This is a genomic window from Mycobacterium sp. NGS35 (assembly GCF_059812855.1).
This window is the reverse complement of record NZ_JCALDL010000003.1, coordinates 217,333-272,151: the sequence shown is the minus strand read 5'-3', so window position 1 is coordinate 272,151 and position 54,819 is coordinate 217,333. Positions and strand designations below refer to the sequence as shown.

Sequence of the window (54,819 nt, the reverse complement as noted above, 5' to 3'; positions counted from 1 at the left end):
GCTCCAGTCGACGAACACCTTGCCGGTGCGCAGGCTTTTGGTCATGGTCGACGTGACCCGCTGGGGGTCGGCCTGCTCGAGCTGCTGAGCCACCTTCTTCGCGAGCGTGATCGCGCCCTGCGAACTGATCGGCTTGTCCAGTGGCGCGTACAGATGCACGCCCTTGCTGCCGCTGGTCACGGGGTACGTCGTCAGGCCGATGTCTGCCAGCAGGTCGCGAATCTCATGGGCCACTTCGACGATCTGGGCCATCGGCACGCCGGGCCCGGGATCCAGGTCGAACACCAAACGCGTTGCAGGGCCTGGCTTTCCGTTCAAGAACCGCCATTGCGGCACATGCACTTCCAGCGCCGCCTGCTGCGCGATCCACGCGAGTCCCGCCGGGCTGTCGATGATCGGATAGGTGGTAACGCCCGACTTGTGCACGACCGTGCCGCGGGTCAGCCAGTCCGGGGCCGAGTCGGCGAGCTGCTTTTCGAAGAACGACCCCTCCGCCACGCCGTTGGGCCACCGCTTGCGGGTGGCCGGGCGGCCGGCGATGTGCGGCAGGATGCATTCGGCGATGCCGATGTAGTAGCCGAACACCTCTTCTTTGGTGGTGCCCGTCGCCGGGTACAACACCTTGTCCGCGTTGGTCAGCCGCACGTGCGGACCAGCCACGCGTTCCGGCGGCCACACATGCGGAATCCCAGCCATGGAGCCTGTGTTCCCTTTCGGCGGCACCTTCCAACGCGGACCAAGGTATACGCCGGCGTGTCCGTCATACTGAGGTATGCGGTCAATCTGGAAGGGCTCACTTTCCTTCGGGCTGGTGAATGTCCCGGTGAAGGTCTACAGCGCGACCCAGGACCACGACGTGAAGTTCCACCAGGTCCACGCCAAAGACCACGGCAGGATCCGCTACAAGCGGGTCTGTGAGAAAGACGGCGAGGAAGTGGACTACCGCGACATCGCCCGGGCCTACGAATCCGACACCGGACAGACCGTGATCATCACCGACGAGGACCTGGCCACCCTTCCAGAAGAGCGCAGCCGCGAAATCGAGGTGCTGGAATTCGTCCCCGCAAGCGACATCGATCCGCTGTTGTACGACCGAAGCTATTACCTCGAGCCCGACTCCAAATCGACGAAGTCCTATGTGCTGCTGGCCAAGACGCTGGCCAACACCGACCGCGTGGCGATCGTGCACTTCGCGTTGCGCAACAAGACCCGGCTTGCGGCGTTGCGGGTCAAGGACTTCAGCAAACGCGACGTGATGGTGATCCACACACTGCTGTGGCCCGACGAGATTCGCGATCCCGATTTCCCGGTGCTGGACAAGGAAGTCGAGATCAAGCCGGCCGAATTGAAGATGGCCGAGCAGGTGGTGGAGTCGATGGCCGACGACTTCAACCCCGACCAGTTCCGCGACACCTACCAGGAACACCTGCATGACCTGATCGAGGCGAAACTCGAAGGCGGCGAAGCGTTTCCGACCGAAGAGAAGCCAGCCGACCTCGACGTCACCGACGACGTGTCGGATCTGCTGGCCAAGCTCGAGGCCAGCGTGCGACGGCGCCGCTCGGAGTCCGGCGGCTCGGCGAGCAAGAGCGCCGCGAAGAAGGCACCAGCGAAGAAAGCCGCCAAGAAATCGTCAGCCGCAAAGCCCGCGGCATCGGGCAGCGCGAAGAAGTCGGCTGCCAAGAAGGCACCGGCGAAGAAAGCCGCCGGCAAGAGGTAGCGCGGCCACAGCGCGTTAGTCTGCCGGGGTGATCCTCGACAGATTCCGGCTTGACGATCAAGTAGCAGTGGTGACCGGCGGCGGGCGCGGCCTCGGCGCGGCGATGGCCATCGCCTTCGCCGAAGTGGGCGCCGACGTCCTCGTCTCGTCGCGCACCCGAAGCGAACTCGACGACGTCGCCGACAAGATCAGAGCACTCGGCCGGCGCGCGCACGTGGTGGTGGCCGACCTCTCCGACACCGACGCCACCGCGGCACTGGCGCAGGCCGCGGTCGACGAGTTCGGCCGGCTCGACATCGTGGTGAACAACGTGGGCGGCACCATGCCGAACCTGTTGTTGAACACCACCACGAAGGATCTGAAGAGCGCGTTCACGTTCAACGTTGCGACCGCCCACGCGTTGGTGGTCGCGGCGGCGCCGCTGATGCTCGAGCACTCCGGCGGCGGCAGCATCATCAACATCACGTCGACCATGGGCCGGGTGCCCGGCCGCGGCTTCGCGGCGTACGGCACCGCCAAGGCTGCGCTCGCGCACTACACCCGGCTGGCTGCGCTGGATTTGTGCCCCCGCATCCGGGTCAACGCGATCGCCCCCGGATCGATCCTCACCTCCGCGCTGGACGTGGTCGCCAGCAACGACGAGATGCGCACCCAGCTGGAGAAGGCCACCCCGATGCGCCGGCTGGGCGATCCCGCCGACATCGCCGCTGCCGCAGTCTATTTGGCGTCTCCGGCCGGGGCATACCTGACCGGCAAGATCCTCGAGGTGGACGGCGGACTGAACATGCCGAACCTCGAACTGCCCTTCCCTGACCTGTAAGGAGACGCCGATGACATTGCGAGTCGCCCAGATCGGAACCGGCAACGTCGGCAAGCATGCACTCGCCGGCGTCCTCACCGATCCCGCGTTCGAGCTCACCGCCGTGTGGGTGTCGTCGCCCGACAAAGCCGGACGCGACGCCGCCGAACTGGCCGGAATGGACCGGCGGACCGGGGTAACCGCCACCAATGACGTCGCGGAAGTGATTGCGACACAGCCTGATTGTGCGGTCTACACGGCACTGGCCGACAACCGGCTGCCGGACGCACTAGAGGACTATCGACGGCTGCTCGCGGCCGGCATCAACGTGGTGGGCAGCGGGCCGGTGTTTCTGCAATACCCGTGGAACGTGATTCCCGACGAGCTGATCAGCCCGCTGGAGCAGGCGGCACAGCAAGGGAATTCGAGCGTATTCGTCAACGGCATCGACCCGGGTTTCGCCAACGACCTGCTGCCGCTGGCGCTCGCGGGGACGTGTCAGAGCATTCAGCAGGTTCGTTGCATGGAGATCGTCGACTACGCGACATACGACAGCGCGGCGGTGATGTTCGACGTCATGGGCTTCGGCAAGCCCCTCGACGAGATCCCGATCCTGCTGCAGCCGCGGGTGCTCAGCATGGCCTGGGGCTCAGTGGTGCGCCAGATCGCGGCCGGGCTGGGCATCACGCTCGACGAGGTGGTCGAGGTGTACTACCGCGAACCCGCGCCCGAAGATTTCCGGATCGCAGCCGGGCCCATCGCGAAAGGCACCGCCGCGGCGCTGCGGTTCGAGGTGCGGGGGCTGGTGGACGAACGGCCCGCGGTGGTGCTGGAGCACGTGACGAGGCTGCGCGACGACCTTTGCCCGGACTGGCCGCAGCCTGCCCAGCCCGGCGGCTCCTACCGCGTCGAGGTCACCGGCGAGCCGTCGTACGCACTGGACCTGTGCCTGTCCAGCCCCAACGGCGACCACAACCACGCCGGATTGGTGGCGACCGCCATGCGCGTCGTCAACGCGATTCCGGCCGTCGTGGCCGCCGAGCCGGGTATCCGCACCACGCTCGACTTGCCGCTCGTGACCGGCAAAGGGCGGTACGCTCCCTAGCTACAGGGTTTTGGAAAGGACCTCCATGAGCATCCGGATCCGCTACGTCTTGGCCGCCGGTGCGGTCGCTGCTCTGTTCGGCGCGCCGGCCGCCGCCGCTGACGACCAGACCTGCACCACCACGGGCACCAACGACACCGTGTGCAGCTCGCCGGGCAACGTTCAGATCAACGACTCGCCGTCGGTCAGCGAATTCACGTTGCCGTACTGGGACGAGGCCTACGCCGGCCCGTACCCGGTGCCGTACGACGAGAGCAGCGGCGAAGGGCGCCGCTAGGCCGAGCTCGTGCTGACGATGCGGTGGTCGGCAGCGGCGGTGCTCGCGGCGGCCGGGTTCGCGGTCGGCACCGCCCCCGAGGCAACCGCGCTGCCGACCTGCGCCACCGTCGCGCCGTGGACCATGCAGTGCGAGCGCGGCACCCACACGTCGATCAACAGCTCACCGAACGTCGTCGTCGCGCCCGGGCCGTACCTCGAGCAGCCGTGGCTGTACCGTGGCGGCCCGGTCTTCGGCATCGGCGGCTGGTCCGTGCCCTGATTGACCGCCGCAGCATTCGGGTAACCTAACTTTCCGATTCGCCAGACCGGAAACCGGGAGCCCACCTTGGTAGTGCCGCCGATCACCGAGGCGCGGCTGCGGCCCAGCTGGTATCTGCTCGGCCCCGCGTTCGTCGCCGCGATCGCCTACGTCGACCCCGGCAACGTCGCTGCCAACGTCAGCGCCGGAGCACAGTTCGGCTTTCTGCTGGTGTGGGTGATCCTGCTGGCCAACGCGATGGCGGGGCTGGTGCAGTACTTATCGGCCAAGCTGGGCCTGGTCACCGGCCAATCACTGCCCGAGGCCGTCGGCAGCCGGATGCGTCGCCCCACCCGGCTGGCCTACTGGGCGCAAGCCGAAATGGTGGCCATGGCCACCGACCTCGCTGAAGTGGTGGGTGGGGCGCTGGCACTGCGGTTGCTGTTCGGGTTGCCGTTCGTGGTCGGCGGTTTGATCACCGGGCTGGTGTCGTTGCTGCTGCTGATGGTCCAGGACCGTCGCGGCCAGCGCATGTTCGAGCGGGTGATCACCGGGCTGCTGTTGGTCATCGCCATCGGTTTTCTCACCAGCCTGTTCGTCAACTCACCGCCGGCCAGTGACGTGGTCGCGGGCCTGCTGCCACGCTTTCAGGGCACCGAGAGCGTGCTGCTGGCCAGCGCGATGCTCGGCGCGACCGTGATGCCGCATGCGGTGTACCTGCATTCGGGGCTGACGCGCGACCGTCACGGCCACCCCACGGGCCACCGCCGGGCGGTGCTGATGCGGGTCACCCGCTGGGACGTGGCGCTGGCGATGGTGGTGGCCGGTGCGGTCAACATGGCCATGCTGCTGGTGGCGGCCAACAACCTGCAGGGCCGCCACGACACCGACACGATCGAGGGTGCGCACGCCGCGGTACGCGACACCCTGGGGCCGACGGTCGCGTTGTTCTTCGCGATCGGGCTGCTGGCTTCGGGCTTGGCGTCGACGTCGGTGGGCGCATATGCGGGCGCGATGATCATGGCCGGGCTGCTGCGCCGCAAAATCCCCCTGCTGGCGCGGCGGTTGATCACGCTGGTGCCGGCGCTGGTGATTCTGGGGGCCGGGCTGGATCCCACCCGCGCGCTGGTGTTGTCGCAGGTGGTGCTGTCGTTCGGGATACCGTTCGCGCTGATCCCGCTCGTCCGGCTGACCAGTGATACGTCGGTGATGGGCACCGACGCCAACCATCGGGTCACCAGCGCGTTCGGCTGGGTAATCGCCGCGTTGATTAGTGTGCTGAATGTGGGACTGCTGTATCTGACTGTCGCGGGCTGACCGTCGAAGCTGATGCACAGGTACTTCGCCTACGGCTCCAACCTGTGCGTCGCGCAGATGGCGCGGCGCTGCCCTGACGCCGCCGACCCCGTTCCCGCGACGCTGGCCGACCACGACTGGCTGATCAACCAGCGCGGCGTCGCCACCGTCGAGCCGTTTCAGGGCATCCACGTGCACGGGGTCGTCTGGCAGGTGTCCGATCGCGACCTGGCGACGCTGGACAGCGCCGAGGGCGTGCCCGTGCGCTATCGCCGTGACCGGCTGACCGTGCACACCGCCGAGGGACCCGCCGAAGCGTGGGTGTACATCGACCACCGGGTGCAAACCGGTGCGCCGCGGCCGGGATATCTGGAACGGATCATCGACGGAGCGATCCATCATCGCCTGCCACACCGCTGGATCGAGTTCCTGCGCCGCTGGGATCCCACCCACTGGCCGCGTCCGCTCGCGTCGAAAAGCACTGGGCCGCAAACACTTTCGGAGCTCCTGCAACAGCCTGGGGTGCACGAAGAGAGCCAGTTGCGGTCACGGTTCGGGTTTCTGGCCATCCACGGCGGCGGCTTGGAGCAGATGACCGACGTGATCGCCGAGCGGGCCGCAGACGCGGCCGGTGCGTCGGTGTACCTGCTGCGCCACCCGGATCGCTATCCGCACCATCTGCCGTCGGCGCGATTTCGCGCCGAGGAGTCGGTGCGGCTCGCGGAGTTCCTGGGGCACGTCGACACGGTGCTGTCGCTGCACGGCTACGGGCGCATCGGACGCAGCACCCAGCTGCTGGCCGGCGGCCGCAACCGAGTGCTGGCCGCACACATGACCCGCCACCTGCACCTGCCCGGCTACCAGCTGGTGACCGACCTCGCCGCGATACCGCCGGAACTGCGCGGCATGCATCCGGACAACCCCGTCAACCGCACCCGCGGCGGTGGTGTCCAGCTGGAGCTGTCACCGCGAGTGCGAGGCATCAGCCCGCGAAGCCGCCCACCCGAGGACGACGGGCTCGCGCCGGTCACCTCCGCACTGGTGCACGGTCTGGCCGCGGCCGCCCGCAGCTGGGCCTGACCGGCCCATCCGGCCCGGCGCCTGGTCCGAATACCGGGTGTGAAGCGCACTGGCCAAGCGACGCCCGCCATCTACCGGACCAGGATCACGCACCTGCGGCAGGCGCCGGTGAACCACTACTTCGAACACCGCAGCTACAGCTGGTACGTCGACGTCGACGACCTGCCGGACCTGCCCCGCTGGCTGCGCGCCTTCGCCCGCTTCGACCCCCGTGACCACTTCACCGGTTCCGACGCCGATTCACTGCGCCAGCGTCTCGACGCCGTCCTCGCCCGCCACGGCGTGACGCTGCCCGGCGGGCAGATCACCGCGCTGCTGCAGCCGCGGGTGCTCGGCCACGTGTTCAACCCGCTGACCCTCTACTGGTGTCACGATCGCGCCGGGCTGCTGCGACACGTGATCGCCGAGGTGCAGAACACCCGCGGCGAACGGCACGCGTATCTGTTGCCGTCGGCCGACGCGCCGGTGCTGGCCGTCAAACGGATGTACGGCTCCCCGTTCCACCCGGTCGACGGCCACTACGTGCTGCGGGCGCCGCGCCCTGGCCACCGCCTTGACGTCGAGGTGTCGCTGTACCGCAACGACGCGCCGGCGTTCGTCGCGACCGTGCGCGGAACCCGCCGTCCCGCGACCGTGGCACAGTTGCTGCGGCTGCAGTTCGTCGCACCTGCGGCGCCGCTGCTGGCCGGGTTCGCCAGGCGGCTGCAGGGCGTCATGCTGTGGCTGCGCGGGATGCGCCGGGTGCCGTGGCAGCCGATGGCCGCCAGTGGACCGTCGGTGTCCTGCGCCGTGCACATCGACGTGACCGACCCGCCGGAGCAAAGCGTTGCGTCATGACGACGCTCGCGGTCCCGCTAGGCTACCGCTCGATGGTCGGATCGTCGCAGCGCAACAGCGAGCTGGACGCGTTGCTGGGCCGGGTGGCCCGCCAGGATGCCGACGCGTTCGCCGCGTTCTACGACCGCACCCGCGCTCGCGTGTTCGGGATGGTGAGCCGGGTGCTGCGGGATCCCGGCTACAGCGAAGAAACCACACATGACGTGTATCTGCAGGTGTGGCGAAGCGCCGGCAGTTTCGACCCGGCAACAGGTTCGGCACTGGCATGGCTGCTGACCATCGCGCACCGGCGGGCCGTCGACCGGGTCCGGGCGGAGCAGGCCGCCAGCCAGCGCGAGGTCCGCTACGGCACGACCACCGCCGAACCGGCGGCCGACGTCGTGGCCGACGCGGCGATTTCCAGCGACGAGCGCCGTCAGGTGGTCGACTGCCTGGCCGCGCTCACCGAGCCGCAACGCGAAGCAATCGAACTGGCGTACTACGGCGGATTGACGTATTCGCAAGTGTCCGAGCGTCTTTCGACTAACCTTGCGACCGTCAAGTCACGGATGCGCGACGCGTTGCGCGGCCTGCGCAATTGCCTGGGTGTGACATGACCGAGCCGTCCGACTTCGAACTCGTCGAGCTGGCGACGCCGTATGCGCTCGACGCCGTCGGCGACGACGAACGCGCCGGGATCGAGCATCGAGTCGCCCGGGCGCCGGCCGTGGTCGCTGATGCATTCCACGACGAGGTGCGCGGGGTGCGGGAGACGCTGGCCGTGCTGTCGGCGGCGACGGCGGTTGAGCCGCCCGCGCATCTGCGCGACCGAGTGCTGGCCGCAGTCGCTTCGCGTCCCAGGCAAACTCGTTGGCGCACAACGCTTCTCGCTGCCGCTGCGGCGCTGGTGGTGGGCCTTGGCGCGTTGGCCGCCGGGCTCGCGCTGCGCCCGGCGCCGCAGCCGTCCACAGCCGAGCAGGTGTTCGCCGCACCCGACGTGCACACGGTCTCGGGGGCGATCCCCGGCGGCGGCACGGCGACGGTCGTGTTCTCGCGGGAGAAGAACGCCGGCGTGCTGGTGATGAACAACGTGCCACCGCCCAAGCCGGGCACGGTGTATCAGATGTGGTTGATCGGCGACCAGGGCCCGACGTCGGCGGGCACGATGGACGAAAAGGCCGTCGCGCCCTCGACCCGGGCCGTGCTGCCGGACCTGCGCCATTCGAATGCCCTCGCCTTCACCGTCGAGCCGGGCAGCGGCTCCGACAAGCCGACCAGCCCGGTGATAGCCAAGCTGCCGCTCAGCTGAGCGTCGCGGCCGCGGCCTCGGCGATCACGTCGGCCGCGTCGTGGCGGCGCTGCCAGGCGCGCAGCTGGCGGGTCGCGCCGTTGCCCTCTGCGGCCAGCCGCTGCAGTTCGCCGGTCACCTGCCGATACTCGCCGAGCTCTTCCAGTGCCGGGCGCAGATGGTCGACGAACCTGGCCAACAGCTCGCCTGTGCGCACGGGTCGCGGGCGGTCGGCGAGGTCCACCGCCCAACCGTCGAGCCCGTCCCGGGCGGCCTTCCAGTACGCGGCACGCAACGTCTCGGCCGGCACCCGCGGTGCTGCGCGGCCCCGCTCGATCTCGTCGAGCGCGGTCATCACCGCGGCCCGGATAAGCGTCGCCAGCAGCACCGTCTCGGCGACTGTCGACGGCACGTCGGCCACCCGCACCTCGATGGTCGGGAACTTCGACGACGGCCGCACGTCCCAATAGATCATCCCGTCGTCGATCACCGCGCCGGTGTCCAACAGCATCTCGACCGTCGACTCGTAGTGGGCCACCGACTCGAAGAACGGTGGCGGCCCGGCACTGGGCCAGCGTGCCCACAGCACGCTGCGCCAGCTGGCGTAACCGGTGTGGGCGTTGCGGTAGATCGCGGAGTTGGCGGTCAGCGCCAACAGCAGCGGCAGCCACGGTCGCAACCAGTTGCTCACCGCGACGGCCGCAACGCGATCGGGCACCGCGACGTGGACGTGACAGCCGCAGATGCCTTGTTCGTGGGCAATCATTCCGAAGTGCTCGCCGATGGTGCGGTAGCGCGGAGTGTCGGTCACCGGGAAGTGGTGGGGCACCGAGGGCGGCAGCGCGACGGCCAACAACTGCGCGCCGGCAGCCGACGCGGCCTCGGCGGCGGTGCGGCGCAACCGGCGCAATTCGGTGCACAGTTCGTCGCTGCCGGCGAGAACACCCGAGGTCGTCTCGACCTGGCAGCTGGTGAGTTCGAGCTGAAGCCTCACTCCGCGCGCATCGGCGTAATCGGCCACCGCCCGGTTGAGCGGCACAGGTTCGCCGGTGCCGGGATCGACGAGCAGGAATTCCTCTTCGACGCCGATCGTAGGATGTTCGCCCATGGTGTCCGCATTCTCTCACCGATGCGCAGAAGCACCTGACGCCAACGGTTTTTCGCGGTGTTCCGCGCACAATTCTGGGACGCTCGTGTCATAGTGGGCGCACTCGGCGATCGGAGACGGAGGCGCGGGATGGCGAAATCGGTTGCGCCAGCGATTGTTTCTTGCGTGCTCGCCGGTTTGCTGCTCGCGGTCGGCGGCTGTTCTTCTGAGCCCAAGACCGTCACCAAAGAGGACGTCGCCAACCAGATCCGCGACAAGGAGTGGGCGGGCAGCAAGCCGGAATCCGTGTCGTGCCCGGACAATCTGCGCCCCAGCGTCGGTGCGACAGTGGTCTGCGAAATGACGGTCAAAAGCCAGGCGTACCGGGTGGACGTCACCGTCAAGAGCATCAACGGCGACAACGTCGTACTCGACATGCAGGCGCGCCGTTGACCCGGTCGTTGACGAGCCCGCTCCGACAAGCGATTCTGGCCTGATGGGAGCCGAACAGCCGTCACGTAAACCCGGCGATCCGGTGGCACGGTTGCTACGGCTGCCTCTGTCCACCAAGGAGTTCATCGAGCGGGTCGTCACCGGAAGCGTGAATCAGTCGGGGCGGCAAACGCTTTTCATGTTGTTCACCACCTGGGATCTGGCGGGCGGCGGCCCGTTCGCCGCCAGTGCTGTGGCGACGACGGGATTGGCCAAGACCGTGGACATCGTCGAGAAGAGCCTGACGGTACCGGTCTTCAGCCCGCTGCTGAAGCGGCTGGGCGTCGACAGGATCAAATTGCGCGCGTCGCTGTGTGCGTCGCAGGTGGTGGGGCTGGGGATCATGCGCTACGCGGTCCGCTCAGAACCCATCCACTCGATGGACGTCAATACCCTGGTCGACGCGGTGGCACCCGCGTTGCAGCATTACCTCACCGGCGACTTGTCTTGAGCCGCAACCCTTTTCGCTTCAACCCGCACCGCTGACGAATCGTCGTGCCGGGCGGCGCGGACGACGGAAGTGCGCTGAATCACGCGGCGCAGGCGGGGTTGCTCCCGGTCAGGGATAATGCCTGGTAATCATGAGCAGCCCGGCGCACCGCTTCCGGGGTCGGGAAGCCCGACCTCGCTCGTCGGCGCCACGCCACCGGTTGCCCGGCCGGTCGGCGCGGCGCCCGCTGCTGGTCGTGGCCCAGCTGGTCACAGCGCTGGCGGCGGTGGTGATCGTGGTGATCACCGGGATGGCCTGGGCGGGCAACCGCAACTTGTTCGGCGGGATCACGATCTCGCAGGCGCTCGAGGGCGCGCCCGCCTCCACCGGCGGTGACCAGAACATCCTGATCATGGGCCTCGACAGCCGCCTCGACCAGCACGGCCGGCCGTTGCCGCAGGAAATGTACGACGCGCTGCACGCCGGCGACGAGACGGCGGGTGGCTACAACGCCAACGTGCTGATCGTGGTGCACATCCCGGCCGGCACCGCGCCCATCACCGCGATCTCGATCCCCCGCGACGACTACGTCGACCTCGCCGGTTGCCAGTGCAAAGGCAAGGTCAAGCAGGCCTACGGGTTCGCCTATCAGCGGGTGATGGACAAGCTGGACGCGTCCGGTGATCCCACCGCAAACGAGCAGAAGGCCCGCGAGGCCGGCCGTAAGGCGCAGATCAACACGGTGCGCAACCTGCTCGGCATCCCGATCGACCACTTCATCGAGGTCACGCTGGCCGCGTTCTTCCAGATCGCGCAGGTGGTGCAGCCGATCACGGTGTGCCTGAACGAAGACACCTACGACAACTTCTCCGGCGCCGACTTCCACAAGGGGGTGCAGCAGATCGACGCCGCGCAGGCGATGGCGTTCGTGCGGCAGCGCCGCGACGTCAACGACGAGATGTTCACCGACCTGGACCGCACCCGTAGACAGCAGGCGTTCATTGTGTCCTTGCTCAACGCACTGCGTCACGGCGGATCGCTGTCGAGTCCCAGCGACCTGCACCGGTTGCTGGACGTGGCACGGCAAAACATCGCCGTCGACTCGAGCCTGGACATCTCCAGCTTCATCCAGCACGCGTCGGCGTTCACCGACCGTGGGGTTTCGCTGTACACGCTGCCGATCAGCAGCTTCACCCAGGATTCCGCCGGCGAGGACGTCAACACCGTCGACGTGCCGATGATCCGTGCGATCGTGCGCGACCTCGTCGGCGCCCCGACCGCAAACACCGCGCCGACGGGCAGCACGACCACGGCGCCGCTGTCGACCGCCAATGAGGCGCTGTCCGCAGCCAGCGGCGTGGTGCTCAACGTGGTCAACGCCTCGGACTACAAGGGGCTGGCCACGAAACTGGTCAACACGTTCAGCGACCGCGGATTCACCGCGGGTGAAGTCACGACGGCCGACAGCGTCAGCGACGAGAGCACCATCACCTACGGGCCGGGCGCCGGGCCGGCGGCCGAGGCGCTGGCCCGTCAGCTCAACCTGACCGCAACCCCGTCGAGCAGCCTGGCCCGCGACACGGTGCAGCTGACCGTGGGCACGGACTTCCCCAGCGCCGATTACCTGATAAACAGTGAATCAGGAAGCACCGCAAGCACAGAAAGCACCACAACCGCCACCAGCACGACATCGCCGACCAGTACCGTCGCCACGGTGTCGGCCACGGCGGCCGGGCCCCGAACTCCCGCACCCACCGACCTCACCCGCATGACCAACGACCAAGCGCCGTGTGTGAAGTGACCGGCGGCGCGCGGCCAGGCAGACGAAGAGGACGCACGAGATGACCTACGACCCGCGGTACCCGCAGCGCCCGCCATACCCGGATCCGCGCACGCGTTATCAGCAGCCGTACGGCCATCCGACGTATCCGCCGCAGCGCGCGGCCTATCCGTACACCGCGGTGTTGCCACCGGCCCAGCCGGCCCCTCCGAAGCGGTCCCGCGCAGGCCTGATCTTCGCGGGAGCGGTTGTGCTGTCGGTCATTTCGGCCGCGATCGGAGGCGGTGTGGCATTGACGGTCTCGTCGCCGCATTCGCGGCTGAGCACGATGACCACCGCCACCAACAGCGGCCAGCCGCCGGCCCGCTTGCAGGCCGGGTCGGTGGAGCAGGTGGCGGCCAAGGTGGTGCCCAGCGTGGTGAAGCTCGAGACCAAGCTCGGCAATGCGTTCGCCGAGGGGTCCGGAATCATCCTCGACCCCAACGGCCTGATCCTGACCAACAACCACGTCGTGTCGGTCCCGGGTGCAGCACCGAGCGGACGCGCCGGCGCCGACACCACCGCCACCTTCAACGACGGCCGTACTGCGCCGTTCACGATCGTCGGCGCAGACCCGACCAGTGACATCGCGGTCGTGCGCGCAAAGAACATGACCGGACTGACCCCGATCACCCTGGGCTCGTCGGCGGACCTTCGGGTGGGCCAGAGCGTGGTGGCAGTCGGGTCGCCGCTCGGGCTCAACAGCACCGTGACGGCGGGCATCATCAGCGCGCTGAACCGGCCGGTGTCGACGGTGGGTGACGCGGACAACCAGAACACCGTGCTCGACGCGATCCAGACCGACGCGGCGATCAACCCCGGCAATTCGGGCGGGGCGCTGGTGAACATGAACGGCGACCTCATCGGCGTGAACTCGGCGATCGCGACCATCGGCGACACGTCGAGCGCCGACGCGAAGGCCGGGTCGATCGGGCTGGGCTTCGCAATCCCGGTGGACCAGGCCAAGCGCATCGCCGACCAGCTCATCACCACCGGTAAGGCGTCGCGCGCGTCGCTGGGTGTGCGGGTCACCAGCAACGCCGACACCCATGGGGCGCGGATCGTCGAGGTGGTCAGCGGCGGCTCCGCAGCCTCGGCGGGCCTTCCCGTCGGCGCGGTGGTCACCAAGCTCGACGACCGGGTCATCGACGGCGCCGACGCGTTGGTGGCGGCCGTGCGTTCGAAGGCGCCCGGCGACACCGTGACGCTCACCTACACCGACCCGTCGGGAGCCACCAAGACGACGAAGGTGAAGCTGGGCATCGCGGCGCCGTGACCGCTGACGTGTGGCGGCTGGACGCGTCCGACGGCCAGCTTCTGATCAAGACCGGTGTCACCGGGCGGGCGTCGCGAATGGGTCACCGGCTGACCATCGCGATGACCAGTTGGCGGGGCACCGTCACCTGGACGGGCGACCAGCCCACCGCCGTCCAGCTGGACGTCGACGTCGACTCGCTCGAGGTGCTGCGCGGCGAAGGCGGGGTGACGCCGCTGTCCGGACCAGAGAAGGCCGTCGTCCGCTCGAACGCGTTCAAGTCACTCGAGCGCGACCGGTTCCCGACGATCACATTTCGGTCCGAGGACGTCGCCACGACACCCGACGGCTACCGCCTCACCGGGACCGTGGAGATCCACGGCACCGCGCGCCCGCAGACCGTCGACGTCGGCGTGGCGGATCTCGGCGACGCATGGCAGATGTCGGCCCAAGTGCAGCTGCGCCAAACCGACTTCGGCGTCAAGCCGTACTCGCTGTTCATGGGCACGCTGAAGGTGGCCGACGAGGTGACGGTCGCATTCACCGCCAGCCGCGCCAAAAACGCTTGAGCCCATCGGTTTTACCGGCTCCAGCGCGCGGGAATACACCGTCATGATCAGCACGTCGCATCGACGACCCATTGATCGAGCGGCCGACGCTCCGATGCTGCATCGGGCCGAAGGCGTGCTTCTGGCGCTGCGGCGGTGCCCGGTCGAAGAGGCCTTCGACGAGATCGTCGCGACGTCGCGGCAGTACGTGGTGCCGGCGCTGCGGGTCGCGCAGGCGCTGGTCGAGCTCGCCGAAGGCCGCGAGCCGTCACACCCTGGCGCAATGGCGGTCGCGCGCCGACAATGGGGACATCTTCTGGAGACCACCGACGCAGCTGGGCAAGCAGGATGAACAGACCGATGAGCAAGACAGCGGAGTATCTGGCGGCACCCGCACGGATGATTGCCAGACCGTTGGCGCCGGTCGGCAAGGCGGCGCAGTGGATGCGGTCCGGCTATCCGCAGGACGCCCCGGGCGCCCACATCGCGCTGCTGGCGTTGTGCTGCAAGCCGCCTTCGGAGTCGCCGCGCGGCTGACAGGCGGTGCTCGCATAGCATCGCTGTCGATGGCCAAAGACTTCCGGTTCGGCATCGGGTTGTTGCCGAAGGGCTCGCGGTCGGCGTGGCAGGAGACCGCCCGCCGCGCCGAAGACCTCGGCTACGACATCCTTCAGGTGCCAGATCATCTGGGTGCGCCGGCTCCGTTTCCCGCGCTGGTCTCGGCGGCCGAGGTGACGACGATCCGGCTCGGCACGTTCGTGCTGAACGCCGGGTTCTACAAACCCGCGCTGCTCGCCCGCGACGCCGCCGCCGTAGACATGCTCAGCGACGGCCGATTCGAACTCGGGCTGGGCACCGGATACGTCCGCGAAGAGTTCGAGGCCGCCGAGTTGCCGTTTCCGACTGCCGGGCAGCGGGTCGACTACCTGGCGCACATGACGGCCTACATGCGTGAGCACCTGCCCGATGTGCCGTTGCTGATTGCCGGCGCGGGAGACCGGGTGCTGACGATCGCGGCGCACCACGCCCACGTCATCGGCATCGCCGGTGGCCGGCCGGGCGGGATGGCGGCGGATCCGCTCGGCGAGCGCGTCGAGTTCGTGCGCGGGGTGGCCGGCGACCGGTTCGACGACATCGAGTGCAATCTGGCGATCATCGCGGTACCGCGCGACTCGAGCGGGGCACCGGACCTGCGGCTGGCCCGCAGGTATTCGCCGGAGCTGTCCGACGATGAGCTGCGGAAGCTGCCCGGTGTGCTGGCGGGGACGGCGCGCGACATCGCCGACACGCTGCGGCGGTACCGCGACACCTACTCGCTGACGTACTTCACCGTGCAGGAGCACCACGCGGAGGCGTTCTCGAAGGTGATTGCGGAGTTGCGCTGACGCCGGGCCGGTAAGCTGCGAGCCGATCGGCCCTCGTAGCTCAGGGGATAGAGCACGGCTCTCCTAAAGCCGGTGTCGCAAGTTCGAATCTTGCCGGGGGCACCATGATTCGAACGCACGTTCGATACAGAGCTGCAAATACAGAGGTCGGCACAGGAAGTGCCGGCCTCTCGCATGTCTATCGGTACATGTCTGCGGCACGGCATAGACTTACTTTCCACGTACTGACCGCTGTAAACGAGTTTTAATCTCGGTAGGGTCCCTGGCGATCGGTACACACTTTGGTTGCTCTATTGACAACATAGTTATCCCTGTTCGATGTACCGAATGAAAAGGGTGCTTGGCGCTCAGCTATCGCGAGTGCTGAAAGACAGGAAGAGAATAGTTAAGAGGACTCTTAGTCACAATGGCCAGCCTGAATAACTCGACAAAGCAAAAACTTGAACATCTGTTTGGTATGAGAAGCGGTTATGTGCTCGACTTTTCCAACGCTACCTTCCGGGACTTTATCCTGACCAGCGTTGGCATCGACGTCGACGAGACGTACCCGAACGGATCGAAGGCAGTCCGACTTCGAGCCCTCTGGCAGAGTGAGAGCCTTTATGGATCGGCTTGAACGGATCAATCTTCGGTGGCCTACCCACTTGGTATGTCCTCTGGAGCGCGCGTCGTGTACCTGTAAACATCGTCGACGGTAGCCAAATCGGCGAGGAATGCTTGGTGCACGGCGTCTCCCAGCTCGGCGATGTCGTCGCCGAGCTTCCCGCGGCGGTCGGCCGCAACAACTAGCGTCTGATAGATCAGTAGCCAGTCGAATGGCGCCCGCGCCGCGGATGTAGGTGCTCTACAGCTGACCCAACAACGCGCGCTGATCACGGGGTGTCTGCATGCCCGCTCGTTAACGTCTCCGAGCATGCGCATCGACACATCCCATCGCTCGCGCGAACACGGTCATTCCCCGGAACCTGTGAACAGGGCGATTCCACGTCGAGAATCGGTGTGAAGGTATGTGAAGGTAGAAGCGCACCATTTCCATGACCGGCCCACCACCATAAGCCAGTCAAACCGCGCGGCGGCGACGCTCCTGGGTGCTCGGAGCATGTCGTGACCGTTCGCCACATCTACGTCGACGAAACCAAACAGCGTGGCTACGTACTGGTTGCTAGCGTCCACATCGCTACGGAACTTGGGGACCTGCGGAAAACCATGCGGCGCTTCATCTTGCGCGGACAGACCCGAATCCACATGGCCAAGGAAAGCGATCTGCGCCGACGCGCAATATGCGACGCCATTTGTGCTGCGGCCGTGACCGCCACCATCTATGACGCCGACCAGCGCTATAAGGACCCGCTCGGCGCACGGGATGCCTGCCTGCAAGCCCTGATTAGGGACATCACGGGCGAGCAAACGCTACTAGTGCTTGAGCAAGACGATTCCATCATCCATTGGGACAGGCAGCGACTGATCGAGCTGACACGTGCCGAAGGGCGCCGCGACACCTTGCGCTATGAACACCACCGAGCCAGGTCCGAGGTGCTGCTGGCGGTGCCCGATGCGATCGCGTGGTGCTGGGCGCGCGGCGGCCACTGGAAACGGCGAATCGAGCCTGTGATCGCCGCCGTAAAACAGGTCTAACCGTGGCCAAATGCGCGAAACCCGGCCCGCCCACCGTCCGGAAGGCTGCCGGGTTCACTTCCTGAAGCTCACCGCAACAGGCACCACCCAATATATGAGATAAGCAACCCTAAGCCAATACCAGCCCATATAAGTCCCCATAGGGCGACTTATTGCCATCCACGCACGCACTGCAAATCGACGCCCGCTCCACACCAGTCGAACCCTGTCGCCGGAACAGTGAGCGGCACGCCGCGCGCGGAGGAGCCTTAATCCAAGAGCTTGTCCACCATGCCGAGCCAGAAAAGGTTTTGATGACCGCTTGCTCGAGGTGCGCCTGGCCGACGCGATCGGTCACGTGATGACGAACCCATAACTGGAAAACGACTCAACGAGTTCGTTCGCGGCGGGAACCAACGGTGCTGATGACATGCCACGCCCGGCTATCAGTCCAGCGCCGTGTCCACCACGCGCTGTGCGATGTCCACCAGCTTGGTGTTGCTGGTCTGCGACAGCTCCCTCAGCATGTCGAAGGCGCGCACCGCGTCGACCTTGTAGCGCTCCATGATGATGCCCTTGGCCTGGCCGATCAGATCGCGATTGGTCAGCGCTGATTCCAGCTGCTCGCCGCGCCGGCTGGCCAGGATCGCCGCAGCGGCGTGTGCGGCCAGCACCGAGCCGATCGCTTCGGCCTCAGCGTCGAACATGTTCGGCTCGAACGCGAACAGGTTCAGCGCGCCCGCGGTGTCGGTGCTCGTGTAGAGCTTGAACGACAGGCTGCTACGGATGCCCATCTCGAGAACCGCCTGTGAGTACCGCGGCCACCGGTGTTCTTCCTTGAAGTCGTCGGTTCGCACGATCAGCTCGTTGATCGCAGCCTCCAGGCATGGCCCTTCGCCGAGTTCGCCCTGCAGCCGGTCGAGTTCCTCCGGCAGCTGCGAGGTGCCGGCGTGGGATTCCACCTTGCCGCCCTTGGTGACGATCAGGACGCCGGCGGCGTCGACTCCCGGAATGGTTTCGATCGCCGTGGCCGTCACGCCGGACAGAACGTCTTCGACGCTGCTGGGCACCGCGACCCGGCGGGCCAGCTCGGCCATCTTCGTGGCCAGCGTCCGCCCATCTTGCTCGATCATTGCTGTCCTTCGTGCCTCGTTTCCGCTTAATTTACGCGCCCGCTAATCAGCACTCGCACACGATCCGTCCGCTGTGAAGTGGTTTCAAGACCTGTTACCGGCGGTACTTGGTAAGCCATACTCGTCGGTGTGGCAATGAACGGGGAGTCAATGGACATGTCGATACTTGCTGCAACCTCCGAGGGCGGCGGTGCTGCCCTCGACCAGGTCATCGGTTTGAGCGTCGGCGCGGCCGTCGTGTTCGCAGTTCTGCTGTGGATCGGCTACATGCACCGTACGCGCAAAATCACCTGGCTTACTCGGCTAGCCGACGCTTTCGGCCGTCGGTTCAAGCGCCCGCCATGGGTCGCGTTGCCGATCGCGTTGTTCATCACGACCATCATCTGTGCACTGTTCGGCTTCATCTGGGACGTCAGCTGGCATATCGGCAACGGCCGCGACGCCGGGCCGCTGGCCAACCCAGCGCACTACTTCATCCTCTTCGGCCTCTTCTTGCTGTTCGTGGCCGGGATGCTGGCGGTAGTGCTGCCCTACGACAAACCCGGTCCGGCTGCTGTGAGGATCACGCGCAATTGGTACGCCCCCGTCGGCGGCGTGTTGATGGCCGGCTGCGGCATGTACGCGCTGCTCGGCTTCCCGCTCGACGACATCTGGCACCGCATCTTCGGCCAAGACGTAACCCTATGGGGCCCAACCCATCTCATGATGATCGGCGGTGCCGGGTTCTCCACCATCGCCGCGTTGCTGCTCGAGTACGAGGGCCGGATGGCCACCCGCGACAATCCCCCCGAGGAGGGGCTGGGGCTCAAGGCCGTTCAGTACCTGGGCTTCGGCGGCATCGTCATCGGCATGTCGGTGTACCAGATCGAGTTCGACTTCGGCGTGCCGCAGTTCCGGTTGGTCTTCCAGCCGATGCTCATCGCCGCCGCCGCATCGCTGGGTCTGGTCGCCGCCCGAATGATGATGGGCCGCGGCGCCGCGATCCTGGCCGCGTTGTTCGCCATCGGTTTGCGCGGTGCCGTCTCCTTGGTGGTCGGTCCCATCCTCGGCGCGCCGATCAACTGGTTCCCGCTCTACCTCGGACCCGCGATCGTCGTCGAACTGCTGGCACTGACACCGTTGCTCAAGCGCCCGCTGCTGTTCGGCGCCGTGAGCGGTCTGGGTATCGCCACCGTCGGCCTCTGGCTGGAGTCGCTGTGGATCGGCTCGGTGTACCCGTATCCCTGGCCGACGAGCATGTGGCCGGAGGCGCTCGCGATGGCGGTCCCCGTGGCCATCTTGGTCGGTGTCTGCGGCGCGATGCTGGGCATGGTGTTCACCGGCCAGCGGCTGCCGTCGCGGCCCATCGGGATCGGGCTCGTCGCCGCCGCCGTCGTCGTCATCGGCGGAGCGACCGCCAACGGGCTGCAGTACCACGTCCCCGACCCGAACGTGCTCGCCACGATCAAGCTCACCGAGGCCAGCAACGTCGACGGTCACAAGATGATGGACGCGGACGTGCGGATCAGCCCACCCGACCTCGTCGGCGCCGACCCCGAGTGGGTCTCGCTGCTGTCGTGGCAGGGCAAGATGGAGAACGACCGCGGCATCGTCATCGATCGCCTGCAACGCCTGGGGCCGGGCCATTATCGCTCGAACCAGCCCGTTCCGGTGTACGGGTCATGGAAGACGCTGTTGCGCATCCAGGACGGTAAGAAGATGGCGGGCGTGCCGATCTATCTGGCGGCAGACCCAGGAATCGGCAAACCGGTGGAAGGCATTTCGGCCAACCAGCTGAACTCGCCGACGATCGTCGGTGTGGCGAAGTTCCAGCCGGAGATCACCATTTTGCAGCGTGAACGCACACCCGACACCCCGACGTGGTTGTGGTTCGCCGGCTGCCTGGTGGTGCTGGCCTGCACGCTGACGCTGATCGCCGCGCTCACCTGGGGTACCGGCCGGATCAACAACAGCGAATTCGAGACAACCGCGGACGTCGAGGACCGACCCAAAGCGCAGGCGTGACGGTGCAGCAGGTTCTCGCTCACCATGCGCTGATCCTCGCTGTGCCCGCATTCGTGCCGGCGATCGCCGTCGTCGCGGTGATCGTCTGGGTTGCCGTGCGCGACAGGCGAACTCCTGAGAACACCTCGGAAAGGAACGAGAAGTCGGAATGACGCCACGAGTCGTCGCCGCCCTGATGACCACCCTCGCACTCGTCACCGCGTGCGGGGGATCGAAGAGCAGTGAGCCGAGTTCGTCGGCGTTGCCACCGCCGTCACCGCAGCAGGCCGCACCCAGCCTGGTCGTCGACGTCACGATCAACAAGGGCACCGTCACGCCCACCAACGCCCAGCTCAAAGCCAAAGTGGGACAGCCGATTCGGGTGCAGGTGAACAGTGATGCGGCTGACGAGCTGCACGTGCACTCCGTGCCCGACCACACGTTCCACGTCGACGCGAAGCCGAATCAGACGTTCCAGTTCAGCGTCGACGTCCCGGGTCAGGTCGAGGTGGAGCTGCACAAGCTGGACCGCACCATCGCCACCATCCAAGTTCAGCAGTGACGCCCGACCATCAGGCCGTGCTCGCACATGGGCTCGGCGGCTCTACCGACCTGCCCGTACCGCTCGGCTTCGCCTTGGTGGGTGCCGCTTGGGCGTTGACGTTCACGTTCGCAGTCGTGGCGTTCGCGTGGCGCAAGCCGCGGTTCGACCCGGCCAAACCCGGTCGCGCGCTTCCGGATTGGGTGACCCGCGTAGTTGATGCCCGGTTGACGCGTTGGGTGGCGGCGGGCGTCGTATTCGTGTTCACGGTGTGGGTGGTGATCGGCGGCATCTACGGCCCGCAGAACAACCGCAACGCTCTGCCCGGAGTGTTCTACGTGCTGCTGTGGGTGGGAGTCGTCGCGGTGTCGCTGGTGTTTGGCCCGGTGTGGCGGGTGATCTCGCCGATGCGCACGGTGTATCACACCGTGCAGCTCTTCGGATTCCGCCATGCCCGCTATCCGGATCGGCTCGGCTACTTCCCGGCCGCGTTCGGCTTGTTCGCGTTCGTCTGGCTGGAGCTGGCCAGCCCCGATCCCGGCTCGCTGCACGGAATCAAGCTGTGGCTGCTGGTGTACGCCGTCGCGATGATCATCGGTGCGGAGATCTGGGGTGAGCGCTGGTTCGCCCGGGCCGATCCGTTCGAGGTGTACAGCGTTGTGGCATCGAGACTTTCGCCGTTTCGCCGCAATCGCGACACGGGGCGCATCGTGGTGGGCAACCCGTTCGACCACCTGCCGTCGCTGCCGGTGCGTCCCGGTGTGGTCGTTGTGCTCTCGGTGCTGCTCGGGTCGACGGCGTTCGACAGCTTCTCCGCCACGCCGGGCTGGCGCAACTTCGTCGACGACCTGTCCGGTGGGTCGGTGCTGACGGCAACGTTGGTCAAGACATGCGGACTGCTGGTGTTCGCAGCGGTTGTGGCGCTGACGTTCTCGGCGGCGGCCTGCGCTACCGGCGGCGTGGACCGCCGCCAACGGCTGGCGTTGCCCGGCCAGATGGCCCACTCGCTGATCCCGATCGTCGTCGGCTACATCTTCGCCCACTACCTCAGCTACCTGGTGGAGCGCGGACAGGAGACGTTCGTGCGGCTCGGCGATCCGCTGGGACGCGGCTGGAATGTGTTGTGGCTCAGCAATGCTGAGGTGTCGTACGTCTTGTCGTCGCATCCGGCGGCGTTGGCGACGATCAAGGTCGCATTCGTGGTGGCCGGGCACATCGCCGCGGTGATCGCCGCCCACGACAAAGCGCTGCGCGTCCTGCCGCAGGGACACCAGCTGACCGGGCAGTTGGCGATGATGCTGGTGATGGTCGGCTACACGTTCACCGGCCTGTACCTGTTGTTCGGCGGATAGCGATGACCGACGCGCTGCTATGGGTACTCGCCGCCCTCGCTGTCGCGGAGGCGGTCGGGCTTGCGGTACTGGCACTGCTGCTGCTGCGGACCCGCCGCGAGGCCGACGAACTGAGGTCGCGCGTCGACACCCGCCAGCAGCTGATCACCGGTGGCCGCGAGGCGGTCAAGACGGTGTGGCAGACGGCGAACCTGATCCGCGAGCGCGGGCTGGGCGCGGCGGTGCGCAGTTCGATCGAGGAGCTCGCCGACTGGGCCGAGGTCGAGCGGCCTGACCTTGCGCGGCTGACGCACGGCGGCAACGTCGTGATCTTGTTCTCCGACATCGAGGAGTCGACGGCGCTCAACGAAAGCATGGGTGACCGGGCGTGGGTGCGGTTGCTCGCCCGCCACGACAAGCTGGTGCGGCAGTGTGTGGACAAGCACTCCGGGCACGTGGTCAAAAGCCAAGGCGACGGTTTCATGGTCGCGTTCGCGCGCCCCGACGAGGCGGTGCACTGCGCGCTGGCGATTCAGCAGGCGCTGCGCAAGCAGGCGAAGCGGTTGTCCGGCAAGGCTATTCGTGTGCGCATCGGCATCCACATGGGCAAGTCGGTGCGACGCGGCGACGACCTGTTCGGCCGCAACGTCGCGATGGCGGCGCGGGTCGCGGCCCAGGCCGACGGCGGCGAAGTGCTGATCAGCGAGCCGGTGTTCGACGCGGTCAGCGACGAGGTGGAGGTCGGCGAACCGCGCGAGGTGGAACTCAAGGGCTTCCGAGGCACGCATCTGCTCTATCCGGTGGAAGTGGCCGCCTAGCAAGCGGTTTCAGGGCTCACCGGCGTGACGAAAGCGCCGAGAACAACGCCCATAGCGAACACAGCGCCGCCGCGCCCGTCGCCGCCGCTGCGATGTAAAACCCGTAGCCGACGGTCACCGGCGGATGGATCTTCTGGTGGTAGTACACCGCCGTCATCGCGCCGATCGACAGCGAAAGCACAAGGGCGGCAACGGCGGACATGCGCGCCGACAGTTCGCGCGCGGTCATCGCGCCGGCGACGACGAGCCCGGAGGCCAGCAGCATGATCAACTGCCCGGCGTCGAACTTCGCCGGCGGCGACAACGCACCCACGGTGCCGCCGATCGCGCTGGAATGCCCACCCCCGCTGACGTTCGTGGTCCGCCACGGCAGCCATCCGCTGACCGCGATCACCGCCGCGAACAGCACCACCAGCCAACCGGGACGCAGCCGGATCATGGTTGGCACCCTAGCGCGTCGACGCGGCACTACTGTGAACGTCCATGGCGGAGGTTCCGGATTGGGCTCGACGGCTCAACATGTCGCCGCACCCCGAGGGCGGCTGGTTCGTCGAAACGTGGCGCAGCGAGTTGACGATCGCCGAATCAGCGCTCCCGCCCGATTACGCCGGCCCGCGCAGTGCCGGCACCGCGATCCTGTTTATGCTGCTGCCCGGCCAGCAGTCGGCCTGGCACACCGTACGCAGCGCGGAGTTGTGGATGTTCCATCGCGGCAGCCCGCTGCTGCTGGATGTGGGCCGTGAACAAGCAACGGCCACAACGCATCTGCTCGGTTCTGACCTGGACGCGGGCGAAGAGCCGCAAGTGCTGGTGCCGCCGGGATATTGGCAGCGGGCACGGCCCCGCGACGACCAGCCCAGCCTCGTCAGTTGCGTGGTGGTGCCGGGCTTCGACTACGCGGATTTCGCGTTGGCCGCGGAGTAGCGTTACCCAGAATGCGGGGCCACACCATCGTCTGCGGCGACGACGCCTTGGCGATGCGAATCGTCGAGGAGCTCAACAGCGCCGGTACATCGGTGGTCATGCTCACCTCGCCCGCCGAGCTCGCCGAGGCCGGCATCGACCACGCGAACGCCATCATCTGCGTGGCACACAACGACGCGATCAATCTCGAGATCGCACTGCTGGCACGCGAAGCCAACCCGAATGTGCGCGTGGTGGCCCGCTTGGTCAATGCCGTACTGCGAGAAGCGGTCGCAGGCGGCAACGGCCCGGGGGCCATCCTCGATGTCGCCGACCTGGCCGCGTCGTCGGTGGTCGAAGCGTGTCTGTCGCGCACCACGCACGCGATCACGATCGCCGGCGTCGAGTTCGTCGTCTCCGGCACCGAGGCGCCGCGCGACGCCACGCTACGTGAATTGTTCGGCGACCTCGCGCCCGTCGCAGTGATCAAAGGCGAGACCGCCCCACACGCCGGCGAGGTGGTGGCCTGCCCGGGCCGCGACCTCGAGGTGCAAGCCGGCGACTGGACGGCCATGTTGGGCACCGCCGACGAGCTGGCCGCGCGCGGTATCCGGGCGGAGCCGCCGACAGCCAACCACCGCTATCGGCGCCGGTGGTGGGTGCGGATGGTCGACGGGCTGCGGATGCTGCGCGAGGACATCAACCCGCTGTTCTACCGCCTGCTGGCGGTCACGCTGGCGTTGCTGGTGGGCTCCACGATGATGCTGCGGTTCGCCTACCAGTACCCCGGCATGACGTGGGTGGACGCACTGTATTTCTCCACGGAGACCATCGCGACCGTCGGCTACGGCGATTTCAACTTCATCGAACAGCCGACCTGGCTGCGGCTGTGGGGCATCGTGATGATGTTCGCCGGCGTCACCACCGTCGCGATCCTGGTGGCGTTCATCGCCGACCTGCTGCTGTCGCGGCGGTTCGCGCAGTCGGCGGGCCGGCGGCGGGTGCGGCATCTGCGCCGCCACGTGATCGTCGTCGGCCTGGGGTCCTTCGGCATCCGCGTCGTCAGCGACCTGCGGGCGGCCGGCTACGAAGTCGCCGTCATCGAGAACAACGACGAGAACCGCTATCTGTCGGCGGCCGCCGCACTGGACGTCCCGGTGATCTTCGGCGACGCGACGCTGCGCCAGACGCTGGAGGCCGCGCGGGTTTCCGAAGCGCGTGCGGTTGCGGTGCTCACCCAGGACGACATGGTGAACATCGAGATCGGCATCGTGCTCAAGGAGATTCTCGGCTCGCGGTGGCGCCGGCGCGGCAACCGGCCGGGCGTGCCGGTGGTGCTGCGGGTCTACGACCGCGCGCTCGGTGCCGCGGTGGCGCACCGGTTCGGCTTCGCGAACGTGCGCTCCACGGTCGAACTGGCTACGCCGTGGTTCATCGGCGCGGCGCTGGGGCTTCAGGTCATCGGCACGTTCTCGGTCGGCCAGCGGTCGTTCATGGTGGGCGGGGTGCGGGTGGAACCTCGTAGCGAGCTCGACGGAATACGCATGATCGAGATGTCCACCCACACCCGCGTCATCGCCATCTGCCGAGAGGACGGCACGTTCACGGTGCACCCGCGCCGCGAAACCCGGCTCACCGCCGGCGACACGGCCTATCTGGTGGGGCCGTACCGCGAACTGCTCGACACCCTGCGCAAGGGCCAGTTCGGGATCAGCGCAGCGAAGACAGGTTGAACACCGCGCCGGTCGGGTCCGCAGCGGACGCCAGCCGCCCGTACGGGGTGTCCTCGGCCGGGCGCAGCACACTGCCGCCCAGGTCGGTGATCAGCTGCAGGGTCTTGTCGACGTCGTCGGCACCGAAGAACGTGACCCAGTGCGACGGGACGTCGTCGGGCAGAATCGTAGACCCGTCCATCAGGCCGAGTGCGTCCTCGCCGTCGAAAACCGCTGTGTGATAACGGAATTCGTCGGAGTCATGCTCGACGCGGGTCTGCCAGCCCAACACGGTGCGGTAGAAGTCGACCGCCTTGGTGAACTCGCGGGTGGTCAGCTGATGCCAGACCGGCGCGCCGGCCTCGCCGATCACCTCGAAGCCGCGATGGCCGGTGGGCTGCCATAGGCCGAAGGGCGCGCCGGACGGGTCGATGCCCATCGCCATCCAGCCCTTCTCCGGAACTTCCATCGGCGCCACGCACACCGATCCGCCTGCGCTGCTTACGGTTTCGGCGGTCTTGTGGATGTCGGCGGTGTGGAAGTAGATGTTCCACGCGTCGGGAGCGTTCCATTCGGGCTGGTTCTGCATCAGCCCTGCGACGGGCTTGCCGTCCTTGGCTGCGTTGATGTAGCCGCCGTAGTCGGGACCGGGCGACTCGAACGTCCAGCCGAAGAGGGCGCCGTAGAATTCCTGGGCGCGGTCGACATTCGACGACGACAGGTCGATCCAGATCGGTGCGCCAAGCGGTGCGGGGGTCATGTGAGTCTCCTTTCAGCTCGCCGGTATTGACTGCCGCTCGCGTAGAAACTCATCGCTCGCGCCCCGCGAGCGTGCGCTGTTGTGCGTGGTTCTCGGCGTGTCGCCGGGCAGACGCGCACGGTCGCGCAAGCGAGGCGAGGTTCACGCTAGGCGAGGCCCAGTACGCGCAGGGCGTTCTCCTTGAAGATCAGCCGCCGCACCTCGGGATCCATGCCCAGGGTGTCGAAATCGCGAAGCCAGCGGTCGGTCTGGATGAACGGAAAGTCGGTACCGAACAGCACTTTGTGCTTGAGCTGACGGTTGGCCGCATGCACCAGCTGCGGCGGGAAATACTTCGGCGACCAGCCCGACAAGTCGATGTAGACGTTCGCCTTGTGCGTGGCGATCGCGATCTGCGAGTCCACCCACGGCACCGCGGGGTGGGCCATCACGATCGTCAGCTCCGGGAAGTCGGCGGCCACGTCGTCGAGCAGCATCGGGTCGGAGTGGCGCAACTTGATGCCGTAGCCGCCCGGCATGCCGGCGCCCAGCCCCGTCTGCCCGGTGTGGAACAGCGCCGGGACGCCGGCCTCGGCGATCGCCTCATAGATCTGGTAGAACCGCCTGTCGTTCGGATCGAACGCCTGCGCGCTCGGATGGAACTTGAACCCCTTGACGCCATGGTCGTGAACCAAGTTGCGCACGCGGCGCACCGCCCGCTGACCTTTCCACGGGTCGACGCTGCCGAACGGGATCAGGATGTCGTTGTTGCGCGCGGCGCCGTCCACCATGTCGTCGATGGAGTTCGGCGGATGTCCCGACGCGGACTCGGCGTCGATGGTGAACACCACCGCGGCGATGTTGCGCTGGCGGTAGTGCTCGGCCAGTTGGTCCACGGTGAAGCTGCTCTCGGGGCCGAGCTTGAAGTATTGCTGGGTGGCCGCGGCGAGCTGGTCGTCGGTGGCCTTGTGCCCGTGGCTGTCGACCTCCACGTGGGTGTGGATGTCGATCGCCTGAACGCCGGCGAAATCGATGCCGTACTCGTACATCTGCCCTCCTGATTCTGCGCACAGATCGCAGTTTTCGCAGAAATCGCGATCTCACCGCAGTCTCGACGGGAGCTACGCCGCGAAGACCGCCTTGAAGTTGTCCAGCGATTCCCGGATGTCGCTCTTGAGCGCTCCGGCGACGAGCATCCCGATCGGGCCGAACAGTGCGGGCCCACCCAGGTGTACGTCGAACGTGACCTGCGAACTCGACGGATCGTTGTCGTTGGGCTTCACCTTGCCGATCAGCTTGACCTTGACCCCGCCCTTGCCGTCGCCGTTGAGCGTCATCGCCTGCGGCGGCTTGTAGTGCACGATCGTCCACTTGATCCGGTTGGGCATGCCCTTGACCTCGACGATGGACTCGACCACTGTGCCCTTGTCCAGGGTCTCGGGCAGCTTGCTGCGCCACACCCGGTGGATGGTCAGCCACTCCTTGTAGCGCGACAGGTCAGAGGCGCAGTCCCATGCCTTCTCCGGCGGCAACGGGACGTCGACGGAGACAGAGAGTTTCGCCATATGTCAAGTCTTCGGGTTGCCCTTGTCGACGGCCTTTTTGGCCGCTTCCTGAACCTTGTCGACAGTGTCTTTGTACTTGCCTTGAGTCTTTGAGTCGACGATGTCGGCCGCCTTGTCGATCGCGGTTTCCACCTTGTCGGCGTTCTTGCCCAGCAGGTCTTTGGCCTTGTCGAGGAAACTCATGCCGTCATTGTCGTCGAGCGCCCGTCGTCTTTACAAGCGAGGCCGACCGTCGAGGCTCACAGGTGCCACCATTCGTCCCGCGCGGACGAGTCCGGCAGCTCGAGCCGGTGACCGGGCTTGGGCACCGCGACGTCGACGCCGGCATCCGCGGCCGCGGGGACGAGCCGATCGACGGGCTCGGCCCACGGGTGCGGTGCGAGCCGGAACGTGCCCCAATGGATCGGCAGCAGAACGCCTTTGGCGGCACCGTTGAGGTCGACGTGCGCGCGGACGGCTTCCTCGGGGTTCATGTGGATGTCCGGCCACAGCTTGTTGTAGGCGCCCACCGGCAGCAGCGTGAGGTCGAACGGGCCGTGCTGCGCACCGATCTCGGCGAAGCTGCGGGTGTAGCCGGTGTCGCCGCCGAAGTAGGCGCGGTGGCGCGGGCCGGCGATCACCCACGACGCCCACAGCGTGGTGTTGCGGCTGACGAACCGGCCAGAGAAGTGCCGCGCCGGTGTGCACACCAGTGTCAGATCGTCGATGGAAGTGCTTTGGCCCCAATCCAATTCGACGATGCGCTGCTTCGGGATGCCCCAGCTGCGCAGGTGCGCGCCGACGCCCAACGGGACGACGAACGGCGCCCGCTGGCTGCGGGCGAGCGCCAGCACAGTGTCGAGGTCGAGGTGGTCGTAGTGGTCGTGGCTGATCACCACGACGTCGACGGCCGGCAGCGACTCCAGCGGGATCGGCGGCGGATGCAGCCGCTGCGGGCCCACGGCGTGCGACGGCGAGCAGCGCTCACTCCACACCGGGTCGGTGAGCACGCGGTAGCCGTCGACCTCCACCAGTGCGCTGGCGTGGCCGAACCAGGTGACCGCCAGCGGCGTCGGTGTGCCCAGGCCCGCCGGCCGTTCCACCGGAATCTCGCTGGGTGAGCGGCCGGCGCGACCGCCGAGCATCTCGCGCAGCATGATCCGCTGCTCTTCGCGGCTGACCTCGAACATCGACGTCGGCTCGAGGTTCACGAACGCGCCGTTGCGGTAGTTCGGCGATCCGGCGGCGACTTCCCGGATGGCCAGCGGGCTGGCACCCAGCGCGGCCGGTGCGCCCCGCAGCGCGCGCAGCAACCACCCGCCGCCCAGCAGCGTGGCCGTGCCGACGCCGACCCGCAGCGCGCCCGACAACATGGCCGCTCAGGCGCCCTTGAAGTTCGGCGGCCGCTTCTCCAAGCGCGCCACCTGCGCCTCGACCACGTCTGAGCTGTTCCATGCCTTGTCGAACAGTTCCTTGTGCACGGGTCGCTGTTCTTCGTAGGCGCCGTCGTCGTTGAGCACGCGTTTGGCGTGGCGCAGCGCCAGCGGCGCGAGCCCGGCGATCTCCTCGGCCCACTTCTGCGCGTCGGCCAGCGAGCCGATCCGGTTGGCCAGCCCCGTCTGCAGCGCGACGTCGGCGGTCAGCTTCTCCGCGGTCAGCAACATCGCCCGCGCACGACCGTACCCGGCCAGCGACGACAACCGTCGGATGCTCCAATTGTCAAGCGCCAGACCATATTTCGAGGTCGGGAATTGGAAGAACGCGTCGGGCGACACCACCCGCAGGTCGCAGATCATGGCCAACTGCAGGCCCGCGCCGATCGCGGGGCCGTTGATGGCGCCGATCACCGGCATCGGCGCCTCGTCGATGGACTTGTGCAGGGCGATCAGCCGGTCGGGATAGTCCGCGGCGAACGCGTCGCCGGACAGATCGGCCCCGGCGCAGAACACACTGCCCTGCCCGGTCAGCACGATCGCGCGGATGTCGTCGGCCCCGGCCTGCTCGATCGCCTTGCGCAGCTCCTCGACGAGCTCGGAATTCAGCGCGTTGCGACGGTCCGGCCGCTGCATCTCGATGGTGGTGACCTTGTCGACCCGGGTGACACCGATCATGACGTCACCATATCGAGGACGCCGAATCGGGCGTCACCAGCTGCCAGTCTTCGGGCAGCCCCGACGTTTTGACCGCCTGACCCTCGGCTTCGACGTGCACGGTCACCGGCCCCAGCCGCAGGTCGGCCAGCTCGAGCCGTCCCCAGGCCGACGGCAACCGCGGCGATACCTCCAGCCGTCGGTGCGGCACATGCGGGTGCAGGCCCAAAAACGAGCGCACCAGCAGCAACGGCGCCGCACTGGCCCACGCCTGCGGAGAACACGACGTCGGATACGGCACCGGGGAAGCGAACTGCTCGCGGGGGAAGCCGCAGAACAGCTCCGGCAGCCGGCCGCCGAACGCGCCGGCCGCGTCCAGCAGCCCCTTGGCCAGCCGCTCGGCCAGCTCCACCGCACCCGGCAGATGCGCGTACCGCAGCAGCCCGGCGATCGCGATCGCGGTGTCGTGCGGCCAGACCGATCCGTTGTGGTAGCTCATCGGGTTGTAGCAGCCCATGGTGGTGGCCAGGGTTCGCAGCCCGAACCCGCTGTCCATCTCGGCGCCGGACAGCCGCTCGATGATCTTGGCCGCGTGCTCGTCGGGGGCGATGCCGGTCCACAGGCAGTGGCCCATGTTGCTGGTCAGCGCGTCGATCGGGCGTTTCCACCGGTCCAGGCCAGTGGCATACCACCCGCGGTCCGGCAGCCAGAACGCCTCGCAGAACCGCTCGCGCAGCTCGGCGGCGCGCTGCCGCAGGCGCTCGGCGTCGCCGGACTCGCCGAACTCCTCGGCCAGCTCTGCGCGGGCCAGCATCGCCGCGTACGCATACCCCTGCACTTCGCACAGCGCGATCGGCGGTTCCGCGCGGCGCCCCTCGGCGTCGTTGATGCCGTCGAAGCTGTCCTTCCAGCCCTGGTTGATCAGGCCGCGATCGGTGGCGCGCTGGTATTCGATGAAGCCGTCGCCGTCACGGTCGCCGTAGCGCGCCATCCAGTCCAGCGCGGCGTCGGCCGCGGGCAGCAGCGACCGCACCTCCGCCGGGTCGGCGCCCCACCGCCAGCACTCGCCGAGCAGCATCACGAACAGCGGTGTCGCGTCGATCGACCCGTAGTACACCGTGCCGCCGAGCACCGCGTCGCTGGCCGGGCCGCGGCGCACCTCGTGCATGATCCGGCCCGGTTCTTCCTCGGTGATCGGATCCACCCGCCGTCCCTGCACCTTGCTCAGCAGTTGCAGAGTACCGACGGCCAATTCGACGTCGAGCGGCAACGCCATCCATGCGGTCAACAGGCTGTCGCGGCCGAACAGCGTCATGAACCAGGGTGCGCCGGCGGCCACGAACGGGCGGCCGTGCACCTCGTCGGTCACCAGCAACGCGCCCAGGTCGCTCTCGGTGCGTTGCAGCACCAGCGACAGCACCGGATCGTCGGCCGCCACAGCCGTGGTCGTGTCGCGCCAGGCCTCGATCTTGCGGGCCGGCCCGCTGGACTGCGGCTCGTCTGTCCGGCCGAAGCGGCTGGCCACCTTCTGGTCGACCCACGTCGGCTGCGCAAGCACCTCGGTCTGCCAGCATCCACCGGGTGGCACGACCACTCGCCACGACAGCGAGCCGGGCAGCACGACAGGATCTGCCGACGCGCTGATGCTCAGCCCGCGTACGCGGTCCATCGGGTCGTAGAGCATCAGCTCGCGGTTCAGCACCGCCTTGTCGGCGCTCGCGGTGGCCGCGCGGCCCTCCTTCACCGCGAACAGGTCTGTGAAGTCGGCGTCGGCGTGCAACTCCAGCGACACCACGGTGCTTTCGCGGTCGAGGTTGTACACGGAGATCGTCTCGCGCATGCCGTCGGCGACCAACCGGTCGCGCACGATCAGCAGCGTGCTGTCAGCGGTGCCCGACCGCGGCGGGCGCCGCGAAACGAATTGCGCCGCAAAGGCTTCCGGAGCCTGCACATCCAGCGCCTCAGCGGTCTTGCCGTCGACGCGCAATTCCCACCGGGACAGCACGCGGGCGTCGCGGAAAAAAAGTCCATGCGATTTGCCCGCCCGCACGTCGCCGTGCCGGTCAGACAGGCAGAACGTGGCGCCTTCGACCAGCGTCACCGTGTCGCCGCCGGAACCGATCGCGGCGGGTTCGCTGCCGTTGAGCGGGGTCGGCTGACCGGTCATGCGCTGACCTTCTCACTGATGGCCGGCACCTCGGCCGCGCGGCGCCGGGATCTGCGCCACGGCATGCGGCGCGGGCTGTCGGTGCGCTGGCCGACCATGCGGCGGTAGATGCGTTCGTAGCCCGAGCCGAACGCGGCGACGCTGAACCGGGTCGCGACGTGCCGGCGGCAAGCGGCCGGGTCGATCGCGTCGAGCTTGTCCATCGCGGCTGGCAGCTGCGCGGGGTCGTCGCAGATGAAGCCGGTCACACCGTCGGCGACGACTTCCGGTACCGCGCCGGCTCGCAGCGCGACCACCGGCGTGCCGCACGCCATCGCCTCGATCATCACCATCCCGAACGGCTCCTCCCACTGCACCGGGAACAGCACACAGCGCGCTCCCGCCAGCAACTTGCGCTTGCTGTGCGCATCGGCCGGGCCGAAGACGTGGTCGGTGTCGGTGAGCAGCGGCCGCACCTGTTCGTCGAAGTAGACCTGCTCGTGCGGCTCGTCGCACTTGCCGGCCAGCACCAGCGGCACACCGGCGGCGTGGGCGGCCTCCAAGGCCAGATGCGCACCCTTGTAGCTGGCGAACCGGCCCAAGAACAATGCGTAGTCGCCCTTGTCGGCCTGGAACGGGAAGTCGTCGACCCGCAACGCGTTGTGCACGCGGCCCACCCAGTTGAGGTCCGGGGCGAGTTCCCGCTGCCGATCGCTGATCGCGACCAGCGCGACATCACCGCCGAGCTCGCGGTAGTAGGGATAGAGGTCGTCGTCGATCGGCCCGTGCACCGTGACCACGGTCGGTATGCCGAGCGCTTTGTAGAACGGCGCGTTGAGCGGCCCGGCGAAGGTGTGGTCGTGCACGAGGTCGACCCCTTCGTTGACCGCAAGGCGGGCGATGGCGTTGCGCACCTTGACCGCGTGCATCACTTCGGGGTACGGCTGACCCAGCCGGTCGCCGACGGTGTGGTCCCACAGCGGCACGAACCGCGCCTTGGTGCCCGGTTCGCCGGCACCCAGGAGTGTCACGTCGTGGCCGCGGTCCACCAGCGCGTCGGCCAAGTCGGCAACCACAGCTTCGGTGCCCCCGTAGCCCTTCGGCGGCACGTCGAAGTAGGGCGGGGCGACGAGCACGATCCGCATCGGCTGGACCACCTCGGCATCCCGGACGAAGTCGGTGCCACGCATCAAGAACTCCTCCCTCCTGTCCACCTTGCGTTAGCACTCTCGGTCGACGACTGCTAATTATGGCGACGAGAATCCTTCTGCGCCAGTCGAACTCGGCGGCCGATACCGTGGTGCGGTGAGCCGGATCTCTCCCGCGCAGTTGCGCGACGCCGTGCTCGATGCCGGATCGTTAGTCAGTTGGGACACCGGTGGCGAGGAGTCGGTGCGCAGCGGCGAGGGCCGAGTGCATGGCCGCCGCGTCGCGGTGGTGGCGAGCGAGTTCGACTATCAGGCGGGATCCATCGGCGTCGCGGCGGCGGAGCGGATCACTGCAGCCGTCGAACGCGCGACCCGTGAGCGTCTGCCGCTGTTGGCGTCTCCGAGCTCCGGCGGAACCCGGATGGGGGAAGGCACCGTCGCATTTCTGCAGATGGTCAAGATCGCCGCGGCGGTGGAGCAGCACAAGAGGGCCCATCTGCCGTATCTGGTGTATCTGCGGCACCCGACGACAGGCGGCGTGTTCGCGTCGTGGGGCTCGCTGGGCCACGTAACCATCGCCGAACCCGGCGCGCTGATCGGCTTTCTGGGACCGCGGGTCTACGAGCAGCTGTACGGCGAGCCGTTTCCAGCGGGCATCCAGACCGCGGAGAACCTGCAGCGACACGGCGTGATCGACGGCGTGGTGCCGTTGAAGTGGCTGCGGCGCACGCTGCAACGGGCGCTGAAAGTGATCGTCGACCCGCCGGCGCCGGCGCCGAAGCCGCCCGAGGCGGAGCCGACGCCCGACGTGCCGGCCTGGGACTCGGTGCTGGCGTCACGTCGTCCCCACCGTCCCGGTGTCGGCGTTCTGCTGCGGCATGGCGCGACCGAGAAGGTGGTGCTCTCCGGCACCGGGCAAGGACACGCGACGTTGCTGGCCCTGGCCAGGTTCGGCGGCCAGCCGGCCGTGCTGCTGGGGCAGAAGCGCACCAGCGACAGCGTGGGCCCGGCGGCGCTACGCGAGGCGCGCCGAGGAATGGCGCTGGCCGCTGGACTGCGGCTGCCGCTGGTGCTGGTGATCGACACGTCCGGGCCGGCGCTGTCGGCCGAAGCCGAGCAGGGCGGCCTCGCGGGCGAGATCGCACAGTGTCTGGCAGAACTGGTCACTTTGCCCACGGCGACGGTCTCGGTACTGCTCGGGCAGGGCAGCGGCGGGCCGGCGCTGGCAATGGTGCCCGCCGACCGGGTGCTGGCCGCGTTGCACGGCTGGCTGGCGCCGCTGCCGCCGGAGGGTGCCAGCGCAATCGTGTATCGCGACACTGCACACGCAGCAGAACTGGCTGCGGCGCAAGGCATCCGGTCGGCCGACTTGCTGGCGGCCGGGATCGTCGACGCGATCGTGCCCGAGCATCCGGACGCCGCCGACGAGCCGATCGAGTTCGCCAAGCGGCTGTCGCGTGCGGTTGCGGCCGAGTTGGGCGCGCTGCGCAGCCTGCCCGACGAGCAGCGCAACGCCGACCGGTTGGCGCGCTACCGGATGCTGGGCTGACTCACCACGGGTTCTGCTGCTGCGGCGGCTGCTGCTGCTGCGGCTGAGACGGCGGCTGTTGATAACCGGGCTGGCCCGCACCGTAGTAGGGCTGCTGCGGCTGGCCCTGCGGATATCCCTGCGCGCCGTAGCCGGCGCTGCCGTAGTAGCCGTACTGCGGCTGCCTGGGCGCGGGCGGCTTGATCACGCCGGCCGATATCAGCAGCGCGGCCACCGCGAGCGCCGACTGCAGGAACCCGGTCACCAGAGCCAGGATCAGCCCCACCCCGGCGCCGAATTCCTGGCCGCCCAGACTGTCCACCAGTCCGATGAGCAAGAACAGCAGCGACAGGAAGCCGGCGATCGACAGGCCGGCGACGGCTGCCTCGTTGGCACGCTGCTTGGGCAGCAACGCGAATCCGGCGATCAGCCCGGCGGCCAACAACAGGCTCAGCCCGATGACGCCCACACCGACCCCGAAGTTGTCGAAGAAGCTCATCGTGTTGTCGTCGTCGGATGGGCCGCCGCTGCTCGACACCGCGCCGCCTTGGGCGTACGGCGCGAAGCCGAGGAAGAAACTGATGATGCCGAGGGCGACGACGCCGAGGTTCAGATAGAACGGCAGGCCTCGCTCCTCCCTGGGCGGGGCGCCGTAGCCCTGCGCCTGCGGTTCTTGCGGCGGGCCGCCGTAGCCGCCCGGGCCCGTCGAATACGTCATCACCTGCTCCTTGTCCAGCGCCGTCCAGCGCGGTCCAGCGGATCGTCGCCGCGGCGATCGCGCATCGACCCTATCGCCTGGCTGCGCGGGCGGCCGGCGCGTCGAGGTAACGCTGCACCGTCGGCCCTAGCCAGCCGACCACGTCGTCGCGCGTCATCGCCGTTACCGGAGGGAGTTTCAGCACGTAGCGGCACATCGCCAGGCCCAGAATCTGGGTGGCGATCAGCCCGGCCCGCTGTGGTGCCGCATCGGCGGCCAGGGTCGCGACCATCGGCTCGAGCTGACCCACGAAGATCTGTCGCATCCTGTCGGCCGCCTCGGCATTGGTGGCGCTGGACTTGAGCAGCAGAACCAGCGCCTCGTCGCCCTCCCAACGGTCGAGGAAATGGCGCACCAACGCCTCGCCGAGTCGGTCGCGCGGCGACGTCGTCAGGTCAGGAAAACGCAGGTCGAATCGAGCCGCGGCCGCGAACAGGCGGTCCTTGCTGCCGAAATAGCGCATCACCATCGCCGGGTCGATCCCGGCGTCGGCGGCGATGGCGCGGATGGTCGCGGCCTCGTAACCCACCGCCGCGAAGCGTTCCCGGGCCGCGGCGAGGATCGCCGCCTTGGTCTGTTCGGAGCGCTTCGCTACCACGTCAACAAGTGTAGGCCAACGAGCGTTGACATCAGCGGCATTCAAGCGCATGCTGAAAGTCAACAAGCGTTGGCAAAGGAGGTCGCGATGGATTCGACGGACGTACTGGTCGTGGGCGCCGGCCCGACGGGGCTCACTTTGACCGCGGCGCTTGTCGGACGGGGCGTGCGGACCACGTTGGTCGACGCGTTGCCCGCAGGCGCCAACACGTCGCGCGCCGCCGCAGTGGCTGCCCGCACGCTGGAGGTGCTGGAGCAGATCGACGTCACCGATCAGCTGGTCAAGCATGGCATTCAGGCGCGCAGCTTCAGCATTCGCGACCGCGACCGGGTGCTGATGCCGCTGGATTTCCGCGGCCTGCCCACGCCGTACCCGTACACGCTGATGATCTCCCAGGCCGAAACCGAGCGGGTATTGCTCGATCGCCTCGAAGAGCTCGGCGGGCAAGTGGTGCGCCCCAGGAAGCTGGTGGGTGTGCAACAGAGCGCCGACGGGGCGGTGGCGACGTTCGACGACGGCGACCAGATCGCGGCGCACTACGTCGTGGGCGCCGACGGCATGCACAGCGCGGTACGCGCGGCCGCCGGCATCGGCTTCCGCGGGCACGCCTATGCAGAGGAGTTCGCGCTGGCCGACGTGCGGCTGCGCGGTGACGTGCCGGTCAGCGAGATCCTGTTGTTCTACGCGCGGGCGGGGCTGCTGGTCGTCGCGCCGCTGCCGGGCGACGTGTTCCGCATCGTCGCGCCTGCACCCGACGCGCCGCGAGAGCCGTCACAAGCGTTCGTGCAGCAGATCCTCGACGACCGCGGCTTCGGACCGGGCCGGCTCGCCGTCGGAGAAGTGCTGTGGGGCTCGCATTTTCGCATCCACCACCGCGTTGCGGACACCTATCGCACGGGCCGGCTCGTGCTGGCCGGCGACGCCGCGCATGTGCACAGCCCGGCCGGCGGACAGGGCATGAACCTGGGCATCCAGGATGCCATCGCGCTGGCCGAGGTGCTGGACCGCGTGGTCGGCGGCGCGCCGGAGGTCTTGCTCGACCGCTACAGCGCGGTACGACGGCCGATGGCCCAGAAGGTGCTGCAGTTGACCGACCGACTGACTCGGCTGGCTACACTGCCACCGGCATTTCGGCCGATCCGGAACACGTTGATGCCGTTGGCTTCTCGCGTGCCCGCTGTTCGCACCAAGCTGACCTGGCAGCTCAGTGGTCTGGTGTACCGCTAGCTCCGCCAAGCGATTTCAGGCGGCGGCCGCGTCGTCGCCGAACTGGGTGACGTACAACTCGGCGTAGCGGCCGCCGCGGGCCAGCAGCTGCTCGTGAGTGCCGCGCTCGACGATGCGGCCGTCCTCGATCACCAGGATGACGTCGGCGGCGCGCACGGTGGACAGCCGGTGTGCGATCACGATCGACGTGCGGCCGGCCAGCGCCTCCGAAAGTGCTTGCTGCACAGCGGCTTCGGAAGCGGAGTCCAATGACGCGGTGGCTTCGTCGAGTACCACGACGCGGGACTGCCCCAGCAGCAACCGCGCGATCGTCAGGCGCTGCCGCTGCCCGCCCGACAACCGGTATCCCCGCTCCCCCACCACCGTGTCCAGGCCGTCGGGCATGTCGGCGACCACGTCCGCGAGCTGGGCCCGGCGCAGCGCTTCCCAGAGTTCGTCGTCGGTGGCCTGAGGCGCAGCCAGTTGCAGATTCGAGCGGATCGACTCGTGGAACAGGTGCCCGTCTTGGGTGACCATCCCGACGGTGTTACGCAGCGACGCGAACGTGACGTCACGCACGTCGACGCCGTTCAGCCTGATCGCGCCGGAGTCGACGTCGTAGAGCCGGGCCAGCAACGACGCGATGGTCGACTTTCCCGCGCCCGACGATCCGACCAGGGCCACCATCTGACCGGGCTCGGCGGTGAACGAAATGCCGTGCAGCACTTCGACTCCGCCCCGATCATCCAGCTCGGCTACCTCCTCCAACGAGGCCAGCGACACCTTGTCCGCCGACGGATAGCTGAACCGCACGTCGTCGAACTCGACACGCACGGGCCCGTCGGGAACCGCGACGGCGTCCGCTGACTCCCGGATCAGCGGCACCAGGTCGAGCACCTCGAACACCCGCTCGAAACTCACCAGCGCACTGGCGATTTCGACGCGTGCATTGGCCAGCGCGGTCAACGGCGCGTACAGCCGGGTCAGCAGCAGCGCAAGTGAGACGATCGCGCCCGCCTGCAGATGGCCGCCGATGGCCAGCACCCCGCCCAGCCCGTACACCAGCGCCAGCGCCAACGCGGACATCAGCGTCAGCGAGTTCATGAACGTCGACTGCAGCATCGCCGAACGCACACCGATGTCGCGTACCCGCCCGGCGCGCACCGCGAACTCCGCAGACTCGCGCTCAGGACTGCCGAACAACTTGACCAGCGTCGCGCCCGGGGCCGAAAAGCGTTCTGTCATCTGGGTATTCATTGCGGCGTTGTGGATCGCGCCTTCCCGGCTCAGCCGCGCCATCGTCGAGCCGATCCGCCGCGCCGGCACCACGAACAACGGCACCAGGAGCAGCGCGAGCAGCGTCACCTGCCACGAGATCCCGATCATCACCGCCAGCGTCAGCGTCAGCGTCACCGCGTTGGACACCACACCGGACAGCGTGTCGGAGAACGCCCGCTGCGCACCGATGACGTCATTGCCGAGGCGGCTCACCAGCGCGCCGGTGCGGGTGCGGGTGAAGAACGCGACGGGCATCCGCTGGACGTGGTCGAAGACGGCCGTACGCAGGTCCAGGATCAGCCCTTCGCCGATCGTCGACGACAGCCAGCGTGTCACCAGCGCGGTACCGGCCTCGGCCAGCGCCACGGCGGCGATCACCAGTGCCAGCACCACCACCGTCGACGACGGCCCGCCGCGCACGATCGCGTCGATCACCTTGCCGGCCAACATCGGGGTGGCCACCGCCAGCAGCGCGGTGCCGACGCTCACCGCGACGAACACCGCGAGCCTGCGATGATGCCGACCGGCGAACCGCCAGATCCGCCGCATCAGTGCGCGGTCAGCCAGCGAGCGCAGGTCGCCGCCGCGCGCGCTCATCTGCCGGTACAGGGTGGTCCGGGCCACCGATTCCATGCTCATCGCGCCCACGCTAGAACCTCAACAAAGGTGAAGGTCAAACATTCCCCGCCGGAAGGGCCCTGCACGTCCCCCGCTTCGGGTCGCCAATCAGGCAAGATTGTGCACATGGACAGTGCTGCCTCTCCGCGTGTGCTGGTAGTGGATGACGACGCCGACGTGCTCGCGTCGCTGGAGCGCGGACTGCGGCTGTCCGGATTCGACGTGGCGACAGCCACCGACGGCGCCGAGGCCCTGCGCAGCGCGACCGAGACCAGGCCCGACGCGATCGTCCTGGACATCAACATGCCGGTGCTCGACGGCGTCAGCGTGGTCACCGCGCTGCGGGCGATGGACAACGACGTGCCGGTGTGCGTGCTGTCGGCGCGCAGCTCAGTCGACGACCGGGTCATGGGGTTGGAGGCCGGCGCCGACGATTACCTGGTCAAGCCGTTCCAGCTGCAGGAGCTGGTGGCGCGGGTGCGCGCACTGCTGCGCCGCCGCGGGGCGACGGCGACGATGTCGTCGGAGACCATTCAGGTGGGTCCGCTCGAGGTGGACATTCCGGGCCGGCGCGCTCGGGTCAACGGCGTGGACGTCGACCTGACCAAGCGGGAGTTCGACCTGCTCGCGGTGCTCGCCGAACACAAGACCGCGGTGTTGTCGCGGGCCCAGCTGCTGGAGCTGGTCTGGGGTTACGACTTCGCGGCCGACACCAACGTGGTCGACGTGTTCATCGGCTACCTGCGCCGCAAGCTCGAGGCGGGCGGCGCGCCGCGGCTGCTGCACACTGTTCGTGGAGTGGGCTTCGTCCTGCGAACGCAGTAGTCACCGATGAACCGGCTGTCACGCATTTTCCGGCGCACCCCGTCACTTCGGACGAGGGTCGCCTTCGCGACGGCCATCGGCGCGGCCATCCCGGTGCTGATCGTGGGCACCGTGGTATGGGTCGGCATCACCAACGACCGCCTGGAGCGGCTGGACCGCCGGCTAGACGAGGCCGCCGGGTTCGCGGTGCCGTTCGTGCCGCGCGGACTGGAGCAGATCCCGCCGTCGCCCAACGACCAGGACGTCGTCATCACCGTGCGCAAAGGCGACCAGGTCCGCTCCAACTCCGACGTGGTGTTGCCGCCGCTGACCGCCGACTACGCCGACACCAACGTCGACGGGGTGCGCTACCGCGTCCGCACGGTCGACATCCGCGGGTCGGAGCCGCCGATGTCGCTGGCCGTGGGCGCCACCTACGACGACACCATCGCCGACACCAACAACCTGCACCGCCGCGTGATCTTCATCTGCATGTTCGCGATCGTGGCCGCGGGCGTCTTCGGATGGCTGCTGGCCGCGTTCGCCGTGCGCCCGCTGAAACGCCTTGCGCAGCAAGCCCGCTCGATCGACGCCGGCGACGAGGCGCCCGACCTGGAGATCCGCGGCGCCACCGAGGCGGTGGAGATCGCCGACGCCGTGGAAGGCATGCTGCAGCGCATCTTCAACGAGCAGGACCGCACCAAGGCCGCGCTGGCTTCGGCCCGCGACTTCGCGTCGGTGTCTGCCCACGAGCTGCGCACGCCGCTGACCGCCATGCGCACGAACTTGGAAGTGCTGGCCACGCTTGACCTTCCCGACGAGCAGCGCAAGGAAGTGCTCAACGACGTGATCCGCACGCAGTCGCGGATCGAGGCGACGCTGTCGGCTTTGGAACGGCTGGCTCAAGGCGAGCTGTCGACCTCCGACGACCATGTGCCCGTCGACATCACCGAGCTGCTCGACCGGGCCGCGCATGACGCGATCCGCATCTATCCCGACCTGGACGTGTCGCTGATGCCGTCGCCGTCGGTGATCATCGTGGGCTTGCCGGCCGGTCTGCGGCTGGCTGTGGACAACGCGATCGCCAACGCGGTCAAGCACGGCGGAGCGACGCGAATTCAGTTGTCGGCAGTCAGTTCTCGCGACGGCGTGGAGATCGCCATCGACGACAACGGCACCGGGGTGCCGGAAGAGGAACGCGCGGTGGTGTTCGAGCGGTTCGCCCGCGGCTCGACGGCCTCGCACTCCGGCTCGGGTCTGGGCTTGGCGCTGGTCGCCCAGCAGGCCGAATTGCACGGTGGCACAGCGTCTTTGGAGGCCAGCCCGCTGGGTGGCGCCCGGCTGCTGCTGCGGTTGCCGGGGCCGAAGCCGTCCGAGTCGCCGTTCTGATTTCCGCCGAGCGTGCGTGTCTGCGCACCGACACGCCGCGGACGCCGATACTCGACGCACGCTCGGGCCGACCGAGGGCTGCCGGGCGGATCGGGAAGTCGATCTCGGGTTTGCCTGTCACCCCGCGGACGGCAGCGGGCACACTGGGGTGGTGGCAGAGGACAACGACACCTTGACCCGGATCAACGCGCTGGTCGCCGAGGAGAAGGAGCTGCGCGCCAAACTTCAGCGCGGAGAGATCAGCGGCGACGAAGAGCAGGCGCGGCTCAACGCGCTGGAAGCACAGCTGGACCAGTGCTGGGACCTGTTGCGGCAGCGTCGCGCGCTGCGCGAGACCGGCGGCGATCCCAAGGATGCGCAGGAACGCCCCGCCGATCAGGTCGAGGGCTACTTGAACTGACAGGGTCGAACTGACAGCGGCTTACGACGCCGTCGTCGTCGGCGGTGGTCACAACGGTCTGGTCGCCGCCGCCTACCTGGCACGCGCCGGCAAGCGCGTTCTGGTGCTCGAGCGGCTGCACCATGTCGGCGGTGCGGCGGTGTCGCAGCGCCCGTTCGCCGGCGTCGACGCGCGCATCTCGCGGTATGCCTATCTGGTCAGTCTGCTGCCCTCACTGGTCGTCGACGAGCTGCAACTGCCGGTGCGGCTGGCCCGGCGACGGTATTCGTCGTACACGCCGGATCCCGCGTCGGGCGGGCGGCGCGGATTGCTGGTCGGGCCCTACCGCGGCATCGCCGACGACTTCTACCGCCGCTGCCGCAAGGTCACGGATGCCCTGTGGCCGACCATGACGTCGCCGCTGTTGTCGCGCAGCGCAGCGCGACGACGGGTGGGTGACGACGCGGCGTGGACGTCGATGATCGAGCAGCCGATCGGTCAGGCGATCCGCACGGCAGCACCCGACGACCTGACCCGCGGTGTGATCGCCACGGACGCGCTGATCGGCACCTTCGCAAACCTCGACGACGAGTCGCTGCGGCAGAACGTGTGCTTTCTGTACCACCTGATCGGCGGTGACTGGGACGTGCCGATCGGCGGCATGGGCGCGCTCACCGACGCGCTCGCGTCCGCGGCCACCCGGTATGGTGCCGAAATTGTCACCGGCGCAGACGTTTTCGCGATCGATCCGGGTGGCGACGTGCGTTACCGCGTGCATGACGACGAACGTGCGGTGCACGGCGCATCGGTGCTGGCGGGAGTGACGCCGACGGTTCTCGCGTCGCTTCTCGGTGAACCCGCGCCGCCGGCGGCTCCCGGCAGCCAGGTGAAGGTCAACATGATGCTGCGACGGCTGCCGCGGCTACGAGACCGCAGCGTCACCGTCGGGCAAGCTTTCGGCGGCACCTTCCACGTCAACGAGACGTTCGGTCAACTGGAATCGGCGTACGCTGCCGCTGCGGCCGGTGCGGTTCCTACACCGGTGCCCTGCGAGATTTATTGCCATTCCCTGGCCGATCCCAGCATTCTGTCGCCGGCGTTGCGCGCGTCGGGGGCGCAGACGCTGACGGTGTTCGGCCTGCACACCCCGCACGGTCTGGGCTCTCGCGAGCAGCTCACCTCGGCGGTGCTCGATTCGCTGAATTCGGTTCTCGCAGAACCGATTCAGGCGGTGCTGATGCCTGACTGCATCGAAACGAAGACCACCGCCGATCTGGAGCAGACGCTGGGCATGACGGCCGGCAACATCTTCCACGGAGGGCTCGCGTGGCCGTTCGCCGAGGACGACGAACCTTTGGACAGCCCTGCCCGTCGCTGGGGAGTGGCCACCTCGCATGATCGAATCCTGTTGTGCGGGGCCGGAGCTCGTCGTGGCGGCGGTGTGTCTGGAATCGGCGGGCACAATGCCGCGATGGCGGTCCTCGAGTCTTAGCCGTGCCTCGCGTTCGCAAGAGCGCGACCGAGCAGGTCGTGCAGCACCTGAAGATCGTCGTTGCCCAACGATGAAAGTGCTTCGGGCGCCGGATCGTCGACGGCATCGATCAATGCGACCAGGTCACGGCCCGCGCGCGTCAACGACACGAGCTTGCAGCGCCTGTTGGCCGGGTCGGGGCGGCGTGCCACCAGTCCACGCGCCTCGAGATCGTTGACGGCCACGGTGGCCGCAGGTGCATCGATGGTCGCAGCATCGGCGATCTGCCTCACCGTCATCGGGCCTCGGCGCAGCCGCCGCAGGATGCGAATCCTGCTGAACGGCAAACCGGTTCGGTCGACGACATCGCGCCGCCAGCGGTCCTTGTTGTCGAGGACCAAAGCCGACATCTGCCGCCAGACCTCGTCGGCCAACCGGTTACGCGGCACGCGCTGGCTCCCGGTGATCCGGTCCGGCGATCAACGGGGCCAGCCGCTCCGCCGAGCGGAGCGCCCGCGGCGACGTCGACACCACGCCGAGCACCACGACGGCCAAGCCGAGTGCCGCGCAGACGAACCACAGCGGCCGCGCCGCAGTGGCGAAATCAGCATGGGCCGCCAGCGCCCCGCCCGCGAGCGAGCCACACAGTGCCACACCGACGCTGACGCCGATCTGCCGGCTCGTCGACGCCACCGCCGAGGCGGCTCCGGCGCGGTCCGTCGGCATTCCGCTCACCGCGGCCGTGGTCACCGGCGCATTGACCATCGCGAAGCCGATCCCGAAGATGCCGAATATCACCAAGATCAGCCACACCGGCGCCGTTTCGGTGAGCTGGGTCAACATCAGCGTCGCCGTTGTGATCAGCGTGCCGGCGGCCAATAATGACGGACGGCTGCCGAAGCGGCCGACCAGCCGACCGGACAGCGGTGAAAAGACAAGTGCGCCAACCGCGATCGGCAGGTAGATCAAGCCGGTGTGCAGCGCCGAGAAGTGCCGCTCGCCTTGCAGGTACAGCGACATCATGAACAAAAACGCGCCATACGCCGCGAACGCGCAGACCGCGATCATCGTCGCCGAGGAGAACGGCACGCTGCGGAAAAAGCGAAGGTCGATGAACGGATCGCGCCGGCGGGACTCGTAGCGAAGGAAGCCGGCGAAAGCGGTGACAGCGATGGCGGCCACCGCGATAGTGCGCACGTTCCCCCACCCCATCGACGGTCCCTCGATGAGCACGAACACGACCCCGAAGAGAAAGACCATGCCGAGCGCCTGGCCGACGGGGTCGACGTCACGCATGGATGCGGACTTCGATTCAGGGACGAAGATGGCGGTCAACAGGATCGCTGCCGCACAGATCGGCAGATTGATCCAGAACACCGCGCGCCAGTCGATCCACTGGATGAGCCCGCCACCGACGATGGGTCCTAAGGCCATCGAGATGCCGACGACCCCACCCCAGATGCCGATCGCGCGAGCTCGTTCGACGCGCCCCGTGAACACCTGCGTAATGATCGACATCGCAACGGGATTCATCATCGACCCGCCGATCGCTTGCACCAGCCGCGCTCCGATCAGCGCGCCCATGGTCGGTGCGAGGCTGCACAGCAGCGAGCCCAGCGCGAAGACGCTCAGCCCGAGTTGGAACGTGCGTCTGCGTCCGAACCGGTCGGCGGCCGCGCCGGACAGCAACAGCAGCGACGCGAGCGCCAATGTGTAGATGTCGATGACCCACTGCAGTTGCGAGGCGGATGCGCGGAGATCGGTGCGTATCGCGGGGATGGCGACGTTGACGATCGTCGCATCCATCGACACGATCAGCAGGCTCAGGCAACAGGACGTCAGGATGATCGCCTTGCGGCGTGGGCTGAGCGTGCTCATCCAACGATTGTAAAAGTACAACTGTCGGGCGCGCGAGGTGAGCAAAATCGCTCTCGACGCCCGCGAGCGCGCGCGGCGGTACGCCATTCGCGGCGTGTCGCTGCGCAGACACGCACGCTCGCGAAGGAGGCGGGCTAGCGGCTGTCGAGCGCCTTATAGTCGCGCTCGCCGTAGCCGGTGTAGATCTGGCGCGGCCGGCCGATCTTGCCGCCCGGCTCGTCGTGCATCTCGCGCCAGTGCGCAATCCAGCCGGGGAGCCGCCCCAACGCGAACAGCACCGTGAACATCGGCGTCGGAAAGCCCATCGCGCGGTAGATCACGCCGGTGTAGAAGTCGACGTTCGGGTACAGCTTGCGTTCGATGAAGAAGTCGTCGGTCAGCGCGACCTCCTCGAGCGCCTTCGCGATGTCCAGCAGTTCGTCGTCGCCGCCGAGCTTGCCGAGAATCTTGTCGGCCTGCTCTTTGACGATGCGGGCGCGCGGGTCGTAGTTCTTGTACACGCGGTGGCCGAAGCCCATCAGCTTGACGTTGTCTTCGCGGTTCTTGACCCGCTTGACGAAGTCGTGGACGTCGCCCTTGGCGGCGCGGATCTTCTCCAACATCTCCAGCACCGCCTGGTTCGCGCCGCCGTGCAGCGGCCCCCACAGTGCATTGATGCCGCCGGAGATCGACGTGAACAGGTTGGCCTGCGACGACCCGACCAGCCGCACGGTCGACGTCGAGCAATTCTGCTCGTGGTCGGCGTGCAGGATGAACAGCATGTCCAGGGCCCGAACCACCTCCGGGTCCACCTCGTACGGCTCGGCCGGGAAACCGAACGTCATCCGGAGGAAGTTCTCCACCAGCGTCAGCTTGTTGTCCGGATACAGGAAAGGCTGGCCGGCCGACTTCTTGTAGGCATACGCAGCGATCGTCGGCAGCTTGGCCAGCAGGCGGATCGTCGACAACTCCACCTGCTCGTCGTCGAACGGGTCCAGCGAGTCCTGGTAGTAGGCCGAAAGCGCGTTGACCGCCGACGACAGCACCGGCATCGGATGCGCGTTGCGCGGGAAGCCGTCGAAGAACCGCTTCAGGTCCTCGTGCAGCAGGGTATGCCGCTGGATCTGGGTGGTGAACTTCGCCAGCTGCTCCTTGGTGGGCAGCTCGCCGTAGATCAGCAGATAACTCACTTCGATGAACGTCGACTTCTCGGCGAGCTGCTCGATCGGGTAGCCGCGGTAGCGCAGAATGCCGGCGTCACCGTCGATGTAGGTGATCGCGCTCTTCGTCGACGCGGTGTTGACGAAGCCGGGATCGAACGTGGTGTAACCGGATTTCGCCAGCAAGCTGCCCAGCGCGATCCCGTCGGCGCCCTCAGTGGCGCGCGCTATCTGTAACTGGAGCTCACCCCCGGGGTATTGAAGGGTGGCGAACTCTTCGGCATTGGATGAGTTATCGGCCACGGAAGTCCCTTCTTCGCTGGTGAGGGTGAGCCTACAAAACGGTAGCCGTATTCTCGGCGGCGCGCCCGCGCGGGGTTAGGACAGCAGGTCACACACGCGCCCGCGAGCCGGTGCAGACGTCCGTGAACTGTTCGTAGGTCTCGGTCAGCACCGCGGCCAGCGCGTCTGCGTCCACCCGGGGCCAGTCGGTGTCCGGGCCGAACTCGGCGACCGCGTGCAGCAGGATCGTCGCGAACACCGCGACCGCGAGCTGCAGTTTCTTGTCGTCGACACCGACACCCATCCGTGCGGCGAGCGCCGCCGTGACCGCGTGGTCGCGGAAATCACTGGCCGCCAGCCGCAGCGCAGGCGACGAGTTGACAATGCGCGCAATGGTTTTCAGCCGTTCGGTGGTGAAGTCGCCGGCCGACGCCGTCGCCGTGGCCCGGATCATCGCGATGTGGGCGGCGAACAACGCGTCGACGGGGCGCAGGTCGGGCGGCTGGCGCCCGAGATGCACGGCGATCTCAGCGGTCATGTCGTCGATCAGCGCAAGGATGACGGCGTCCTTGGTGGCGAAGTAGCGGCTGAACGTCCGCGGCGAGACGTCGGCGACGGCGGCGATCTGGTCGACGGTCGTGCGGTCGTAGCCCTGCTCGTCGCACAGCTGCACCGCGGCATCGATCAGCATCGAGCGGGTGCGCTGCTTCTTGCGTTCCCGCAGGCCAGGCACCCCCGCCCCGTCCACCTCCACCACGAACAGGATCGTAACGCGCAAGACCCGGCTAGTCGCCGCGTTCAGTGGGCTCGTCACCGGCGACGGCCACGCGGTACCGGACGAACGCGGGCACCGCGAGCGCCGCGACGAGCACCCCGACGACCACCAGCGCCCCGCCGCCCGCCGCGGCGACCGTGGTGCCGACGGCAGCGGCAGCGGCACCGTGCACGGCGTCGGCGAGCCGCGGTCCGCCCGCGACGACGACGATGAACACGCCCTGCAACCGGCCCCGCACCTCGTCGGAGGCGGCCTGCTGAAGGATCGTCGACCGGAACGCCGCGGACACCATGTCCGCCGCACCGCCGATCGCCAGGAACACGACGGCCGTCCCGAGCATGAGGCCGCCGGTTCCGTTCGCCGCGCCCGACGACAGCCCGAAGCCCACCATGGCCAGCCCCCAGACCGCGATCGACGCGACCACCACCAGCCCTTGCCGCCGGATCCGCGGCAGCCAGCCGGAGAACACGCCACCGGCCACCGCTCCCGCCGAAATCGCCGCCGCCAGCAGCGCCATCGTGGTGCCGCCCTCGACCGGCCCGCCGAAACTCTCGTGCGAGATCTGCGGGAACAGCGCACGCGGCATGCCGAACACCATCGCGATGATGTCGACGACGAAGGACATCAGCACGACGGTGTGCCCGGCCAGGTAGCGGAACCCGTCCCAGACGGCGGCGAACCCCCACCCCACGGAGCGCTCGCCGGTGGGCGGCATCTTGGCCAACCGGAACGTGGCCCAGATCGGCGCGCAGCAGGTGATCGCGTCGATCAGATACAGCGCCGAGAGGTCCACCCACTTCAGCAGCACCCCGGCCAGCAGCGGCCCGACGATCGCGCCGAACTGCGTCACGGTCATGTTCAACGAGTTCGCGGCGGGCAGCTGCTCGCCCGGCAGCATCCGAGGGATCGCCGCAGCGCGGGTGGGCGAATTGATCGCATAAAACGCCTGCTGCACCGACAGCAGGCACAGCACCACCCAGACGTTGTTCAGCGACAGCGCCGCCTGCGCCCACAGCAGCACCGACGCCAGCGCCAGCCCGCACGACGCGATGATCAGCAGCAGGCGCCGGTCCATCGCATCGGCCCAGGCGCCGCCCCACAGCCCGAACACGACGAGCGGCACCAGCGCGAACAGGCCCGACAGCCCGACGTACGCCGAATTCTGGGTGAGCGCATAGATCTGCACCGGCACCGCGAAGATCGTCAGGTTGGCGCCGATGACGGTGACGACACCGGCCAGCCAAAGCCGGCGAAAGTCGGGCGTACGCAGCGGCGCGGTGTCCGCCAGCAGGCGCGAGCTACGGCTGAAGACGTTCGACACGGCCGTCGTGTACCCGAATTCGGTTGTGCAACCGGTCTTCTCGGCCCTGCCAGAATTCGACGACGTCCGGGCCGATGAGGTAGCCGCCCCAATTGGGCGGTACCGGAATCTCGTTGACGCCGGCGAAGCGCTCCGTGACCTCTTTGAGTCGGTCCAGCAACTCGGCGCGCGAACCGATGGGCTGCGACTGCGCGGATGCCCACGCGCCCAGCTGCGAGCCCCGCGGCCGTTTCGACCAGTACTCCGCGGTGGCCTGCGCGGTGACCTTGCTCACAGGCCCGCGTACGTGCACCTGACGGCCGAGCGCGTACCACGGGAACGTCGCCGACGCATACGGTGTCGCGGCCAGCTCGACACCTTTCGCGGAGTCGTAATTGGTGAAGAACGTGATGCCGGTCTGGTGCACGCTTTTGCACAACACCGACCGGCTCGCCGGCCTTCCCTGACGGTCGACCGTGGCCAGCACCATCGCGTTCGGCTCCGCCACGCCTGCGCGTTCGGCGTCGTCAATCCACTTGCACAGCAACGCAACCCATCCGTCGGCAAGCCAGTCGACGTCCAGGTCCGGACTGCCGTCCTTCTCCACCGAACCGTATTCGGCTCGCATCCGTGCCAGGTGCTCGTTGTCCGGTCGCGCCACGCGGCAACGCTACGCCGCAGCAGCGCACCGGTGGTTACCGACCGGTAGACAGCGCCGGCAAGCCGGGTGCGAGAATCAGCGCCATGACTGCGGTACCGGAGAATTTCGTCAGCGGACTAGAAGGCGTGGTGGCCTTTACTACCGAGATTGCCGAGCCGGACAAGGACGGCGGTGCGCTGCGCTACCGCGGGGTCGACATCGAGGATCTGGTCGAGCAGCGGGTGACGTTCGCCGACGTGTGGTCGCTGTTGGTGGACGGCAGATTCGGGCGGAGCCTGCGCCCGGCCGAGCCGTTCCCGCTGCCGATCCATACCGGTGATGTGCGTGTCGACGTGCAAGCGGGTTTGGCGATGCTGGCGCCGATCTGGGGATACAAGCCGATTCTGGACATCGACGACGACACGGCGCGCGAGCAACTGGCGCGGGCGTCGGTGATGGCGCTGTCGTACGTCGCGCAGTCCGCCCGGGGGATCGAGCGCCCAGCGGTACCGCAGCGCGAGATCGACCAATGTTCAACCGTGACAGAGCGATTCATGACCCGCTGGAAGGGCGAGCCCGACCCCAAGCACGTGGAAGCCATCGATGCCTACTGGGTGTCTGCGGCCGAGCACGGGATGAACGCGTCGACGTTCACCGCGCGGGTGATTGCGTCGACGGGCGCGGACGTGGCCGCCGCGCTGTCCGGGGCCATCGGCGCGATGAGCGGACCGCTGCACGGCGGCGCACCGGCACGCGTGCTGCCGATGATCGAAGAGGTCGAGAAGACCGGCGACGCGACCGCCGTGGTGAAGGGCATCCTCGACCGCAAGGAGAAGCTGATGGGCTTCGGCCACCGCGTGTACCGCGCGGAGGACCCGCGGGCCAGGGTGCTGCGGTCAACGGCCAAGCGACTCGCCGCGCCACGCTACGAGGTGGCCGCGGCGCTGGAGCAGGCGGCGCTGACCGAGCTTCGCGAACGCCGCCCAGACCGGGCGATCGAAACCAACGTCGAGTTCTGGGCTGCGGTGATCCTCGATTTCGCCGGCGTGCCCGCAAGGATGATGCCGGCGATGTTCACGTGCGGGCGCACCGCCGGGTGGTGCGCGCACATCCTCGAACAGAAGCGGCTGGGCAAGTTGGTGCGGCCGTCCGCGGTGTATGTGGGACCCGGCCCGCGGCCGCTGGATTCGGTCGACGGGTGGTCGGAGATCGCCCGCGTCGGCGTCTGACTGCCGTCGCTCGCGTCACGATCCTTTCCTCGCGGGCAGGCGATGGTCACGATGACTTCGGCGCCGTTGGCAGGTCTATCTAGTGAGCCGACCCCGGAAGAAGGAGATCACCATGGCCATCAAGGTAGAGCCTGCTGTGCTGCCGCACCTGACCGTCGACGACGCGGCCGCCGCCATCGACTTCTACGTGAAGGCGTTCGGAGCGGTGGAACTCGGCCGCGTTCCGGGCCCGGACGGCAAGAAGCTGATCCACGCGGCGCTGCGGCTCAACGGTTCGACGGTTATGCTCGCCGACGACTTCCCCGAGATGAACGACGGCAAGCCCAGTGCACCGACCGCGCTCGGCGGCACGCCGGTGACCATCCACCTCGTCGTCACCGATGTCGACGCGAAATTTCAGCAGGCGGTCGACGCTGGTGCGACGGTAGTCATGCCGGTCGAGGACCAGTTCTGGGGCGACCGGTACGGCATGTTGCGCGATCCCTTCGGTCATCAGTGGTCGCTGGGCCAGCCGGTACGTGAAGTGAGCCCTGAAGAAATACAGCGGGCCTTCAGCCAGCAGTAGCCCTAGCGCCTCAGCGCTGCGACATCCGCGGCATCAAGCGTCGGCCTCGCCGACCAGCCGCAGCATCGCCGGGTCGGATTCGCCCTGCTCGTCGGTGGCGCCGCCACGGAAGCGTTCCTCCAGAGCCGCGACGGTGCGCACCCACTCGGTGCCGACACTGACGCCGCGCCGGTACCGCTCGCTACCCGCGAGGCCGGTCCAATGCCCGTCGTCGTCCCAGTACAAGCTGATGTACTCGACCACGCCACTGCGACCGGGGTCGAGAATGCGCACCCAACGGGTGAGCCGACCGTGCGTGGCCTCGGACTTCTGGTAGTAGGGAACTTCGTCGGTGGGGAGCTGTGTCCAGCCGAATCGGTTGGCAAGGTCGGCGGCGGCCTGCTTCGTCAATCCCTTGACCAGGTCGATGTGCGGATGCGAGCGGGTTCGCTTCGCGTCAGCGCCACGCCGCGGTTCGCTACCTGCTGCGTGAAGACCGTCCATCTTGGCAGGAGGCGCCGGCCTGATAGAGCTTTGAGTCGGCATGTACCGGACAATACCGACTTTTAATCAAAAAAGTCTTCGGTTTCCGGACTTTCGTATTTTCGTTTGCAAATAAACGCCGATCCAGGGCGCTTAAAAGGTACAGCGCTGGGGCCGCGCGCGAAATCGCCAGTGCGACCCCGAGATTCGACATTGCAGATAGCCCGCAGTTTGCCCCACATGATCACTCACGAGCGCGTTGGCCGCACCCGTCCGGGTGTTCGGCGAGGCGGCCAACGCGCTCGTCGGCGCATCCACGGGTACCCCGCCGGCCGAAACCACCGATGGCGCCTCGGCTCAACCCATGGCGTGCGCCGTCGGCTCGGCTGTTCGCCGAACCACCGCCGAGTCTAGCCACGGCGTTGTTGACCTCACAACATCTAGCAAAACCGGGCACCACTGAGATCCGCGCTCGACAGCGTGCTCAGCGCTGCCGTCGTCCGAGGCGAATCGCAAACGTAGAGCTGTCGTCCCACGCAGAAAGAGTGGGCATCGAACCGGTTTGACCAATGCCTGTCGGCCGCGACGTCGACACCGGTCGGCAAAGCGCTGTTAACCAGCGTCCGCGGATGGACCGCTGAGGGCGTCAGTCGAGGTGTTCAGCCCGACGCAGCTCTTCAACCTTTGCAGCGAGCTCCTCGACGGCGTGAGCGGACAGCCCCACCACCCGATTGGCAACCCGTCGCACCCCTTGGTCACGCATCGCCGCGAGGATCGTCAGCTCCTTGTCCATGACCCGGAAATACCAGTCGTCGGTGAAGTAGGCCGGGCTGACGCGGAAGAACGCGGCGATGCCCTCCACCATCTCTTTCGACGGGTTCCCGCGCGTGCCTTTACGCAGCTGGGACAGGTAGGGCGCCGAGATCCGCATGCCCTGAGCGTTGAGGGCATTGATCAGCTCCGCCGAGGTGTGGGGGCCGCGGCCAGGGGGATACACCGTGTCGAACAGGCGGTTGAGCCGCTGGGTGAACGTCTTTTTCACCATTCGCCGTTGCTCCCGCCACGGCAGCGAGTGCACACGCGTCACCGCGTCGAGAGGGCCCTCGGACATGCTGTCGAAGTACTGCTCGTCGGTGAAGTACGCGGGGCTCACCCGAAAGAACGCGGCAATGCCTTCCACCAGCTCTTTCGACGGATTTGTGCGCACCCCGGCGCGTAGCTGCGCGATGTAGGGGGCCGACGTGCGCACGCCCTGAGCGTTGAGCGCCGCCACCAGTTCCGCCGAGCTGTGCGGTCCGCGGCTTGGCGGGAAGACGGTTTGGAACAACCGGTTCAAACGGGCTGCGAATGTGTCACTCATTCAACTCCTCTTTCCCTCACGTGCTGGCAGGTGGGTTCGAAGAGCCCGCCTCGCCGTAACGCGCAACATCAAACCGACGACTAGAACGATGACATCTTTACATACGTTCGGGATGATTATGCGCGTTCCGAGCAACCACGGGTATGCCCGAGCGGGCCGGGCACCGTCACGCGGCGTCTCGGCGCGCAGACACGGTGACCTGGGACGGCCGAAAACCATGCGACCGGCGGGAACGCTCGATCGCTTTGCGGCGGCGTAAAATCAGTTCCGCATTTCGTAATATTTGCCCGCCAGTTCAATAATGATGATCAGCAGTATTGCATTTTTCCATTCCTACCGCCGGAATCGTGTCAGCGACCAGCGCAGGCCCCATGCTGCTGATCACACTTTTCAGGCTGCCGAAGACCGAAAAAGGCCTGCGAAATGTGGTACGAATTTCCGTGACCCACATTCAGAAGTTGTCCGTATCAAGGATTTTCGGGACCATGGAGCGTCGACGTAACCACCAAGCCGGCCAGTCACCCCTGGAAGTCCTGCGTCAGCTACCTGCGCTGGTGCTGCTCGACCGGCTCCCGGTCGCCGCGCTGGCCGTGGCCGAAGACGGCGAAATCATATTCGCGAACAGGGCCTGCGCTGAAATGCTCGGCTACACCGATGCGGAACTCACCGCGTTGCAGTTTCGGGAATTGTTCACCGCATTGCCCGCGGACACCTCAGCAGTGGCCGCCATGCGCGCCTTTGCCGATGTCGTCGTCGAGCTCAAACATCACGACGGGTCGCCGGTGAACGCGCGAATGAGCAAGTCGGTGCTACGACGCGACGACGATCCCGTGGCGCTGGTGACTTTTCAGGACCTCACCGAGCAGCTGTGGGTTCAAGGCCTTTGAGTTCCGATCGTCAGCGCTGACCCCGCATGACGCATCGATTCCCGGGAGACGAACTCGCGAAAGTACGGCAGCGCCTCGTTGTTGGCGATCGCCGGAAGCAGCACATCCCAGGCGCGGGTGAGGCGAGCGACGAGATCGTCGTATCCGGAACTGGCGCTGGACAACAATTCCACGCCGAGGACCGCGGCTAGCAGCAGCTCACTGGCCGTCACCGGGTCCGTGGCCTCGTTGAGGTCGCCTTGCTCCCGCGCCGACGTCATCTGTGATGTGATCACTTGAATCCATCCGGTGTAGACCTCAGCTGCCCACTCGCTGAAGTCGGCCTGTGCACGAGCCAGCCGCACGGCCGTGCGAGCCAACTTGTCGTGCCGCACCATATCGGCGACGACGAACACAGCGTGGATGACGTTCTCGAAGGCCGGCGCCGGCGCCGATGTGATGTCGGCGAAACAGGCCGTCATCGCGGCCATCCCATCCTCGACGATCGCGCGCGCCAGCGTCTCTTTGGAGTCGAAGTGGTAGTAAAGCGCGCCTTTGGTCACCCCGACCCGGTCGATGATGTCGCCCAGGCTGGTGGCTTCATAGCCGACGTCGGTGAACAGGCCAACCGCGGCGTCGATGATTTTCTGCCGGGTCAACTCAGACCGGGCCTGCCGCGCCATGCCTGCACTCCTCCGAAGTCCGCCGTCGCCGCGGCGCCCCGGTGAGCGTAACAGCGCCGCGCGGTCAGGGCGTGTCGGCGCGCAGGGGCACCGTGTTCACGGCCATCGCGGTGCGCCGCTTGATGAACTGGGTCATGTACCCGGCCCGGTCGGGCGGCGCCACGGCGGACAAGACCAGCAGCCACAACTGCTCGAAGTTCGCGAAGAAGGTGTGGGAATTCGACAGGTCGCTGGCTTGGCGCAGCCCCATGTACAACGCGACGAGCAGCCGTC

The 54,819-nt window shown here is 67.6% G+C and carries 60 protein-coding genes and 1 tRNA gene (2 of these 61 cut by a window edge); 36 read left to right on the top strand and 25 right to left on the bottom strand.

The genetic code is table 11. The features are described 5' to 3' along the window. Positions 1 to 696, bottom strand: partial view of an ATP-dependent DNA ligase gene (locus AC5Y4C_RS08930; protein ID WP_499906575.1) — the 5' portion only. Its footprint begins 1,584 nt before the window's first position; the window shows 696 of its 2,280 coding nt (coding positions 1-696); the start codon lies at positions 694 to 696; its stop codon lies beyond the left edge, outside the window. 76 nt (positions 697 to 772) lie between these two features. Between AC5Y4C_RS08930 and ku the strand changes: the two genes are divergently transcribed. The 10 genes from ku to AC5Y4C_RS08880 all read left to right on the top strand — a co-directional run bounded on the left by ku (position 773) and on the right by AC5Y4C_RS08880 (position 8,642). Next, complete coding sequence (gene ku, locus AC5Y4C_RS08925) at positions 773 to 1,720, top strand: non-homologous end joining protein Ku (protein ID WP_499906577.1); 948 nt, start codon at positions 773 to 775, stop codon at positions 1,718 to 1,720. A gap of 28 nt (positions 1,721 to 1,748) precedes the next feature. Next, positions 1,749 to 2,540, top strand: coding sequence for an SDR family oxidoreductase (locus tag AC5Y4C_RS08920; protein WP_499906579.1), 792 nt, complete (start codon positions 1,749 to 1,751; stop codon positions 2,538 to 2,540). 10 nt (positions 2,541 to 2,550) lie between these two features. Further along, the gene (locus AC5Y4C_RS08915) at positions 2,551 to 3,624 is read left to right on the top strand and encodes an NAD(P)H-dependent amine dehydrogenase family protein (RefSeq protein WP_499961660.1); all 1,074 of its coding nucleotides are present in this window, start codon (positions 2,551 to 2,553) and stop codon (positions 3,622 to 3,624) included. Positions 3,625 to 3,649: 25 nt separating this feature from the next. Beyond that, on the top strand, positions 3,650 to 3,901 hold the full coding sequence (locus tag AC5Y4C_RS08910) for a hypothetical protein (RefSeq protein WP_499906583.1): 252 nt from the start codon (positions 3,650 to 3,652) through the stop codon (positions 3,899 to 3,901). A 9-nt stretch (positions 3,902 to 3,910) separates the two neighbouring features. Further along, positions 3,911 to 4,162: a hypothetical protein gene (locus AC5Y4C_RS08905; protein ID WP_499906585.1), complete on the top strand. Its 252-nt coding sequence runs from the start codon at positions 3,911 to 3,913 to the stop codon at positions 4,160 to 4,162. A gap of 66 nt (positions 4,163 to 4,228) precedes the next feature. Next, complete coding sequence (locus AC5Y4C_RS08900) at positions 4,229 to 5,458, top strand: Nramp family divalent metal transporter (protein WP_499961659.1); 1,230 nt, start codon at positions 4,229 to 4,231, stop codon at positions 5,456 to 5,458. A 12-nt stretch (positions 5,459 to 5,470) separates the two neighbouring features. Continuing rightward, positions 5,471 to 6,517, top strand: coding sequence for a poly-gamma-glutamate hydrolase family protein (locus AC5Y4C_RS08895; protein WP_499961658.1), 1,047 nt, complete (start codon positions 5,471 to 5,473; stop codon positions 6,515 to 6,517). 39 nt (positions 6,518 to 6,556) lie between these two features. Next, on the top strand, positions 6,557 to 7,354 hold the full coding sequence (locus AC5Y4C_RS08890; RefSeq protein WP_499961656.1) for a DUF1365 domain-containing protein: 798 nt from the start codon (positions 6,557 to 6,559) through the stop codon (positions 7,352 to 7,354). 32 nt (positions 7,355 to 7,386) lie between these two features. Further along, on the top strand, positions 7,387 to 7,950 hold the full coding sequence (sigK, locus tag AC5Y4C_RS08885) for an ECF RNA polymerase sigma factor SigK (RefSeq protein WP_499907446.1): 564 nt from the start codon (positions 7,387 to 7,389) through the stop codon (positions 7,948 to 7,950). Beyond that, positions 7,947 to 8,642, top strand: coding sequence for an anti-sigma factor (locus tag AC5Y4C_RS08880; RefSeq protein WP_499906593.1), 696 nt, complete (start codon positions 7,947 to 7,949; stop codon positions 8,640 to 8,642). The genes sigK and AC5Y4C_RS08880 overlap by 4 nt, the downstream gene beginning before the upstream one ends. Here AC5Y4C_RS08880 and AC5Y4C_RS08875 read toward each other — a convergent pair. Further along, complete coding sequence (locus AC5Y4C_RS08875) at positions 8,635 to 9,729, bottom strand: glutamate--cysteine ligase (RefSeq protein WP_499961655.1); 1,095 nt, start codon at positions 9,727 to 9,729, stop codon at positions 8,635 to 8,637. The two genes, AC5Y4C_RS08880 and AC5Y4C_RS08875, sit on opposite strands and share 8 nt — an antisense overlap. 129 nt (positions 9,730 to 9,858) lie before the next feature. On the opposite strand from AC5Y4C_RS08875, the gene AC5Y4C_RS08870 reads away from it, so the two are divergent. From AC5Y4C_RS08870 to AC5Y4C_RS08825, 10 genes are all read left to right on the top strand, one after another. Further along, a complete protein-coding gene (locus AC5Y4C_RS08870) occupies positions 9,859 to 10,161 on the top strand; it encodes a DUF4333 domain-containing protein (protein WP_499961653.1) in 303 nt (100 codons plus the stop codon). A 43-nt stretch (positions 10,162 to 10,204) separates the two neighbouring features. Then, on the top strand, positions 10,205 to 10,651 hold the full coding sequence (locus AC5Y4C_RS08865) for a TetR/AcrR family transcriptional regulator (RefSeq protein ID WP_499906599.1): 447 nt from the start codon (positions 10,205 to 10,207) through the stop codon (positions 10,649 to 10,651). Between the two features lie 130 nt (positions 10,652 to 10,781). Then, positions 10,782 to 12,431 (top strand): LCP family protein, encoded by a 1,650-nt coding sequence (locus AC5Y4C_RS08860; RefSeq protein ID WP_499961652.1) that lies wholly within the window; start codon positions 10,782 to 10,784, stop codon positions 12,429 to 12,431. Between the two features lie 40 nt (positions 12,432 to 12,471). Further along, on the top strand, positions 12,472 to 13,725 hold the full coding sequence (locus AC5Y4C_RS08855; protein ID WP_499906603.1) for a S1C family serine protease: 1,254 nt from the start codon (positions 12,472 to 12,474) through the stop codon (positions 13,723 to 13,725). After that, positions 13,722 to 14,273: a YceI family protein gene (locus tag AC5Y4C_RS08850; protein WP_499961650.1), complete on the top strand. Its 552-nt coding sequence runs from the start codon at positions 13,722 to 13,724 to the stop codon at positions 14,271 to 14,273. The genes AC5Y4C_RS08855 and AC5Y4C_RS08850 overlap by 4 nt, the downstream gene beginning before the upstream one ends. Positions 14,274 to 14,367: 94 nt before the next feature. Then, entirely contained in the window at positions 14,368 to 14,604 is a 237-nt protein-coding gene (locus tag AC5Y4C_RS08845; RefSeq protein WP_499961649.1) for an ANTAR domain-containing protein, read from the top strand. An 8-nt stretch (positions 14,605 to 14,612) separates the two neighbouring features. Then, the gene (locus AC5Y4C_RS08840) at positions 14,613 to 14,789 is read left to right on the top strand and encodes a hypothetical protein (protein ID WP_499906609.1); all 177 of its coding nucleotides are present in this window, start codon (positions 14,613 to 14,615) and stop codon (positions 14,787 to 14,789) included. Between the two features lie 29 nt (positions 14,790 to 14,818). After that, positions 14,819 to 15,637, top strand: coding sequence for an LLM class F420-dependent oxidoreductase (locus AC5Y4C_RS08835; RefSeq protein WP_499961647.1), 819 nt, complete (start codon positions 14,819 to 14,821; stop codon positions 15,635 to 15,637). Positions 15,638 to 15,666: 29 nt separating this feature from the next. Further along, positions 15,667 to 15,742 (top strand) — tRNA-Arg (locus AC5Y4C_RS08830). A 999-nt stretch (positions 15,743 to 16,741) separates the two neighbouring features. After that, a complete protein-coding gene (locus tag AC5Y4C_RS08825) occupies positions 16,742 to 17,272 on the top strand; it encodes a hypothetical protein (RefSeq protein ID WP_499961646.1) in 531 nt (176 codons plus the stop codon). Between the two features lie 425 nt (positions 17,273 to 17,697). Here AC5Y4C_RS08825 and AC5Y4C_RS08820 read toward each other — a convergent pair whose 3' ends face one another. Continuing rightward, a complete protein-coding gene (locus tag AC5Y4C_RS08820) occupies positions 17,698 to 18,384 on the bottom strand; it encodes a GAF and ANTAR domain-containing protein (RefSeq protein ID WP_499906617.1) in 687 nt (228 codons plus the stop codon). 135 nt (positions 18,385 to 18,519) lie between these two features. Between AC5Y4C_RS08820 and AC5Y4C_RS08815 the strand changes: the two genes are divergently transcribed. The 5 genes from AC5Y4C_RS08815 to AC5Y4C_RS08795 are packed head-to-tail and all read left to right on the top strand — an operon-like array spanning position 18,520 to position 23,057. Further along, positions 18,520 to 20,388, top strand: coding sequence for a hypothetical protein (locus tag AC5Y4C_RS08815; protein WP_499961644.1), 1,869 nt, complete (start codon positions 18,520 to 18,522; stop codon positions 20,386 to 20,388). After that, positions 20,385 to 20,540, top strand: a complete 156-nt coding sequence (locus AC5Y4C_RS08810) for a hypothetical protein (protein ID WP_499906622.1) — start codon at positions 20,385 to 20,387, stop codon at positions 20,538 to 20,540. The genes AC5Y4C_RS08815 and AC5Y4C_RS08810 overlap by 4 nt, the downstream gene beginning before the upstream one ends. Further along, positions 20,537 to 20,929 carry a hypothetical protein gene (locus tag AC5Y4C_RS08805; protein WP_499906625.1) on the top strand — a complete coding sequence of 131 codons (393 nt, stop codon included), beginning with the start codon at positions 20,537 to 20,539 and terminating at the stop codon, positions 20,927 to 20,929. Before AC5Y4C_RS08810 ends, AC5Y4C_RS08805 begins: the two co-directional genes overlap by 4 nt. Further along, positions 20,926 to 22,260 carry a hypothetical protein gene (locus AC5Y4C_RS08800; protein WP_499961642.1) on the top strand — a complete coding sequence of 445 codons (1,335 nt, stop codon included), beginning with the start codon at positions 20,926 to 20,928 and terminating at the stop codon, positions 22,258 to 22,260. The genes AC5Y4C_RS08805 and AC5Y4C_RS08800 overlap by 4 nt, the downstream gene beginning before the upstream one ends. A 2-nt stretch (positions 22,261 to 22,262) precedes the next feature. Next, positions 22,263 to 23,057: an adenylate/guanylate cyclase domain-containing protein gene (locus AC5Y4C_RS08795; protein ID WP_499961641.1), complete on the top strand. Its 795-nt coding sequence runs from the start codon at positions 22,263 to 22,265 to the stop codon at positions 23,055 to 23,057. Positions 23,058 to 23,073: 16 nt separating this feature from the next. Here the strand turns inward: AC5Y4C_RS08795 and AC5Y4C_RS08790 are convergent, their stop codons facing one another. Then, complete coding sequence (locus AC5Y4C_RS08790; protein ID WP_499961640.1) at positions 23,074 to 23,496, bottom strand: hypothetical protein; 423 nt, start codon at positions 23,494 to 23,496, stop codon at positions 23,074 to 23,076. Between the two features lie 44 nt (positions 23,497 to 23,540). On the opposite strand from AC5Y4C_RS08790, the gene AC5Y4C_RS08785 reads away from it, so the two are divergent. Together AC5Y4C_RS08785 and AC5Y4C_RS08780 are read left to right on the top strand one after the other, a co-directional pair. Then, positions 23,541 to 23,981 carry a cupin domain-containing protein gene (locus AC5Y4C_RS08785; RefSeq protein ID WP_499961638.1) on the top strand — a complete coding sequence of 147 codons (441 nt, stop codon included), beginning with the start codon at positions 23,541 to 23,543 and terminating at the stop codon, positions 23,979 to 23,981. An 11-nt stretch (positions 23,982 to 23,992) separates the two neighbouring features. Next, positions 23,993 to 25,693 (top strand): NAD-binding protein, encoded by a 1,701-nt coding sequence (locus tag AC5Y4C_RS08780; protein WP_499906635.1) that lies wholly within the window; start codon positions 23,993 to 23,995, stop codon positions 25,691 to 25,693. Here AC5Y4C_RS08780 and AC5Y4C_RS08775 read toward each other — a convergent pair. The 8 genes from AC5Y4C_RS08775 to AC5Y4C_RS08740 all read right to left on the bottom strand — a co-directional run bounded on the left by AC5Y4C_RS08775 (position 25,671) and on the right by AC5Y4C_RS08740 (position 33,381). Further along, complete coding sequence (locus AC5Y4C_RS08775; RefSeq protein WP_499961637.1) at positions 25,671 to 26,432, bottom strand: VOC family protein; 762 nt, start codon at positions 26,430 to 26,432, stop codon at positions 25,671 to 25,673. The genes AC5Y4C_RS08780 and AC5Y4C_RS08775 overlap by 23 nt on opposite strands. Before the next feature lie 146 nt (positions 26,433 to 26,578). Further along, a complete protein-coding gene (locus AC5Y4C_RS08770) occupies positions 26,579 to 27,460 on the bottom strand; it encodes an amidohydrolase family protein (protein ID WP_499906639.1) in 882 nt (293 codons plus the stop codon). A 72-nt stretch (positions 27,461 to 27,532) separates the two neighbouring features. After that, positions 27,533 to 27,976, bottom strand: a complete 444-nt coding sequence (locus AC5Y4C_RS08765; protein WP_499961636.1) for a type II toxin-antitoxin system Rv0910 family toxin — start codon at positions 27,974 to 27,976, stop codon at positions 27,533 to 27,535. Positions 27,977 to 27,979: 3 nt separating this feature from the next. Next, positions 27,980 to 28,159, bottom strand: coding sequence for an antitoxin (locus tag AC5Y4C_RS08760; RefSeq protein ID WP_499906643.1), 180 nt, complete (start codon positions 28,157 to 28,159; stop codon positions 27,980 to 27,982). A gap of 56 nt (positions 28,160 to 28,215) precedes the next feature. Continuing rightward, complete coding sequence (locus AC5Y4C_RS08755) at positions 28,216 to 29,325, bottom strand: MBL fold metallo-hydrolase (protein WP_499961757.1); 1,110 nt, start codon at positions 29,323 to 29,325, stop codon at positions 28,216 to 28,218. 9 nt (positions 29,326 to 29,334) lie between these two features. After that, positions 29,335 to 30,066 carry an enoyl-CoA hydratase gene (locus AC5Y4C_RS08750; protein ID WP_499906645.1) on the bottom strand — a complete coding sequence of 244 codons (732 nt, stop codon included), beginning with the start codon at positions 30,064 to 30,066 and terminating at the stop codon, positions 29,335 to 29,337. A gap of 4 nt (positions 30,067 to 30,070) precedes the next feature. Beyond that, positions 30,071 to 32,212: an amylo-alpha-1,6-glucosidase gene (locus tag AC5Y4C_RS08745; protein ID WP_499961634.1), complete on the bottom strand. Its 2,142-nt coding sequence runs from the start codon at positions 32,210 to 32,212 to the stop codon at positions 30,071 to 30,073. Further along, positions 32,209 to 33,381: a glycosyltransferase family 4 protein gene (locus tag AC5Y4C_RS08740; protein WP_499961633.1), complete on the bottom strand. Its 1,173-nt coding sequence runs from the start codon at positions 33,379 to 33,381 to the stop codon at positions 32,209 to 32,211. Before AC5Y4C_RS08740 ends, AC5Y4C_RS08745 begins: the two co-directional genes overlap by 4 nt. 115 nt (positions 33,382 to 33,496) lie before the next feature. Here AC5Y4C_RS08740 and AC5Y4C_RS08735 point away from each other — a divergent pair, with 115 nt between their 5' ends. After that, entirely contained in the window at positions 33,497 to 34,888 is a 1,392-nt protein-coding gene (locus AC5Y4C_RS08735; protein WP_499961632.1) for a carboxyl transferase domain-containing protein, read from the top strand. 1 nt (position 34,889) lies between these two features. On the opposite strand, the gene AC5Y4C_RS08730 is transcribed toward AC5Y4C_RS08735, so the two are convergent. Further along, the gene (locus AC5Y4C_RS08730; RefSeq protein WP_499947765.1) at positions 34,890 to 35,585 is read right to left on the bottom strand and encodes a DUF5336 domain-containing protein; all 696 of its coding nucleotides are present in this window, start codon (positions 35,583 to 35,585) and stop codon (positions 34,890 to 34,892) included. Between the two features lie 70 nt (positions 35,586 to 35,655). After that, complete coding sequence (locus AC5Y4C_RS08725) at positions 35,656 to 36,222, bottom strand: TetR/AcrR family transcriptional regulator (protein WP_499961630.1); 567 nt, start codon at positions 36,220 to 36,222, stop codon at positions 35,656 to 35,658. 87 nt (positions 36,223 to 36,309) lie between these two features. On the opposite strand from AC5Y4C_RS08725, the gene AC5Y4C_RS08720 reads away from it, so the two are divergent. After that, positions 36,310 to 37,449, top strand: coding sequence for an FAD-dependent oxidoreductase (locus tag AC5Y4C_RS08720; protein ID WP_499961629.1), 1,140 nt, complete (start codon positions 36,310 to 36,312; stop codon positions 37,447 to 37,449). 15 nt (positions 37,450 to 37,464) lie between these two features. Here AC5Y4C_RS08720 and AC5Y4C_RS08715 read toward each other — a convergent pair whose 3' ends face one another. Further along, the gene (locus AC5Y4C_RS08715) at positions 37,465 to 39,345 is read right to left on the bottom strand and encodes an ABC transporter ATP-binding protein (RefSeq protein WP_499961628.1); all 1,881 of its coding nucleotides are present in this window, start codon (positions 39,343 to 39,345) and stop codon (positions 37,465 to 37,467) included. Positions 39,346 to 39,450: 105 nt separating this feature from the next. Between AC5Y4C_RS08715 and prrA the strand changes: the two genes are divergently transcribed. The 4 genes from prrA to AC5Y4C_RS08695 all read left to right on the top strand — a co-directional run bounded on the left by prrA (position 39,451) and on the right by AC5Y4C_RS08695 (position 43,388). Then, on the top strand, positions 39,451 to 40,149 hold the full coding sequence (prrA, locus tag AC5Y4C_RS08710; protein ID WP_499906662.1) for a two-component system response regulator PrrA: 699 nt from the start codon (positions 39,451 to 39,453) through the stop codon (positions 40,147 to 40,149). Positions 40,150 to 40,155: 6 nt separating this feature from the next. After that, positions 40,156 to 41,517 (top strand): sensor histidine kinase, encoded by a 1,362-nt coding sequence (locus tag AC5Y4C_RS08705; RefSeq protein WP_499947771.1) that lies wholly within the window; start codon positions 40,156 to 40,158, stop codon positions 41,515 to 41,517. 151 nt (positions 41,518 to 41,668) lie between these two features. Then, positions 41,669 to 41,917 (top strand): DUF2630 family protein, encoded by a 249-nt coding sequence (locus AC5Y4C_RS08700; RefSeq protein WP_499906667.1) that lies wholly within the window; start codon positions 41,669 to 41,671, stop codon positions 41,915 to 41,917. Between the two features lie 10 nt (positions 41,918 to 41,927). After that, positions 41,928 to 43,388: a phytoene desaturase family protein gene (locus AC5Y4C_RS08695; RefSeq protein ID WP_499961755.1), complete on the top strand. Its 1,461-nt coding sequence runs from the start codon at positions 41,928 to 41,930 to the stop codon at positions 43,386 to 43,388. Here AC5Y4C_RS08695 and AC5Y4C_RS08690 read toward each other — a convergent pair. The 6 genes from AC5Y4C_RS08690 to pdxH all read right to left on the bottom strand — a co-directional run bounded on the left by AC5Y4C_RS08690 (position 43,385) and on the right by pdxH (position 49,402). Continuing rightward, positions 43,385 to 43,816 carry a MarR family winged helix-turn-helix transcriptional regulator gene (locus tag AC5Y4C_RS08690; RefSeq protein WP_499961626.1) on the bottom strand — a complete coding sequence of 144 codons (432 nt, stop codon included), beginning with the start codon at positions 43,814 to 43,816 and terminating at the stop codon, positions 43,385 to 43,387. The two genes, AC5Y4C_RS08695 and AC5Y4C_RS08690, sit on opposite strands and share 4 nt — an antisense overlap. Further along, entirely contained in the window at positions 43,806 to 45,245 is a 1,440-nt protein-coding gene (locus tag AC5Y4C_RS08685; RefSeq protein ID WP_499961624.1) for an MFS transporter, read from the bottom strand. The genes AC5Y4C_RS08690 and AC5Y4C_RS08685 overlap by 11 nt, the downstream gene beginning before the upstream one ends. A gap of 134 nt (positions 45,246 to 45,379) precedes the next feature. Further along, the gene (locus tag AC5Y4C_RS08680; RefSeq protein ID WP_499906673.1) at positions 45,380 to 46,687 is read right to left on the bottom strand and encodes a citrate synthase; all 1,308 of its coding nucleotides are present in this window, start codon (positions 46,685 to 46,687) and stop codon (positions 45,380 to 45,382) included. An 88-nt stretch (positions 46,688 to 46,775) separates the two neighbouring features. Beyond that, entirely contained in the window at positions 46,776 to 47,423 is a 648-nt protein-coding gene (locus AC5Y4C_RS08675) for a TetR/AcrR family transcriptional regulator (protein ID WP_499906675.1), read from the bottom strand. A gap of 28 nt (positions 47,424 to 47,451) precedes the next feature. Further along, positions 47,452 to 48,762 carry an MFS transporter gene (locus tag AC5Y4C_RS08670; protein ID WP_499961622.1) on the bottom strand — a complete coding sequence of 437 codons (1,311 nt, stop codon included), beginning with the start codon at positions 48,760 to 48,762 and terminating at the stop codon, positions 47,452 to 47,454. Further along, positions 48,740 to 49,402 (bottom strand): pyridoxamine 5'-phosphate oxidase, encoded by a 663-nt coding sequence (pdxH, locus tag AC5Y4C_RS08665; RefSeq protein ID WP_499961620.1) that lies wholly within the window; start codon positions 49,400 to 49,402, stop codon positions 48,740 to 48,742. The genes AC5Y4C_RS08670 and pdxH overlap by 23 nt, the downstream gene beginning before the upstream one ends. Before the next feature lie 83 nt (positions 49,403 to 49,485). Here pdxH and AC5Y4C_RS08660 point away from each other — a divergent pair, with 83 nt between their 5' ends. Further along, a complete protein-coding gene (locus AC5Y4C_RS08660; RefSeq protein WP_499906682.1) occupies positions 49,486 to 50,610 on the top strand; it encodes a citrate synthase 2 in 1,125 nt (374 codons plus the stop codon). Positions 50,611 to 50,722: 112 nt separating this feature from the next. Beyond that, complete coding sequence (locus AC5Y4C_RS08655) at positions 50,723 to 51,175, top strand: VOC family protein (RefSeq protein WP_499914079.1); 453 nt, start codon at positions 50,723 to 50,725, stop codon at positions 51,173 to 51,175. Positions 51,176 to 51,208: 33 nt separating this feature from the next. Here AC5Y4C_RS08655 and AC5Y4C_RS08650 read toward each other — a convergent pair whose 3' ends face one another. Beyond that, positions 51,209 to 51,658, bottom strand: coding sequence for a hypothetical protein (locus AC5Y4C_RS08650; RefSeq protein WP_499914077.1), 450 nt, complete (start codon positions 51,656 to 51,658; stop codon positions 51,209 to 51,211). Positions 51,659 to 52,283: 625 nt separating this feature from the next. After that, a complete protein-coding gene (locus AC5Y4C_RS08645; protein ID WP_499907452.1) occupies positions 52,284 to 52,679 on the bottom strand; it encodes a helix-turn-helix domain-containing protein in 396 nt (131 codons plus the stop codon). Between the two features lie 803 nt (positions 52,680 to 53,482). Here AC5Y4C_RS08645 and AC5Y4C_RS08640 point away from each other — a divergent pair. Further along, positions 53,483 to 53,884 (top strand): PAS domain-containing protein, encoded by a 402-nt coding sequence (locus tag AC5Y4C_RS08640; protein WP_499914075.1) that lies wholly within the window; start codon positions 53,483 to 53,485, stop codon positions 53,882 to 53,884. Here AC5Y4C_RS08640 and AC5Y4C_RS08635 read toward each other — a convergent pair. Both AC5Y4C_RS08635 and AC5Y4C_RS08630 read right to left on the bottom strand, forming a co-directional pair. Continuing rightward, positions 53,872 to 54,546: a ScbR family autoregulator-binding transcription factor gene (locus tag AC5Y4C_RS08635; RefSeq protein ID WP_499914073.1), complete on the bottom strand. Its 675-nt coding sequence runs from the start codon at positions 54,544 to 54,546 to the stop codon at positions 53,872 to 53,874. The genes AC5Y4C_RS08640 and AC5Y4C_RS08635 overlap by 13 nt on opposite strands. 64 nt (positions 54,547 to 54,610) lie before the next feature. Continuing rightward, positions 54,611 to 54,819 carry the final stretch of a TetR family transcriptional regulator gene (locus AC5Y4C_RS08630; protein WP_499906693.1) on the bottom strand. Its footprint extends 466 nt past the window's final position, so the window shows 209 of its 675 coding nt (coding positions 467-675); the start codon falls outside the window, past its right edge; the stop codon is at positions 54,611 to 54,613.

What these genes read in the sequence shown, in the direction of transcription:
- ku (WP_499906577.1), top strand. Translation starts at nt 773, where the DNA reads ATGCGGTCAATCTGGAAGGGCTCACTTTCCTTCGGGCTGGTGAATGTC.
- AC5Y4C_RS08915 (WP_499961660.1), top strand. Translation starts at nt 2,551, where the DNA reads ATGACATTGCGAGTCGCCCAGATCGGAACCGGCAACGTCGGCAAGCAT.
- AC5Y4C_RS08910 (WP_499906583.1), top strand. Translation starts at nt 3,650, where the DNA reads ATGAGCATCCGGATCCGCTACGTCTTGGCCGCCGGTGCGGTCGCTGCT.
- AC5Y4C_RS08895 (WP_499961658.1), top strand. Translation starts at nt 5,471, where the DNA reads ATGCACAGGTACTTCGCCTACGGCTCCAACCTGTGCGTCGCGCAGATG.
- sigK (WP_499907446.1), top strand. Translation starts at nt 7,387, where the DNA reads ATGGTCGGATCGTCGCAGCGCAACAGCGAGCTGGACGCGTTGCTGGGC.
- AC5Y4C_RS08880 (WP_499906593.1), top strand. Translation starts at nt 7,947, where the DNA reads ATGACCGAGCCGTCCGACTTCGAACTCGTCGAGCTGGCGACGCCGTAT.
- AC5Y4C_RS08875 (WP_499961655.1), bottom strand. Translation starts at nt 9,729, where the DNA reads ATGGGCGAACATCCTACGATCGGCGTCGAAGAGGAATTCCTGCTCGTC.
- AC5Y4C_RS08870 (WP_499961653.1), top strand. Translation starts at nt 9,859, where the DNA reads ATGGCGAAATCGGTTGCGCCAGCGATTGTTTCTTGCGTGCTCGCCGGT.
- AC5Y4C_RS08865 (WP_499906599.1), top strand. Translation starts at nt 10,205, where the DNA reads ATGGGAGCCGAACAGCCGTCACGTAAACCCGGCGATCCGGTGGCACGG.
- AC5Y4C_RS08860 (WP_499961652.1), top strand. Translation starts at nt 10,782, where the DNA reads ATGAGCAGCCCGGCGCACCGCTTCCGGGGTCGGGAAGCCCGACCTCGC.
- AC5Y4C_RS08855 (WP_499906603.1), top strand. Translation starts at nt 12,472, where the DNA reads ATGACCTACGACCCGCGGTACCCGCAGCGCCCGCCATACCCGGATCCG.
- AC5Y4C_RS08845 (WP_499961649.1), top strand. Translation starts at nt 14,368, where the DNA reads ATGCTGCATCGGGCCGAAGGCGTGCTTCTGGCGCTGCGGCGGTGCCCG.
- AC5Y4C_RS08840 (WP_499906609.1), top strand. Translation starts at nt 14,613, where the DNA reads ATGAGCAAGACAGCGGAGTATCTGGCGGCACCCGCACGGATGATTGCC.
- AC5Y4C_RS08835 (WP_499961647.1), top strand. Translation starts at nt 14,819, where the DNA reads ATGGCCAAAGACTTCCGGTTCGGCATCGGGTTGTTGCCGAAGGGCTCG.
- AC5Y4C_RS08820 (WP_499906617.1), bottom strand. Translation starts at nt 18,384, where the DNA reads ATGATCGAGCAAGATGGGCGGACGCTGGCCACGAAGATGGCCGAGCTG.
- AC5Y4C_RS08815 (WP_499961644.1), top strand. Translation starts at nt 18,520, where the DNA reads ATGAACGGGGAGTCAATGGACATGTCGATACTTGCTGCAACCTCCGAG.
- AC5Y4C_RS08805 (WP_499906625.1), top strand. Translation starts at nt 20,537, where the DNA reads ATGACGCCACGAGTCGTCGCCGCCCTGATGACCACCCTCGCACTCGTC.
- AC5Y4C_RS08795 (WP_499961641.1), top strand. Translation starts at nt 22,263, where the DNA reads ATGACCGACGCGCTGCTATGGGTACTCGCCGCCCTCGCTGTCGCGGAG.
- AC5Y4C_RS08790 (WP_499961640.1), bottom strand. Translation starts at nt 23,496, where the DNA reads ATGATCCGGCTGCGTCCCGGTTGGCTGGTGGTGCTGTTCGCGGCGGTG.
- AC5Y4C_RS08785 (WP_499961638.1), top strand. Translation starts at nt 23,541, where the DNA reads ATGGCGGAGGTTCCGGATTGGGCTCGACGGCTCAACATGTCGCCGCAC.
- AC5Y4C_RS08780 (WP_499906635.1), top strand. Translation starts at nt 23,993, where the DNA reads ATGCGGGGCCACACCATCGTCTGCGGCGACGACGCCTTGGCGATGCGA.
- AC5Y4C_RS08775 (WP_499961637.1), bottom strand. Translation starts at nt 26,432, where the DNA reads ATGACCCCCGCACCGCTTGGCGCACCGATCTGGATCGACCTGTCGTCG.
- AC5Y4C_RS08770 (WP_499906639.1), bottom strand. Translation starts at nt 27,460, where the DNA reads ATGTACGAGTACGGCATCGATTTCGCCGGCGTTCAGGCGATCGACATC.
- AC5Y4C_RS08765 (WP_499961636.1), bottom strand. Translation starts at nt 27,976, where the DNA reads ATGGCGAAACTCTCTGTCTCCGTCGACGTCCCGTTGCCGCCGGAGAAG.
- AC5Y4C_RS08760 (WP_499906643.1), bottom strand. Translation starts at nt 28,159, where the DNA reads ATGAGTTTCCTCGACAAGGCCAAAGACCTGCTGGGCAAGAACGCCGAC.
- AC5Y4C_RS08750 (WP_499906645.1), bottom strand. Translation starts at nt 30,066, where the DNA reads ATGATCGGTGTCACCCGGGTCGACAAGGTCACCACCATCGAGATGCAG.
- AC5Y4C_RS08745 (WP_499961634.1), bottom strand. Translation starts at nt 32,212, where the DNA reads ATGACCGGTCAGCCGACCCCGCTCAACGGCAGCGAACCCGCCGCGATC.
- AC5Y4C_RS08740 (WP_499961633.1), bottom strand. Translation starts at nt 33,381, where the DNA reads ATGCGTGGCACCGACTTCGTCCGGGATGCCGAGGTGGTCCAGCCGATG.
- AC5Y4C_RS08730 (WP_499947765.1), bottom strand. Translation starts at nt 35,585, where the DNA reads ATGACGTATTCGACGGGCCCGGGCGGCTACGGCGGCCCGCCGCAAGAA.
- AC5Y4C_RS08720 (WP_499961629.1), top strand. Translation starts at nt 36,310, where the DNA reads ATGGATTCGACGGACGTACTGGTCGTGGGCGCCGGCCCGACGGGGCTC.
- AC5Y4C_RS08715 (WP_499961628.1), bottom strand. Translation starts at nt 39,345, where the DNA reads ATGAGCATGGAATCGGTGGCCCGGACCACCCTGTACCGGCAGATGAGC.
- prrA (WP_499906662.1), top strand. Translation starts at nt 39,451, where the DNA reads ATGGACAGTGCTGCCTCTCCGCGTGTGCTGGTAGTGGATGACGACGCC.
- AC5Y4C_RS08705 (WP_499947771.1), top strand. Translation starts at nt 40,156, where the DNA reads ATGAACCGGCTGTCACGCATTTTCCGGCGCACCCCGTCACTTCGGACG.
- AC5Y4C_RS08685 (WP_499961624.1), bottom strand. Translation starts at nt 45,245, where the DNA reads ATGAGCACGCTCAGCCCACGCCGCAAGGCGATCATCCTGACGTCCTGT.
- AC5Y4C_RS08660 (WP_499906682.1), top strand. Translation starts at nt 49,486, where the DNA reads ATGACTGCGGTACCGGAGAATTTCGTCAGCGGACTAGAAGGCGTGGTG.
- AC5Y4C_RS08655 (WP_499914079.1), top strand. Translation starts at nt 50,723, where the DNA reads ATGGCCATCAAGGTAGAGCCTGCTGTGCTGCCGCACCTGACCGTCGAC.
- AC5Y4C_RS08650 (WP_499914077.1), bottom strand. Translation starts at nt 51,658, where the DNA reads ATGGACGGTCTTCACGCAGCAGGTAGCGAACCGCGGCGTGGCGCTGAC.
- AC5Y4C_RS08640 (WP_499914075.1), top strand. Translation starts at nt 53,483, where the DNA reads ATGGAGCGTCGACGTAACCACCAAGCCGGCCAGTCACCCCTGGAAGTC.
- AC5Y4C_RS08635 (WP_499914073.1), bottom strand. Translation starts at nt 54,546, where the DNA reads ATGGCGCGGCAGGCCCGGTCTGAGTTGACCCGGCAGAAAATCATCGAC.